The organism is Acidiluteibacter ferrifornacis (assembly GCF_009909615.1).
Taxonomy (GTDB): Bacteria; Bacteroidota; Bacteroidia; order Flavobacteriales_E; family Vicingaceae; genus Acidiluteibacter; species Acidiluteibacter ferrifornacis.
The window spans coordinates 57,672-115,342 of record NZ_WWNE01000003.1 but is presented as its reverse complement, the minus strand read 5'-3'; the positions used below and the strand labels follow the sequence as shown (position 1 = coordinate 115,342).

The 57,671-nt window shown below is 36.0% G+C and carries 55 protein-coding genes (2 of these 55 cut by a window edge); 27 read left to right on the top strand and 28 right to left on the bottom strand.

The genetic code is table 11. The annotated features are described in order from the left end of the window. The 4 genes from GQN54_RS00840 to queG all read left to right on the top strand — a co-directional run. Window positions 1–1,749: the 3' portion of a cytochrome c oxidase subunit I gene (locus GQN54_RS00840; protein ID WP_160631017.1), read on the top strand. The gene continues 15 nt to the left of window position 1, outside the view; 1,749 of the gene's 1,764 nt are visible here — the last part of the coding sequence; its start codon lies off the left edge, out of view; its stop codon occupies window positions 1,747–1,749. 72 nt (window positions 1,750–1,821) lie between these two features. Then, window positions 1,822–2,457, top strand: coding sequence for a hypothetical protein (locus GQN54_RS00835; protein WP_160631015.1), 636 nt, complete (start codon window positions 1,822–1,824; stop codon window positions 2,455–2,457). 8 nt (window positions 2,458–2,465) lie between these two features. After that, complete coding sequence (gene ruvB, locus GQN54_RS00830) at window positions 2,466–3,497, top strand: Holliday junction branch migration DNA helicase RuvB (RefSeq protein ID WP_160631013.1); 1,032 nt, start codon at window positions 2,466–2,468, stop codon at window positions 3,495–3,497. After that, entirely contained in the window at window positions 3,490–4,434 is a 945-nt protein-coding gene (gene queG / locus GQN54_RS00825; protein WP_160631011.1) for a tRNA epoxyqueuosine(34) reductase QueG, read from the top strand. Before ruvB ends, queG begins: the two co-directional genes overlap by 8 nt. Before the next feature lie 259 nt (window positions 4,435–4,693). Here queG and GQN54_RS00820 read toward each other — a convergent pair whose 3' ends face one another. The 7 genes from GQN54_RS00820 to trpS form a co-directional block, all read right to left on the bottom strand. Then, the gene (locus GQN54_RS00820) at window positions 4,694–5,254 is read right to left on the bottom strand and encodes a UbiX family flavin prenyltransferase (protein WP_160631010.1); all 561 of its coding nucleotides are present in this window, start codon (window positions 5,252–5,254) and stop codon (window positions 4,694–4,696) included. Further along, the gene (locus GQN54_RS00815; RefSeq protein WP_160631008.1) at window positions 5,254–5,910 is read right to left on the bottom strand and encodes a porin family protein; all 657 of its coding nucleotides are present in this window, start codon (window positions 5,908–5,910) and stop codon (window positions 5,254–5,256) included. The genes GQN54_RS00820 and GQN54_RS00815 overlap by 1 nt, the downstream gene beginning before the upstream one ends. A 35-nt stretch (window positions 5,911–5,945) precedes the next feature. Next, the gene (locus GQN54_RS00810; RefSeq protein WP_160631006.1) at window positions 5,946–6,857 is read right to left on the bottom strand and encodes an Omp28-related outer membrane protein; all 912 of its coding nucleotides are present in this window, start codon (window positions 6,855–6,857) and stop codon (window positions 5,946–5,948) included. An 11-nt stretch (window positions 6,858–6,868) separates the two neighbouring features. Next, entirely contained in the window at window positions 6,869–8,521 is a 1,653-nt protein-coding gene (locus tag GQN54_RS00805) for a DUF6029 family protein (RefSeq protein WP_160631004.1), read from the bottom strand. 60 nt (window positions 8,522–8,581) lie between these two features. Beyond that, window positions 8,582–9,091: a TlpA family protein disulfide reductase gene (locus GQN54_RS00800; protein WP_160631003.1), complete on the bottom strand. Its 510-nt coding sequence runs from the start codon at window positions 9,089–9,091 to the stop codon at window positions 8,582–8,584. An 84-nt stretch (window positions 9,092–9,175) separates the two neighbouring features. Next, on the bottom strand, window positions 9,176–11,269 hold the full coding sequence (locus GQN54_RS00795) for a T9SS type A sorting domain-containing protein (protein WP_160631001.1): 2,094 nt from the start codon (window positions 11,267–11,269) through the stop codon (window positions 9,176–9,178). An 87-nt stretch (window positions 11,270–11,356) separates the two neighbouring features. Next, window positions 11,357–12,340, bottom strand: a complete 984-nt coding sequence (trpS, locus tag GQN54_RS00790; protein WP_160630999.1) for a tryptophan--tRNA ligase — start codon at window positions 12,338–12,340, stop codon at window positions 11,357–11,359. Window positions 12,341–12,377: 37 nt separating this feature from the next. On the opposite strand from trpS, the gene GQN54_RS00785 reads away from it, so the two are divergent. Next, a complete protein-coding gene (locus GQN54_RS00785) occupies window positions 12,378–13,112 on the top strand; it encodes a lysophospholipid acyltransferase family protein (RefSeq protein WP_160630997.1) in 735 nt (244 codons plus the stop codon). A gap of 2 nt (window positions 13,113–13,114) precedes the next feature. Continuing rightward, window positions 13,115–13,408, top strand: a complete 294-nt coding sequence (gene gatC, locus GQN54_RS00780; RefSeq protein ID WP_160630995.1) for an Asp-tRNA(Asn)/Glu-tRNA(Gln) amidotransferase subunit GatC — start codon at window positions 13,115–13,117, stop codon at window positions 13,406–13,408. A 164-nt stretch (window positions 13,409–13,572) separates the two neighbouring features. Here the strand turns inward: gatC and GQN54_RS00775 are convergent, their stop codons facing one another. From GQN54_RS00775 to GQN54_RS00765, 3 genes are all read right to left on the bottom strand, one after another. After that, entirely contained in the window at window positions 13,573–15,168 is a 1,596-nt protein-coding gene (locus GQN54_RS00775) for a T9SS type B sorting domain-containing protein (RefSeq protein ID WP_160630993.1), read from the bottom strand. A 175-nt stretch (window positions 15,169–15,343) separates the two neighbouring features. Beyond that, a complete protein-coding gene (locus GQN54_RS00770) occupies window positions 15,344–16,777 on the bottom strand; it encodes an SGNH/GDSL hydrolase family protein (protein WP_160630991.1) in 1,434 nt (477 codons plus the stop codon). A 12-nt stretch (window positions 16,778–16,789) separates the two neighbouring features. Then, window positions 16,790–18,019 carry an OmpP1/FadL family transporter gene (locus tag GQN54_RS00765; RefSeq protein WP_160630989.1) on the bottom strand — a complete coding sequence of 410 codons (1,230 nt, stop codon included), beginning with the start codon at window positions 18,017–18,019 and terminating at the stop codon, window positions 16,790–16,792. Between the two features lie 123 nt (window positions 18,020–18,142). On the opposite strand from GQN54_RS00765, the gene GQN54_RS00760 reads away from it, so the two are divergent. Together GQN54_RS00760 and GQN54_RS00755 are read left to right on the top strand one after the other, a co-directional pair. Next, on the top strand, window positions 18,143–19,987 hold the full coding sequence (locus GQN54_RS00760) for a 2-oxoacid:acceptor oxidoreductase subunit alpha (protein ID WP_160630987.1): 1,845 nt from the start codon (window positions 18,143–18,145) through the stop codon (window positions 19,985–19,987). A gap of 11 nt (window positions 19,988–19,998) precedes the next feature. Next, window positions 19,999–21,033 (top strand): 2-oxoacid:ferredoxin oxidoreductase subunit beta, encoded by a 1,035-nt coding sequence (locus tag GQN54_RS00755; RefSeq protein WP_160630985.1) that lies wholly within the window; start codon window positions 19,999–20,001, stop codon window positions 21,031–21,033. On the opposite strand, the gene GQN54_RS00750 is transcribed toward GQN54_RS00755, so the two are convergent. From GQN54_RS00750 to GQN54_RS00735, 4 genes are read right to left on the bottom strand one after another with little or no spacing between them, the layout of a single operon-like run. After that, window positions 21,030–21,758 carry a hypothetical protein gene (locus tag GQN54_RS00750; RefSeq protein ID WP_160630982.1) on the bottom strand — a complete coding sequence of 243 codons (729 nt, stop codon included), beginning with the start codon at window positions 21,756–21,758 and terminating at the stop codon, window positions 21,030–21,032. The genes GQN54_RS00755 and GQN54_RS00750 overlap by 4 nt on opposite strands. Then, window positions 21,755–24,022 (bottom strand): M48 family metallopeptidase, encoded by a 2,268-nt coding sequence (locus GQN54_RS00745; RefSeq protein WP_160630980.1) that lies wholly within the window; start codon window positions 24,020–24,022, stop codon window positions 21,755–21,757. Before GQN54_RS00745 ends, GQN54_RS00750 begins: the two co-directional genes overlap by 4 nt. Window positions 24,023–24,031: 9 nt before the next feature. Next, the gene (locus GQN54_RS00740; RefSeq protein ID WP_160630978.1) at window positions 24,032–25,660 is read right to left on the bottom strand and encodes an NAD+ synthase; all 1,629 of its coding nucleotides are present in this window, start codon (window positions 25,658–25,660) and stop codon (window positions 24,032–24,034) included. A 40-nt stretch (window positions 25,661–25,700) separates the two neighbouring features. After that, window positions 25,701–26,393, bottom strand: coding sequence for a porin family protein (locus GQN54_RS00735; protein ID WP_160630976.1), 693 nt, complete (start codon window positions 26,391–26,393; stop codon window positions 25,701–25,703). 48 nt (window positions 26,394–26,441) lie between these two features. Here GQN54_RS00735 and gldB point away from each other — a divergent pair, with 48 nt between their 5' ends. The 10 genes from gldB (at window position 26,442) to GQN54_RS00685 (ending at window position 34,764) form a co-directional block, all read left to right on the top strand. Next, window positions 26,442–27,473 (top strand): gliding motility lipoprotein GldB, encoded by a 1,032-nt coding sequence (gldB, locus tag GQN54_RS00730; protein ID WP_160630975.1) that lies wholly within the window; start codon window positions 26,442–26,444, stop codon window positions 27,471–27,473. Between the two features lie 3 nt (window positions 27,474–27,476). Then, window positions 27,477–27,824, top strand: coding sequence for a gliding motility protein GldC (gldC, locus tag GQN54_RS00725; RefSeq protein ID WP_160630973.1), 348 nt, complete (start codon window positions 27,477–27,479; stop codon window positions 27,822–27,824). A 70-nt stretch (window positions 27,825–27,894) separates the two neighbouring features. After that, on the top strand, window positions 27,895–28,770 hold the full coding sequence (locus GQN54_RS00720) for a cell division protein FtsX (protein WP_160630971.1): 876 nt from the start codon (window positions 27,895–27,897) through the stop codon (window positions 28,768–28,770). A gap of 5 nt (window positions 28,771–28,775) precedes the next feature. Continuing rightward, entirely contained in the window at window positions 28,776–29,009 is a 234-nt protein-coding gene (locus GQN54_RS00715; protein WP_160630969.1) for a DUF3098 domain-containing protein, read from the top strand. A 17-nt stretch (window positions 29,010–29,026) separates the two neighbouring features. Continuing rightward, on the top strand, window positions 29,027–29,851 hold the full coding sequence (locus GQN54_RS00710) for an undecaprenyl-diphosphate phosphatase (RefSeq protein WP_160630967.1): 825 nt from the start codon (window positions 29,027–29,029) through the stop codon (window positions 29,849–29,851). Window positions 29,852–29,854: 3 nt separating this feature from the next. Beyond that, complete coding sequence (gene truB / locus GQN54_RS00705; protein WP_160630965.1) at window positions 29,855–30,544, top strand: tRNA pseudouridine(55) synthase TruB; 690 nt, start codon at window positions 29,855–29,857, stop codon at window positions 30,542–30,544. 74 nt (window positions 30,545–30,618) lie between these two features. After that, complete coding sequence (gene queA, locus GQN54_RS00700; RefSeq protein WP_160630962.1) at window positions 30,619–31,665, top strand: tRNA preQ1(34) S-adenosylmethionine ribosyltransferase-isomerase QueA; 1,047 nt, start codon at window positions 30,619–30,621, stop codon at window positions 31,663–31,665. 3 nt (window positions 31,666–31,668) lie between these two features. Beyond that, window positions 31,669–32,337 carry a 2-C-methyl-D-erythritol 4-phosphate cytidylyltransferase gene (locus GQN54_RS00695; RefSeq protein ID WP_160630960.1) on the top strand — a complete coding sequence of 223 codons (669 nt, stop codon included), beginning with the start codon at window positions 31,669–31,671 and terminating at the stop codon, window positions 32,335–32,337. Window positions 32,338–32,658: 321 nt separating this feature from the next. Beyond that, window positions 32,659–33,702 (top strand): cupin-like domain-containing protein, encoded by a 1,044-nt coding sequence (locus tag GQN54_RS00690; RefSeq protein WP_160630958.1) that lies wholly within the window; start codon window positions 32,659–32,661, stop codon window positions 33,700–33,702. A 9-nt stretch (window positions 33,703–33,711) separates the two neighbouring features. Then, window positions 33,712–34,764 carry a cupin-like domain-containing protein gene (locus tag GQN54_RS00685; RefSeq protein WP_160630956.1) on the top strand — a complete coding sequence of 351 codons (1,053 nt, stop codon included), beginning with the start codon at window positions 33,712–33,714 and terminating at the stop codon, window positions 34,762–34,764. Window positions 34,765–34,767: 3 nt separating this feature from the next. Here GQN54_RS00685 and GQN54_RS00680 read toward each other — a convergent pair whose 3' ends face one another. Further along, a complete protein-coding gene (locus GQN54_RS00680) occupies window positions 34,768–36,654 on the bottom strand; it encodes a tetratricopeptide repeat protein (RefSeq protein ID WP_160630954.1) in 1,887 nt (628 codons plus the stop codon). Between the two features lie 53 nt (window positions 36,655–36,707). Here GQN54_RS00680 and GQN54_RS00675 point away from each other — a divergent pair, with 53 nt between their 5' ends. After that, window positions 36,708–37,772, top strand: a complete 1,065-nt coding sequence (locus GQN54_RS00675) for a sulfotransferase family protein (protein WP_160630952.1) — start codon at window positions 36,708–36,710, stop codon at window positions 37,770–37,772. Then, window positions 37,765–38,733 (top strand): sulfotransferase family protein, encoded by a 969-nt coding sequence (locus tag GQN54_RS00670; RefSeq protein WP_160630950.1) that lies wholly within the window; start codon window positions 37,765–37,767, stop codon window positions 38,731–38,733. Before GQN54_RS00675 ends, GQN54_RS00670 begins: the two co-directional genes overlap by 8 nt. On the opposite strand, the gene GQN54_RS00665 is transcribed toward GQN54_RS00670, so the two are convergent. From GQN54_RS00665 to GQN54_RS00610, 12 genes are all read right to left on the bottom strand, one after another. Further along, on the bottom strand, window positions 38,730–39,470 hold the full coding sequence (locus GQN54_RS00665) for an aspartyl/asparaginyl beta-hydroxylase domain-containing protein (protein WP_160630948.1): 741 nt from the start codon (window positions 39,468–39,470) through the stop codon (window positions 38,730–38,732). The genes GQN54_RS00670 and GQN54_RS00665 overlap by 4 nt on opposite strands. Further along, entirely contained in the window at window positions 39,457–40,383 is a 927-nt protein-coding gene (locus GQN54_RS00660) for a glycosyltransferase (protein WP_160630946.1), read from the bottom strand. The genes GQN54_RS00665 and GQN54_RS00660 overlap by 14 nt, the downstream gene beginning before the upstream one ends. Continuing rightward, window positions 40,380–41,048, bottom strand: a complete 669-nt coding sequence (locus GQN54_RS00655; RefSeq protein WP_160630944.1) for a GNAT family N-acetyltransferase — start codon at window positions 41,046–41,048, stop codon at window positions 40,380–40,382. The genes GQN54_RS00660 and GQN54_RS00655 overlap by 4 nt, the downstream gene beginning before the upstream one ends. Window positions 41,049–41,050: 2 nt before the next feature. Beyond that, on the bottom strand, window positions 41,051–41,806 hold the full coding sequence (locus GQN54_RS00650) for an SDR family NAD(P)-dependent oxidoreductase (protein ID WP_160630942.1): 756 nt from the start codon (window positions 41,804–41,806) through the stop codon (window positions 41,051–41,053). Then, entirely contained in the window at window positions 41,782–42,831 is a 1,050-nt protein-coding gene (locus GQN54_RS00645; RefSeq protein ID WP_160630940.1) for a ketoacyl-ACP synthase III, read from the bottom strand. Before GQN54_RS00645 ends, GQN54_RS00650 begins: the two co-directional genes overlap by 25 nt. After that, window positions 42,831–43,064, bottom strand: a complete 234-nt coding sequence (locus GQN54_RS00640) for a hypothetical protein (protein ID WP_160630938.1) — start codon at window positions 43,062–43,064, stop codon at window positions 42,831–42,833. The genes GQN54_RS00645 and GQN54_RS00640 overlap by 1 nt, the downstream gene beginning before the upstream one ends. Window positions 43,065–43,076: 12 nt before the next feature. Beyond that, window positions 43,077–44,081, bottom strand: coding sequence for a 3-oxoacyl-ACP synthase III family protein (locus tag GQN54_RS00635; protein ID WP_160630937.1), 1,005 nt, complete (start codon window positions 44,079–44,081; stop codon window positions 43,077–43,079). Window positions 44,082–44,199: 118 nt separating this feature from the next. Continuing rightward, on the bottom strand, window positions 44,200–44,826 hold the full coding sequence (locus tag GQN54_RS00630; RefSeq protein ID WP_160630935.1) for a response regulator transcription factor: 627 nt from the start codon (window positions 44,824–44,826) through the stop codon (window positions 44,200–44,202). 2 nt (window positions 44,827–44,828) lie between these two features. Further along, window positions 44,829–46,640 carry a tetratricopeptide repeat-containing sensor histidine kinase gene (locus GQN54_RS00625; protein ID WP_160630932.1) on the bottom strand — a complete coding sequence of 604 codons (1,812 nt, stop codon included), beginning with the start codon at window positions 46,638–46,640 and terminating at the stop codon, window positions 44,829–44,831. Window positions 46,641–46,645: 5 nt separating this feature from the next. Further along, on the bottom strand, window positions 46,646–47,056 hold the full coding sequence (locus GQN54_RS00620; protein ID WP_160630930.1) for a hypothetical protein: 411 nt from the start codon (window positions 47,054–47,056) through the stop codon (window positions 46,646–46,648). Between the two features lie 175 nt (window positions 47,057–47,231). Then, window positions 47,232–47,753, bottom strand: coding sequence for a hypothetical protein (locus GQN54_RS00615; protein WP_160630928.1), 522 nt, complete (start codon window positions 47,751–47,753; stop codon window positions 47,232–47,234). Window positions 47,754–47,882: 129 nt separating this feature from the next. After that, window positions 47,883–49,055 carry an amidohydrolase family protein gene (locus GQN54_RS00610; protein ID WP_160630926.1) on the bottom strand — a complete coding sequence of 391 codons (1,173 nt, stop codon included), beginning with the start codon at window positions 49,053–49,055 and terminating at the stop codon, window positions 47,883–47,885. Between the two features lie 215 nt (window positions 49,056–49,270). Between GQN54_RS00610 and rlmN the strand changes: the two genes are divergently transcribed. The 7 genes from rlmN to GQN54_RS00575 all read left to right on the top strand — a co-directional run bounded on the left by rlmN (window position 49,271) and on the right by GQN54_RS00575 (window position 57,064). Next, on the top strand, window positions 49,271–50,341 hold the full coding sequence (rlmN, locus tag GQN54_RS00605; protein WP_160630924.1) for a 23S rRNA (adenine(2503)-C(2))-methyltransferase RlmN: 1,071 nt from the start codon (window positions 49,271–49,273) through the stop codon (window positions 50,339–50,341). A 60-nt stretch (window positions 50,342–50,401) separates the two neighbouring features. Continuing rightward, window positions 50,402–51,379 (top strand): polyprenyl synthetase family protein, encoded by a 978-nt coding sequence (locus GQN54_RS00600; protein WP_160630922.1) that lies wholly within the window; start codon window positions 50,402–50,404, stop codon window positions 51,377–51,379. Next, on the top strand, window positions 51,379–51,798 hold the full coding sequence (locus GQN54_RS00595; protein WP_160630920.1) for a toxin-antitoxin system YwqK family antitoxin: 420 nt from the start codon (window positions 51,379–51,381) through the stop codon (window positions 51,796–51,798). The genes GQN54_RS00600 and GQN54_RS00595 overlap by 1 nt, the downstream gene beginning before the upstream one ends. A gap of 42 nt (window positions 51,799–51,840) precedes the next feature. Next, on the top strand, window positions 51,841–53,796 hold the full coding sequence (gene dnaG / locus GQN54_RS00590; protein WP_160630918.1) for a DNA primase: 1,956 nt from the start codon (window positions 51,841–51,843) through the stop codon (window positions 53,794–53,796). Between the two features lie 4 nt (window positions 53,797–53,800). Continuing rightward, window positions 53,801–54,667 carry a mechanosensitive ion channel family protein gene (locus GQN54_RS00585; RefSeq protein WP_160630916.1) on the top strand — a complete coding sequence of 289 codons (867 nt, stop codon included), beginning with the start codon at window positions 53,801–53,803 and terminating at the stop codon, window positions 54,665–54,667. A gap of 120 nt (window positions 54,668–54,787) precedes the next feature. After that, on the top strand, window positions 54,788–56,488 hold the full coding sequence (locus GQN54_RS00580) for a chloride channel protein (RefSeq protein WP_235932933.1): 1,701 nt from the start codon (window positions 54,788–54,790) through the stop codon (window positions 56,486–56,488). 78 nt (window positions 56,489–56,566) lie between these two features. After that, window positions 56,567–57,064 carry a hypothetical protein gene (locus GQN54_RS00575; RefSeq protein WP_160630912.1) on the top strand — a complete coding sequence of 166 codons (498 nt, stop codon included), beginning with the start codon at window positions 56,567–56,569 and terminating at the stop codon, window positions 57,062–57,064. On the opposite strand, the gene GQN54_RS00570 is transcribed toward GQN54_RS00575, so the two are convergent. Further along, window positions 57,061–57,671 carry the 3' portion of a substrate-binding periplasmic protein gene (locus GQN54_RS00570; protein WP_160630910.1) on the bottom strand. 229 nt of this gene lie beyond the right edge of the window, so only the last 611 of its 840 coding nucleotides appear in the window; its start codon lies off the right edge, out of view — the gene reads right to left on this strand; it ends in the stop codon at window positions 57,061–57,063. The two genes, GQN54_RS00575 and GQN54_RS00570, sit on opposite strands and share 4 nt — an antisense overlap.

Here is a 57,671-nt window from a genome sequence, read left to right as displayed (position 1 = left end):
CATCACCACGATAACGACTTTTTGTTCAAGTACATTTTTAGTACGGATCACAAAATGATTGCGAAGCAATTCTTACTTACCGGAACTGTTATGGGTTTCATTGGTATGATGATGTCTTTATTTTTTAGAATTCAATTGGGTTGGCCAGGAGAAAGTGTTCCATTGTTGGAAACATTTCTAGGTGATTGGGCTCCAGGTGGAGTGTTAGCTCCAGATAAATACCTTGCATTGGTAACTATTCACGGTACCATCATGGTATTCTTTTTACTGACTGCTGGTCTTAGTGGTACTTTTAGTAACCTATTGATTCCACTTCAAATTGGAGCAAGAGATATGGCATCTGGTTTCATGAATATGCTGTCATATTGGTTCTTTTTCCTTTCAAGTGTGATCATGTTGATTTCATTATTTGTTGAAGGCGGACCTGCATCAGGTGGTTGGACAATTTATCCTCCTTTGAGTGCATTACCTGAAGCTATACCTGGTTCAGGTATGGGAATGACTTTGTGGATTGCTTCTATGGCTGTATTTATTGTTTCCTCATTGTTAGGTTCATTGAACTATATTGTAACAATTTTGAATCTAAGAACAAAAGGAATGTCAATGACCAGAATGCCTTTAACTATTTGGGCATTCTTCGTAACAGCGATTTTAGGAGTACTTTCTTTCCCTGTATTGTTAGGGGCAGTATTGTTGTTATTGTTTGACCGATCTTTCGGAACTAGTTTCTACTTGTCTGATATTTTTATCGCAGGGAAAGCATTAGAAGTTGAAGGTGGTAGCCCTATTTTATTTGAACATTTATTTTGGTTTCTTGGTCACCCTGAAGTTTATATTATTTTATTACCTGCCTTAGGTATTACTTCAGAGGTTGTTGCTACTAATTCTAGAAAGCCAATTTTTGGATATAGAGCCATGATTGGATCAATTTTAGCAATTGGATTTATCTCTGTATTAGTATGGGGTCACCATATGTTTGTTACGGGTATGAGTCCATTTTTAGGAGCTGTGTTTACTTTCACTACTTTATTGGTTGCAATTCCTTCCGCTGTTAAAGTATTTAACTATTTGACTACCCTTTGGAAAGGGAATATTAAATTTACTCCTGCAATGCTATTTGCCATAGGGTTGGTTTCTACGTTTATTACAGGAGGATTAACGGGTATTATCCTTGGAGACTCTGCCCTAGATATAAATGTTCACGATACCTATTTTGTAGTGGGTCACTTTCACATTGTGATGGGACTTTCAGGTACTTTTGGTATGATCTGCGGTGTTTATCATTGGTTCCCTAAAATGTTTGGAAGAATGTTAGATAAGCGATTGGGGTTTGTTCATTTTTGGTTGACAATCACTTCAGCTTACGGGGTATTTTTCCCAATGCACTTCTTAGGTCTAGCGGGTGTGCCGAGGAGATATTATTCTAATACCGCTTTCCCTTTGTTTGAAAATTTAATTGATATTAATGTGACGATTAGTGTTTTTGCACTTATTGGTGGCGTTGCACAATTTATTTTCTTGTATAATATGATATACTCGATCTTCAAAGGGCCAAAAGCTCCAAAGAATCCTTGGTTATCTAATACCTTAGAGTGGACAACACCTGTTGAACATATTCATGGTAACTGGCCAGGTGAAATTCCTGAAGTTCATAGATGGCCTTACGATTATAGTAAACCGGGTTCAGAGGAAGATTATATTCCACAGACTGTGCCGTTAGGTCCAGATGAAAAAGATGAAGGTCATTAAGACTTATTAACACCTATCAATATACAATGTCCTTAACTTCGTTAAGGGCATTTTTTTATTAATCTCTTTTAATTGAAGAAATTATTCAGTGTAGTATTTGTAGTCTGTATATGTACATCAATTTTTGCTCAATCATTTGAGAGAGATATCCGTGATGCATTAAAGACAAAACCAGTGCTTGACTTAAGATTGGATTCTAGACATTCCTTTATCAACCAATCTGGAGTGAATGTATTTGGAGTGAAAGGAGGGATCGAATTTGACCGTAAACTTAGATTTGGTTTAGGTTTTAATATACTTTCTACCCCGCTTAGAACTTCAATCTCATACTTAGAAAATGGTATATTGAAAACTAGTGACCAAGCTCGATTAGTTTTCTATCATGTTTCACCGTATACTGAATATGTTTTTTATAAAGGGGAACGGTGGGAGATGAGTATACCTGTTCAATTTGGAATAGGGAATTCATACTATACATTGAATACTGATAATGGCCGTATTAATCGAAATCGACAGTTTATATTAACCTATGAACCTGCGATCACTGCTCAGTACAAAATTCTAAAGTATTTCGGGCTAGGGTTTGGAGTTGGCTATCGATTAATGATTATAGATAACAAAGCGGTAAAGGAAAGCTTTAACTCGCCAGTTTATATATTTAGATTTAAGATCTTTTTTGGCGAAATTTATAAAGATTTATTAAAGTAATTTTAAACATGATTGAGCACTTAGATCCAAATTATGAACCCTCAGGTAATGCAGAAAAGGATTTCGAAAGAGTTCTTCGCCCCATAACATTAGAGGATTTTGCTGGACAAAGAGTCGTTACTGATAATTTAAGAGTTTTTGTGGAAGCGACCCTGCAAAGGGAAGAAGCATTGGATCATGTGTTATTGCATGGGCCTCCCGGTCTTGGAAAAACGACATTAGCCAATATAATTGCTAATGAGCTAAATGTTTCCATTCGTATTACCTCAGGTCCTGTTCTGGAGAAACCAGCAGATTTGGCCGGATTATTAACTAACCTCGATGAAGGGGATGTATTATTTATTGACGAAATACATCGTTTAAGTCCAGTTGTGGAAGAATATTTATATTCAGCAATGGAGGATTATAAAATTGATATATTAATAGATTCTGGACCCAATGCGAGAACCGTACAAATAAAATTGAATCCTTTTACTTTAATCGGTGCTACCACTCGAGCTGGTCTTTTAACAGCACCTTTGAGAGCAAGATTTGGTATTAATTCAAGGTTGGAATACTATGATAAGGAATTATTAAGTACCATCGTAAAACGCTCTTCCCAGATTTTAAATATTTCAATTACTGATGAGGCTGCTATTGAAATTGCTGGCAGAAGCAGAGGAACCCCCAGAATCGTAAATGCCCTATTGAGAAGAGTTCGTGATTTTGCTCAAATTAAAGGGAACGGTAAAATTGATTTGAACATTACTAATGTGGCTCTTTCTGCTTTAAATGTGGACCAGTATGGTTTGGATGAAATGGACAATAGAATCCTTTCAAATATTATTGATAAGTTCAAAGGTGGTCCTGTTGGGTTATCTACTATAGCTACTGCTGTAGGTGAACAAGCGGGAACAATTGAAGAGGTTTACGAACCTTTTTTAATTAAGGAAGGGTTTATCATGCGCACTCCTAGAGGAAGAGAAGTTACTGAGAAGGCTTATAAGCATCTTGGACGTATTAATCATAGAAATACGGGCACTTTATTCGGTAATGACTAAAGTCTCAAAAAATACAGCTACAGTAAAGCGCATAGCTAGGGAATTGGGTTTTGATTTTGTCGGGATTTCCAAAGCAGAAAAGCTAGAGGAGGAAGAGGCGAATCTTATTCAATGGTTAAATAAAGGTCATCATGGTTCAATGAATTATATGACCAACCATTTTGAGAAGCGTCTGGATCCGACCTTACTTGTCGAAGGGTCAAAGTCGGTAGTATCATTAATGTATAATTATTATACTGACGCTAAGCAAAAAGATCCCAATGCGCCTAGAATTTCCACTTATGCCTATGGAGAAGATTACCACTTTATTATCAAAGAAAAGCTAAAGGAATATATCCATCGAATTCAAGAGGAAATAGGAAAAGTAGGAGGAAGAATTTTTGTGGATTCTGCTCCAGTATTAGAACGTGCTTGGGCGAAAAAATCTGGGTTAGGATGGATTGGTAAGAATAGTTTATTAATTAATAAATCTCAGGGTTCATTTTTCTTCTTGGCTGAATTGATTATAGATTTAGAGTTAGAGGCTGATGGCCCTATTAAGGATTATTGCGGCACCTGTACGAAGTGTATTGATGCTTGCCCTACTGATGCAATCGTTAATGATAAAGTAGTCGATGGTAGTAAATGCATCTCTTATTTAACAATTGAATTAAAGGAGGAGGCCATCCCGAATGAATTTAAAGGGAAAATGGAAAACTGGATGTTTGGATGCGATATCTGTCAGGATGTTTGTCCTTGGAATAGGTTTTCTAGAGAAAATAATGAACCAGCATTCCATCCTTCTGATCAACTCTTGAATTTGACCGAAAAGGATTGGATAGAATTGGATGAGCAACTTTACCAGGTTCTTTTTAAAAAATCTCCTGTAAAGAGAGCTAAGTTTAAAGGATTAAAACGCAATATTCAATTCATTAAACCATCTCAAAAACATCCATAATAGTATCCCTATAAATATGTCCAAAAGTACTTAAGCACCAAGCTTGAAGCATAATGGATTCTTCTCTTTTTAGCCATTTTTTAGTTTTTAGCAATTCTTTTTTAAATAGTACTCTATCAAAGCTAACTTTTAAAAGTACTTTCTTACTAAACTCGTACATAATCTTGACTTATTTTGAAACTACAAATTACAAAAAAATGAGGTACCAGAGAAGTTAAAATAACCTATAGTTTTTAACGGGGACTTGTTAGTGAATTGTTCATTCACTCCATCGGTAAGAGTTTGATTGAAAACCTGCTAAGTCGATTACTCTATCTACAACGGTTGAGGCTAGATCTTCAATTGTTTGGGGTTTACTATAATAAGAAGGAACTGCAGGGCAAACGATTCCTCCTGCTTCTGTTACTGCTTTCATATTGTTGATGTGAATCAGATTTAATGGGGTGTCTCTTGCAACTAAAATCAACTTTCTTCTTTCCTTTAAAATGACATCAGCAGATCGAGTAATTAAATCATCGGAAAACCCATTAGCAATGCGACCCAGAGTACCCATGGAACATGGTATAATTATCATGGTATCGTACTTTGCAGATCCAGAAGCAAATGGAGCCATAAAGTTAGATTTCTCATAAAAGTCAAAGGTGTAGTTATTGTATTCTTCATTTTCTAATTCCCACTTCCACACATCTTTTGCATTCTTTGACATAACGACACCAACTTTCTCTATTTGATTAGAAAGTGAATTCAGCTTGTCCAACAACAGTTTGGCATAAATAGATCCTGAAGCACCTGTGACTGCGACTATTATTTTTCGTTTCATTAATTTCCTCCAAACTTATAATTCATAGTGAAGCTCAAGTATGTATGATACATACCTGTGTCAAACCGTTGAAGTGGGCTTTGTCCTGGTAATTGCTGCAAAATAGCAGCTTTTGATTCAAAATCCCTAACAGGTACAATAGAATTACTAAAACGCCAATTCATAATTAGTTGTTCCGTAAAATTGTAGGATATGCCAGCAGATAAACCTAAGTCAAAACGACTAAATTGATCAAAACCTTCGGGAATAGAGGTTGTTCCAAATTCATCTTCCATGTATTCATTTACTAAAGTGCTGAAATATGGACCAACTTCAAAGGTGAAGTTTTTATAATCATATAAAAACAAAAGTGGAATTTCAATATAATCTAAGCGCAACAAGAAAAAGTCATCATCTCCCTCACTTGTTTTTGGATTTCTTCTACTTCCTTTTTGTGTAAAAGTTATTTCAAACTGAAAGTGACTTCTATCGCTCAAGTTCATTCTTGCAAACCCACCTGCTACAATTCCTGCCTTATGAAATCCTGAATAACCATCTCCACTGATTTGAGATGAAGCGACACCAGCTTTTATACCTGCATCAAAAACTTGGGAATAACCATTAGCCGTGAATAGGAATATTGTTAAGACGATGATATTTCTGACTAAAGAATACATATGTAGTAATAAACCTAAATGATAACATTTTGTTTTTAACGAACGGGTGTTTGGTTGGCTTGTATAATTTCTTGTGTTTCCCGATCAGCTATAAAAACGATGGCTTTTAAATTATTGCTGTCCCAATTTTTTTCTTTCCTAATCACATATTCTTTATGGTAGACTTCTCCAAGAACTGCTGGTTCAGCCGTGATTCCCCATAATCCATTCAGTACCCTTCTAAGTACATACTTGTGGTCATAAAATTCTTTGGCGGTTCCATTATCTAATTGCCAGCCAATGATATGATTTTCTATAATATATACTTGTAGGTCATGTACCAATTGAGATTCTTCCATAAATTCATAATCGATAACAATACGAATTAAATCATCACTCTCTGCAAACATTACATCCAAATCTATCTTAGCTTTCATAGCGTCGTCTTTTACGGCATCTACTTCTGCCCTCCATTTGGATTGGTTTTCTGCTTCAGCAGTCAATCGACTTACTATTCCTCTAGGATATGCTTTTGCGGGGTTAAATGTTGTTAAGTAGGTTTCTCCTTTAGAAACGGACTCACCAGCTTCAACTGGCAACCTCAAGTCTAAGAAAAAGGGTTTTGTCGAATCTGGTTGTGGTTCAGCAAAGTTGCCTGCATGTATAGAAACGGGAATCACTTGCTCTCCATACAAGGTATCTAATTGAACCAAAACTTTTGAACCGTTGGGACAAAAGGTACATCGAGCACCAGTAAATTCTTCAATTACTGTATTTCTTTTCGTTGTAGGTGTGCCTTCTACCGTAGTCCAATTAATATTTGCTAAGTCAGCTACAGTAATTCCTAAAGAGGGGTCAATTACGATGGTAGATCCATCATCTAATAATACTGGATATGGATCATCTACTTTATCGCAACCAATGAATGTTAGCGCGATAATAGGTAAAATGTGTATTAACTTTTTCATGATTTTATTTTTTAAAAACTACTAGTAATTGATAAATACAGTCCATTCGCTGCTGGAACTTCTCGACATACTCCTCCTACACAAAAAATTCCTGCTCGTTGTCTTCCATATGCTAAGGTAATCCTATTTCCTTGATTATTATAACCTGCAGAAACATTGTAATAGTGTTCTTCAGCTCCTTTAGGGTTATCATAGTTGAATTGATCAATTACAGCAACAAACCAATGCGGAGAGTATGAATATTCTAATATTCCTGTGGCCCAGTTTCCTTGGTCTTGCTCGGTTAGCAATACTTGGCCTTCCATTCGAATAGAATTACGCATATTAAATTTGTAAGTAGCTTCAGCAACGCCAACATGTGCAGAAACCATTGGAACATCTGCTTTACCTTGAACGACTTCTTGGTTGAATAAAATGTTGGCATAGGTTAGCTTCATTTTCCAATCTTTGCTCAACTTTTTACTGATCTGGATATTCATATCCCTGAACAAACGTTGGCCAGTCTCGAAATAATTGGAGGTGTATAGATTTCTAGAGTCATCCTCTAATGGATTTATAGAATCTCTATTGATGTCATAGGCAAATGATGCGTTCAATTGTACCCCAGTTCCGTATTTCCCTCCTAACAAACTTCCTTTTGCAAAGGTATAAATGACATCTCCTTGAACAGCCATTTCTCCATTGGGTTGGGTGGCATACGGATATAATGTTGCCAATAAGTTGTAAGTGTGTTGTTTGGTAAGCGCAGGTTGGTAATTGATGAATAAGTCTTGTTGGCTAGCATCGCGGTCACTTCTGAAGCTAAAGTTATCTACACGTTTAGCTGCAAGAGATACTCCAAGTCCTTTTTGAGAATAAGAAGCCTGTATAAATGCTGCCTCTCCGTTTTTATAGTTGTAACCATTATCCAATGAAGGGTCGTTATATTTGAAAGCATATTCAGCGTTCAAGCTCACTTTCCCTCTACTTATGATTGTTCGTCCCGCAAATGAAGCAACGTTTTCTGGTAATATTAAATCTGGGTTATTGTCTTCCTGGAATTTACTAACTACACTACCTCCAACAATGACTTTGGTCTTTTTATCCTTTAAACTTTCAAAGGTTTCATTAAAATTAATGTTTGCATTGAACGCTCGAACAATCCCATCTCCTTTTTCAAAATACAAACGTTGTTGCCCAACTAAACCTGTTAATTCTATTCCGTTGAACAGCTTGTATTTTACTCTGATACCATCTATGGCATTGTCGTAACCTAGACCTCTTTCTTCGTAGGCTCTAAGCACTAATCCATTGCCAAATTGTTCGTAAAAATTACCAACTGTTACCGACAAATCGTCTTTAGTAAAGGAGGCGAATCGATAAGCAATACCGCTTCCTTTGTAACCTGTTGGAAAGCCAAGCATCGCATTTTGGTAGGACTCATACCTAATTCCGGCAGAAAAGCCCGAATTCGTGTAAATTAAATTCAAGAATCCATTGGTTAAAAACTCTTCATTAGGCTGCACTGCTCCAATTGCAGAGTCTTCTTGATAATATTGGGCATCAACTTGGAAGTTACCCGTTATTTTTCCTTGGTTTAAAATGTCTTTTACTTCTTGTGCCTGAATAGCAGAAAAGCCGATTAGGGATATACCGGCAAGTAAGGTTAATTTAATTGAGTTCAATGGTGGGAAATATTAAAAATGAAAAGCTTGTAGTTGAGTTACTACAAGCTTTAGAATAAGTTATTTAGAAATTGATTCTCCTTTTGATAGTTTTTTCACTAGTTCAAATAGTTCATATTCATCACCTTCGGAGTAGGAATTATGTTGCCAAACTATGTTGCCTTTTCCATCTAACAAAAAGGTATGAGGGACATTGTTTACGCCCATTGCTCTTTTTAAGTCGCCATTAGGATCGATATACACATCATACTCCCAACTTTGCCCATTCACGTAAGGAGCAACTTTACCCATGTTTCTTGCATCATCGATTGAGATAGCAACTAGTTTTACTCCAGTTTCGTCTACCCAATCTTCGTACATGTCTGATATATTGTTCAACTCTCTTTTGCAAGGGCTGCACCATGTTGCCCAAAAATTGACAATGATGGGTTTTCCATCATTACTAATTTCAGAAGTATTGAAAGATTCAAACTCCATCGTCTTAACCTCTACAGCAGGTAATTTGCTTTGTGCCATTGTATTGGTTTGAAATCCAAAAACAACTAATAATCCAAATAGTACTTTTTTCATAAAAATGAGTTTAAAAAATCAATCAGCACCCCATTCCAATGAGGAATGAAAGTGCTGATTAAGTTTAAAAGTAATGTTAATTATTTATTTTAAAACATTTACTTTTTGTGTTGATACTTTATTTCCCGCATTGATTTTTACAAAATAGATGCCAGAATTAAGGTCTGATAAATCCATGTTTAATTTCTGTGCTCCTGAAACCAAAGTTCCGAAGTTTTGCACAGAAATAGATTTACCTAAAAGGTCTAAAACCTCAATGGTTACATTTTCTGATTGCTCCAATTCGAAGTTAACATTTAAGTTGCCAGATGTTGGGTTTGGATGAATTCTTAATGCTGAAATAGCCAAATCATTCTCTTCAACTCCTACAACTAATTGATCATACTTAATATGATTTACATTAATAACTTCTCTTGCGTTTTCGCCAGTTGATGCATCATAATAGTTCATAAAAACAACAAACTCCATTTTAGATTTATCCCAAGCAGGATTCAAGTTTAAAGAATAAGTCTTAGTAACGTTTGTATTTACTACAGGTGCACTTGAAAGGAAAGTAGCATCACCCCATGTTCCTGTTGGTACATCTCTTACTACATGTCTGTGAGGATATCCAATGATTGGGTTTCCTGCTCCTGTGTACGGATGGCCTGCTTGAGTGTGATAATAATTCACTTGATTGTAACCTGAACCAGTTCCCACTACACTATCTTCAACTACGAAGATGGTTAAGTTGGCATCTTGCCAGTTGGAGATGGCATCTTTTACTTGTACATCAACATGCAAATCTATTGTGTTTGTTCCAGTTACATTACCTCCTAAGTTGATGTCGATTGGAGTTAATAGTGTTTTTTGAGCGTTAACATTTGCAGCCCAAGCTCCTCTACTATGACCGACTCTAGTTTCTCCACTAAATATTTTACGGTCAATCGCTGCTGTTGGTGCTCCCGTTGTAAATGCTGCAGCATAAGCTGAGTGAGCTGGAATGGTCATGGCATCTGTTCCAAAGCCAGCATGGATTCCAACTGCGATAGCCTCTGGTGTAGTTGCTAAAATTTGACCTACTACTACTTCGCCATCAGGACAGAATTGACAAGGTGCTGTAGTAAATTCTTCTAATAATACTTTTTTAGCACCAGATCCACCAGTAGAAACTGCTGTTGATGTGTTAATTGTATCATTATAGTTTCTAGCGTCTGAACTAGCTTCTACCCAAAATACAAAGTTCAAGTTTCCAGGTGTTGTAGCGTTGTATGCTGGAGATAAAGTAAAGTTGCTGGCTGTTCCCGGAAGTACGTTTTGAGCAGTAAAGCTTTGAGATACTGTAGTTCCACCATTAACACTGTACTTAATGTCATATGATGTCAATGCACTAGAACCACTATTAATAATGCTTCCAGTTAAGGTAGTGTTAGAACCATTAGCAACTAATGCAGGAAGAGCAACTGTTGATAATTCAACATCTACTGATGGTTGTGTTCCGTATCCAAATTCATAATAAGTATTATCATCGGGTCCATCAGCGGATCCACCATTAGTATTAACACCCGCTACGTTTGGAGAGGCAGCTAATGAAGTAGCTGTAGTTCCGTCTACCTGAACACCGACTGTCAAAGAAAGTGGAGTATTGTAATTACGCATATCGACAACAAATAAACGATCTGTCGTTTCTTCCATCATAATTGCCCAGTAAGCCCATCCAGTTCCACCAATTGCAGAATAGGACGAAAACATCACCCAATGCTGTCTGTAAGGAGCTGTTCCGAATGTTTTAGTAATAATTGCATCATTTGAACCATTTCCATTCAATCCCCAAGCCATTACTGATTTGTCTGGAATTAAACTAGACGGGATGGCAACATTCGCGTCACTTGGAGCTGCAACTGTTGAAGCTACATCAAAAGTTAAGACCCCAGTGGTAGAAACTTTATAATTGGTAACCGCCGAATTGTTAAAATTAAATGCAAACGGCAATGTTTGGTTTGGAGACCAAACAGGTGTGGATGAAGTAGCTTGTATTGCAGTCCAACCTTGTGGTACTAAAACTCCAGATGTTTGTTCAACATCGGTATTTAGACCTAGTGGGTTTTTGTTAATGCTAATGTAGCTTTGCTGGTAATACTGGCTGTATCCCATTGATGCAGTTAGCAATAATGCGCATGCAGTAATTATTTTTTTCATAATGTTAATTAGATTAGTTTAAGTGAATTCACCAAATTTAACAAAAAACAACAATCTAATAACATTAACTACGTACGCATAACATATCTATTTTTCGTACCCGAGCTTAACTCTAACTCTTTGAAGAACTTCATTTGCAGTTTTTCTGGCCTTGATTGCCCCTAATGCTAGTTTTTCTTCAATGATAGAAGGGTTTTCTATCAACTTCCAATAAATTTCCCTTTCTTTCTGAAATTTCTCAATAATCAATTCAAATAAGGCTTGTTTGGCATGGCCATATCCATAATTGCCGCCTTCGTAGTTGGCCTTCATCTCTTGGATTTGCGCTTCTGATGCTAATAGTTGATATAAGGCAAAGACATTACATGAAGAAGCGTCTTTTGGGTCTTCCAATGGAGTGCTGTCTGTTTCAATACTCATAATGACCTTACGAAGTTTTTTGTCTGGCAAAAATATATTGATGAAGTTATTATAGGATTTACTCATTTTACGCCCATCAGTACCGGGTATAGTCATTACTCGTTCGTCAATTTTTGCTTCTGGTAAAACTAAAGTTTCGCCCACTTGATGATTGAATGCACCTGCTATATCTCGCGTCATTTCTAAATGCTGGCGCTGATCTTTCCCAACAGGAACAAATTCCGCATCGTACAGTAGAATGTCGGCTGCCATCAAAACAGGATAGTTAAACAATCCTGCATTCACATCCGACAATTGTTCCGATTTATCCTTAAAAGAATGCGCATTGGCTAGCATGGGGTAAGGTGTAAAACAGCTCAAATACCATGTTAATTCGCATACCTCAGGAATGTCAGATTGACGATAGAAAACATTATTATCGGTATCAAATCCAAAGGCAAGCCAAGCTGCTGCAACAGCATGTACATTTCTCTTCCTGATTGCTGCATCTTTCACCGTTGTCAAAGAATGTAAATCAGCAATAAAAAAATAGGCTTCGTTGTTTTCATCTCTAGATAATTCAACACCAGGCATAATAGCGCCTAAAATATTTCCTAAATGAATTTCGCCTGTTGCTCCTGAACTCTGTATTCCTGTTAGTAATCTTGCCATGGTTCAAAAATACCAATTTGTTGCTACTTTTGCGCTCATGAAGCTAGTTTATGCGCTTTTATCCTCCCTGTGGAAGTTTTACTTTTTTACAGTAATATTTTTGAGCATATTAGTGCTTTATCCGCTATTATGGCTGTTTTTAACTCATGAGAAATTCTTCAGAAAGGGTTTTCACCTCACTCGTTATCAAGCGAAGGTGATTTTATTTTTGGTAGGTATTCGGTGTCGGTTAGAGCAACCTGCTCAATTGCCTTCCCCACCATATATTATTTGTCCCAATCATACTTCATATTTAGACATATTAGTTTTGTATGCCACTTGTGATCAATTTTTTGTTTTTTTGGGAAAAAAGGAGTTGGGGGCGGTGCCATTGTTTAATATTTACTTTAAGCAATTGAATTTGCTGGTGGACAGAAGAAATCCTAAAATGAGTAAAGTCGCGTTGGAAGAATGCGCCAATCGATTGAAGAGTGGATGTAACGTTGTTATTTTTCCAGAAGGAACTATTTCTTCTCGTGCCCCTCAGATGCGGCCGTTTAAGAATGGGGCATTTAAATTAGCCATAGAATTGGGAGTGCCAATTATACCTGTAACAATGTGCAACAATTATAAAGTAGTAAGTTGTCATCCTGATCGGTTCTGGGATACTTCCCGTCCAGGTGTTGTCGATATTATCATTCACCAAGCTGTGCCAACCAATCATTTAAAAGTAGAAGATTGCTTACTTTTGAGCAATCAAATTAATAAAACCATCGCATCAAAATTATCCTAGACATGTCCATAGATAAATCCACTGTTGAACGTATTGCAGAATTGTCAAAATTAAAATTTGAACCTTCTGAACAAGCAGAAATTCTAAATGATATGAATCGGATGTTGGATTTTGTAGAGAAGCTTAGCGAAGTGGATACAGAAGGGGTAGAGCCTTTGATATATTTATTGGATGAGAAGCCTTCAGTAAGATTGGACAAAGTGGAGCAAACCACCACACAGGCCGAAGCATTGAAAAATGCGCCTGATGCCGATACCGATTACATCAAAGTGCCAAAGGTGATGAAAGGGCGGTAAGATTTCGAAGCCATTTTGCAATGGATAAATAGGGTTAATGTGATTGTTTATCAGTGGTGTAATGTAATTGCAGGTCAATTGTTATAAACCCCTCTGAAGACTGAAGGTTCAGCCCTATAGACATTACTCAAATAGCGAAAAAACATAGAACATTTATGTGAAAACTATCTAATTAAGGTTACTTTTCCGGTTCTATTTTCTATTTCGAAGTGCTCGTTGAAATAGATAAACTGATAAATATAAGTTCCCTTCAAGGCCGGTGTCATGTTATGATTTCCATCCCAACTGTAATTGTTATCAGAAGTATAAACTAATTCCCCCCAGCGATTGTAAATCTTAATTGATTGCAGGATAGCACCATTTGTTGTTGCTTCAAAAATGTCATTATTACCATCGTCATTTGGAGTAAAAGCATTCGGTATATAAATAATATCCACCTTATCGCAGTCGTCTATAAAGATATGATTGCTTTCAATGCTTCCACAATTAAATTGAGAGCGCAGCGAATAGGTACCTTTTTTTAAAACTGTTAAGAAGCTATTGGTGCTTCCATTATTCCAAAGGTAGTTGGGTAATGTTTCATTTGGTACTAAGGTAATTGGGCCGGCAGGTTTGTTGTCTATACATAGGCTGGTGTCATTGCCTATGAATAAATTAATAGTAGGAATAGAATCTTCTGCAACATTTGTAGTGATTGTTTGAGACCGGCATTCATCAGTAACTGTCAGTGTGTAGGTGCCACCTGAGTGAACCGTAATTTGATTGGTAGTATCTCCAGTATTCCAATAGTATTCATCATACAAATTTGCTATTCCAATTGTAATACTTTCTCCTTTACACAGCGTGGTGTCTTTTTTTATTGGAACATCGTTTGACTCTATTAATGAAACATTAATTTCATCTGTAAGTTCTCCACATCCGTTTAAAATGCATTTTAGCTTATAGTTTCCAGGTTGGGTTACAATGAAGCTATCAGTTCCTATAGTTCCATTCCATTGATAGCTATCATAGCCTGTTGGGGCTTTTAATGTATAAGGGAACTCATTCAAGCAGAGGTTAGTGTCTGTTCCTAAAGTGGGCACATTCGCGTGAATAGGTATTACGCTCACATCTTCTATTAAATAGTAAGCATGGTAAGGAATGGATTGAGGGTCGACTCCTTTTACCGTCGTTTGATAATTATTCCTAAAGTTACCTATAACAATGTACTCTTCACCACCTTTGGCTTTATATAATCCACTCACTTGAGTCCACCCAATAGAGTCATCTAGCATGATGGAGGATTCTATTTGAGGGTTGAGAAAATCTAATGCTAAGTCCCTGTTTCCCTTGACAAGGGTGTCTGATAGGTAAGCTCCTAAATTTTGAATAGCTGTATTCGAATTGTCTCTTAGTGACACATAAAAACTAACACAATAAACGCTGTCCTTTTTTAAAGTTCTTGATAGTACTCCTTGTATATAGCCTCTTCGGTTGGGGTTATTGAAAGGCGTATAAGCTATAATGTCTATGAATGCTTCTCCTGATCTAGCCTGCTGAAAACCTAAAGGGTTCTTAGGGATGGGTTGGTAGGCTGGGTTGCAGTTGGTTATGTATCTAGCACTTGTAAAGTTAGTCCAATACTTGATATACCCATTAAAATGACTGGATGCTCCGGAGCATTGCCAATAGGCTTCAAAGTCCGGGTTCTTGACTAAATTTTGTCCGAATAAGTTTATTGTGAGCAGCAATAGTAGAGTTGGGGTGGCTAGTTTTTTCATGATTGTAAAGTCTCGCTGCTATAAAACAGCGAGACTTTGGTTTTATTGTTTGTTAAAAATTCCAGTTTTTATGGAATTATTTTGTGAAATAAGTCAACTTATTTAAGGATAAGAATCAAAAAAAAGCCGCAATCGAAAAGGATTGCGGCTTTTTGTATTTTGATAGATTTTCAAATTACTCAATAGTAGGATAAGAATTTACATTGACTTTGTCAATTGAAGAACCATATGTTGAGTTAATGGCGTCAATAAAAGTATTTGCAATGATAGCATAGCCTCTAGAGTTGGGGTGTACTCCATCTAGAGAGAAAGCTCCACCTGTAACAAATTTTGTAGTATAGCTTATTCCATTGTATGTAATGCCTGACTGTAAGTCTTTTAATCTTTGATTCGCATCTACATGTGCTAATCCATTTGCTGTAGCAATGTTTTTGATGGTAGTATTATACCCAGCAACTGCGTCGTTAATTTTATCAATTTCAGATTGTCTCAATACAAATTGACCTGGCATTGGCTTTAAGATTCCAAATCCGGCACATTTAATGGAGTCTAATGGAGTAGTTAATGTTAGCAACTCTCCTTCCACCATTTGTCTGTAGTTAGGGAGCGGTTGAGTGGGGTTTTGTGGATTTTGAAGTTGTGTTAATTCATCATCCTCAATCAACAAGTAATTTGGACCTGCTTTAAAGTTAATGGTTCTCTGAGCTGCTTCCTCTGCTGTAATTACATTGGTACTTGCATAAAATTGTAACGCTTGATTATACCCTGCATACTGTGGGTTGTTGTTCGCTTGATTTGCTTGCTCTTGAGTTAATGGTAGCGCATTTGCTGGAACAGTATTAAAAAATGGAATAGAAGTGATGTTTGGAATGTTTGCTACAGCTCCTTTTGCTCCATTTTTTGTTAATGAATCTATTGTTCCTGCATATAAAAAGGCAAATGTATTTTGATCAGTGATATCATCTGGACTTTCTTCTCCACCACCAGTAGAGTATCCCAATACGTCATTGTTTCCTATCCATAAGGTAAAGAATGTTGGATTAATCGACATGGCATGTTCCACCATTGTTTGATCAGTGGAACTAGCAAATCTAGAAAAGTATGGATTTAAACCTGCGTAACCCGAAAAGTTGATGTGGGTAAGCTTTGCACCTGGTACTCCTACATTATTAAATGGACCTTGTGAGGCAATTGACGCAAAGTTGTCACCAATTGGGTATGGTGAGCCATTTAAAGAAGGACTAGGGCTAGTTTCTCCAAGACAATCTGTTTTTAATTGTAAAGATAAAGAAGGAGTTAATACTCCTTGTCCAAAAGCAGAGACTCCTGCTCCTCTAGTAGCAGCCTCTCCAGTTAGGAATGGAGTTTTAAACGTTCCACCACCTGCTAACGCAAATTGCTTGGCTAAAATCTCGGGTAAGGAGTTTTCTTGACCCTCCAAACTTAATGCGTTGCTTTGATAACCTGCAGTCAGTGAGTTTCCAACAGCAACCGTTCTAGAAAAGTCAGCTGTCCCACTGCTTCTTGTTAAATTAACGTCATCAAATTCTGGTTCACAACCCACAGCAAAAACTAGGGGAAGGATATATAATAAATTTCTTTTTTTCATGATTTCTTGTTCTTAAAAGTTATAATGTAAACCGATTCCTGGAATGAAAGAGCGTGATGCATACTTACCACCAAAGGAGCCATTTGTTCCAACTGGATAAGATGACTCTCTCTCAGTTCCTACGATGAATAATAAAGAAACATCAATTCCAAAATTATCATTAGCTTCAAAACTTGCACCTGTTGTAAATCCTAAATTATCAGAATTAGGTGTCTCCGGTGAAAAGTATTCATCTTGAACGGGTGATTGGTCATAGTAAAAACCTGCACGTACGTCTAATTTTTCGGTTGCAGCGTATTGAGCTCCGACGCGGATAATTACTGCATCTTCGTAATTTCTTGGGTTTTCTGAGTCTGTTAGTGCTGGGGAGTTGTCTTCAAAATCAAAATCTAAAGATTCATAAGCACTCCACTGCACAAAACTACCTTCTAAAGACACTAACAATTTGTCATTTACCTTATATCCAAAACCTAAAGTAGTAGTTGCTGGTAATGGTAATGTTGCAGAAAATTTGGTGTCATCTACTCCCAAAGCACGAACTGCAGGGTGAACGTCAAATGTAGCATCACCTTCTTCTAGTTCAACATCTACTTGAGAACGATAGGTTAAACCTATGCTCAAATCCTCAGTTGCTTGAAAGTATAATCCAGTATTAAAGCCATAAGCGGTTGTTGAACCTTCTAAATTGACTGTATTGTTGTTTCCTACTGGACCACCAATATTTCTATTGAGCTCAACCGAACCTAGAACCACATTTAATCCTGCTCCAAAACCTAATTTTTCGGTTAGCTTATAGGAGATGGTTGGTTGAATAAAAATAGCTTGTAACTTAATGTCTTGAATTTGTTCTTTTCCGCTCCAATTCTCACCCCAATCAATTGTAGATCCGAAAGGAGTGTATACTGCAAGACCTGCAGCTAATTTTTCGTTGATTTTGTAATTTCCATACACGTAAAATGGTGTTCCTAACGGATTGTCTGTTCGCTCCGTAACTCCTGTCGATTGGTCTTGAAACGCTACTTCTGAAAGAATAAAGGAAGCTCCGAGCTCTGAGCTAAAATCATTTTCCAAAAATGTCATGGAGCCTGGGTTGAAATAAACGTTTGATGCTCCTTGAGTTAGGGCAGTTCCGAGGTGACCCATACCTGTTTGCTTGTTTCCTTGTAGGTTTACTTGAAACCCTCCCGCAAACATTAACATCGGTACGGATGTTAATAGCGGGAATAGTAATGTTTTCTTCATAGCTAGTGTTAATATTTTGATTAAATATAGAAAACTTTTTTTTAATGTGCATGCATTGTAAATTTTGAAAGTTTATTTATAATTATTCTAGCTAACTTTGAAGAGTAATTTTGAACGCATTTTATGGCAAAAGTTGTTGAAGAAAAACGAGTAGTAACTATCGTTTTTGCAGGAGATTCCGGAGATGGAATACAATTAACAGGAACCCAATTTACCAATACATCAGCACTGTTTGGAAACGATGTAAGTACTTTCCCCAATTACCCAGCAGAAATTCGTGCTCCACAAGGAACTGTAGCCGGCGTTTCGGGTTTTCAATTGCAGTTTGGTAGTGTCGAAGTATACACCGCCGGAGATATATGTGATGTTTTAGTAGCGATGAATGCTGCGGCATTTAAAGTGAATTTGCCTCGATTAAAGAAAAGTGGTACCATAATTATAAATACTGATGGTTTCAATGCGAAGGATCTAAGGTTGGCAGGTTATGAATCAAGTCCATTGGAGGATAAAAGCCTTGAGGATTATAGAACTATATCAATTGACGTTACCAAATTAACCGCAGCAGCACTCGTAGATTCTGGACTAGGTAAAAAAGAGGTGGAGCGTTCAAGAAATATGTTTGTACTTGGATTCTTGTACTACATGTATAATCGAGAAATTGCTCCAACAGAAAAGTTTATCAAAGAAAAGTTTGCCAAAGCACCTCATTTGATTGATGCCAATATTAAGGTATTGAAAGCAGGATATAATTTTGGAGATACGAGTGAGACCTTTACTTCGCGATACAATGTGAAGGCTGCCAAGTTGCCAGTAGGTACTTATCGCAATATCATGGGGAATCAAGCCACTGCTTTAGGCTTAGTAGCAGCATCTCAAAAGGCAGGATTGGATTTGTTTTATGGATCTTATCCCATTACTCCCGCTTCAGATATTTTACATGAATTATCTAAACATAAAAATTTCGGAGTTAAAACTTTTCAAGCGGAGGACGAAATAGCTGCAGTATGTTCCACCATAGGTGCTTCTTTTGGTGGAGAATTAGGGGTGACAGCATCTTCCGGGCCAGGAATAGCCTTAAAAGGTGAAGCCATTGGCCTTGCGGTAATGCTTGAGTTACCAATGGTGGTGATAAATGTTCAGCGAGGGGGGCCTTCAACTGGTTTACCGACCAAAACAGAGCAGGCCGACTTAATGCAGGCCATGTATGGCAGAAATGGAGAGGCTCCAATGCCTGTGATTTCTGCCAGTTCACCTTCTGATTGTTTCGATGCAGCATTTGAAGCTTGTCGAATTGCAATCGAACACATGACACCAGTATTTTTCTTGTCTGATGGATATATGGCAAATGGTTCTGAACCATGGAAATTTCCTACAACGGACGAGTTGAAGGAAATAAAAGTGGTTCATGCCAAAGAACGAAAACAAGATGATCCAGAATTTTTGCCCTACAAAAGGGATGAAAGGCTAGTCAGAGAATGGGCTTTACCCGGAACTAAGGGACTGGAACATAGAATTGGTGGAATTGAAAAGGAGTGGGATACGGGGAATATATCCTATAATCCTGAAAATCACGAAAGGATGGTCAAAGTTCGTGCAGCAAAAGTGGCTCGAATTGCGGATTCTATTCCATTACAAACCATTGATTCTGGAGCAGATTCCGGTAAAGTTTTGGTACTTGGATGGGGGTCTACTTATGGCGTTATCAAAACGGCATTAAAAGAATGCTTGGAAGAAGGGTTAGAGGTGAGTCATGCTCACTTAAGATACATAGAGCCTTTTCCTAAGAATCTAGGTGAAATAATTAAGAAATTTGATAAAGTGTTGATTCCTGAAATGAATAATGGGCAGTTGGTGAAGATAATAAGAGATAAATTCTTAGTAGATGCCAAAGGATTGAATAAAATAAAGGGAATTCCGTTTTCTACACCAGAAATCGTTTTAGCTATTAAAGAATTGGCACACGCTTAAAAAGGAATACAATGACTACAGATACAGCAGAAATAAAATTGACTCCTAAGGATTTTACAACCGATCAAGAAGTAAGGTGGTGTCCAGGTTGTGGAGACTATTCCATTTTAAAGCAAGTACAAAGTATATTGCCTGAAACTGGAGTAAATAAGGAGGATATCGTTTTTATATCAGGGATAGGTTGCTCTTCCCGTTTTCCATATTACATGGATACATTTGGAATGCATTCTATACACGGACGAGCTACAGCAGTGGCTAGTGGATTAAAAATTGCCAGGCCAGAGTTGAGTGTGTGGGTAATCACCGGAGATGGAGACTCCTTGTCTATAGGAGGGAACCACTTAATTCATACCATTCGTCGAAATTTTAATATGAATATATTACTGTTCAACAATGAAATATATGGTTTAACCAAAGGACAGTATTCGCCGACTTCGCCTGAAGGAAAGGTAACAAAGTCAACCCCAATGGGTTCTTTAGATCATCCTTTTAATCCAATGGCACTTTGCCTTGGTGCTGATGCTACTTTTATAGCAAGAGCGATGGATAGAGATGTGAAACATTTGCGTGAAGTGTTGGTTCGTGCCAATGATCATATTGGGACTTCTTTGTTGGAAATTTACCAAAATTGTAATGTTTTCAACGATGGAGCATTTGAAATCTATACCGATAAAGGAAGTAAAAAGGAAGAAGCATTATTTTTAGAGGAAGGTCAACCCCTGGTTTTCGGAAATGATGACAATAAGGGGATACTTTTAGATAACGGAACTCCTAAAGTGGTTAGATTAGATGATGGAATGTATACTAAGGAAGACCTTTGGATTCACGATTCTAGTGATAAACACAAAGCCTACTTACTAACTACTTTTTTCGATAATCCATCCTTGGAAGGGCATATGCCTCGTCCATTTGGTGTCTTTTATGCGCAAGATCGATTCAGATATGAGGAAGCCATGTACCAACAGTTGGATTTAGCAGTTGAAAGAAAAGGCGAAGGAAACCTAGATAAGTTGCTACGAGGCGAAAATACGTGGACGGTATCCTAAAATAGGAGGTACCTAACTCCTATTTTAAAGTTAAGGAGATCGTGAAGTACTATTCGTTTTTGAACATGATCCGACTCATTGTAAGTGAAGTCATCTTCTGAAGTACTTAATAAGTTCAGTTTACTAAACTCTAAGGGGATGCCGATGTTAATACCTGTAGAGACGATTATTTTATTCAAGTAAATTCGTTGTTTACCTAGAGTTAGGTTAAGGTTAATCATCGTATAAGGAGAGTCGTTTTGAGGCCTATTTACTAATGTCGTAGATGAAAAAGCCATTGGTTGAGTTAGTTCGATAACTTTATAGTTTAACCCTATACCTAGATAATACCCATAGGGCGCTATACTTTCAGAGTAACTCCTTAACTCAAAACCATAGGAGGCGACTTTGAGGTCTCCAAAAAGCTTACTATTGTCGTAGTAATTATTATTCAAGTCAAAAAATACGACTTCCTCATCGTAATCTTTCAGTGTGGAATACGTTTGGTAGTGCAATAGTATTGACGCATGTCGATTAGTAGCGTACTCAGCGGTTACACCGAACTGTGTATTAAATTTAAAAAACCCTTTATTTCCGTTATTATTGGGGTTTAATATGGCCGGACTTAATTGAAAGTTGCCGCCTATACTTAGTCTTTTACCTAAATATCCGGGTGCTTTTTGGCCGTATCCAAAAATCGATATTCCTACAAAAAAGACCAATAAAGTAAGCTGTTTTTGAATCATTTGGTATAGTCTTTTTTGCGTTTTATTTGGAAAAAGGTGTCGTATATTTGACTTTGAACTAAGTCATTATTGTCTCTAGTACTCAAGTAATTGTTTTCTTCAATTAATACTTCACTAGTTTCAACATTCACTACAATAGCATAATAATAAGTAGCATAGTCTGGGGTCAATAAGGAAGTAAGATAAAATGGAAGTCCATAAATTGAAAACAGGCTAACAAAAAAGGCTGTGGGGTTAAACTCAGTTTTCAATCTGGCATTGAGCAACCCCATCCACGCAAAATAATTTGTACCATAGCTATCACTCAATGGTTTCATAAATTGATAGTTGTAGGGTATAATCTTGATATAATCATGGTTTGCTCTCTCCTCTAGCCATGTATTGCTAATGGATATTTCATTCAATCGATTTATATCACTTTTGACAGATTTTTTTTTGCCTAGTACTTCAACTTCTAATTCCAAACGTTCAGCATTTTCATACACACTTTCCCTAAAGCTAAGTTGTTTTTTTTCTGACTTTATATATTTGGTTTGGATTTCCTTCCGTTCATCGATTTTAGAATAATAGGGGTCGGCTAATACTATTTTATCTGCATTGAGCGAAACCCCAAACTTGGTTCTCTTCCGTTTTCTAATACTATTTTCTTTGCTGATTTCAAAGTAGCTTTTTTCATCAGAACTGATGTTTTCTACTTCTGCAGTGATGAGTTTGAAAATGGAATCAAATTTTGGTTCAGTAAGAACTTCTGCAAAAACAAACTGATCAAATTGGACTTTTTCCTCTTTCTTCTTTTGCTGTCTTCTAACTTCTCTTGCAAGTTTGGCTTTTTGTCGTTCGCTATAGTTGGTAGTGTCTATATTCGCATATGGGTCCGCCAACATTTCTTCTGCATTTTTTGTCAAAATAGCTTCAATTTCCGACTTGGTAACATAGTAATTGATGCTCTTTTCCTCATCATGAATTAAAGTTCGAAAAGCATCCAGCATTATTTTCTCGATAAAAGGATTAGAGGGGTTGGTAGTGTGTAATCGATACAAGTAATCTACGGCAATAGCTGCTAATTCTTCATCATTTAAGCGATTTAGAAGATATAAAAGCTGCTGAAACTCTCCTTGTTCTTTTGAATACTTTCGCAATACACTCAGTTGATTTTTATTGCTTTTATAACGCGCTAGGCCATACAATAAATAACCCAAATTGGTTTTTAAGAAAAGGTTGTCGGGATAGTCTTGTTGTAGCAAATAATTGTGGTATATCGCCATTCCATAATCCCTATCGGAAGTAAAATTGTTCAATACTTCAAATCGACAAATTTCTCTGACATGATTGAAGGATGATTCAGAAACAATAAAAAAGGCGGTATTACTACTGTCAGTTACTAATTCTTTTAATTGTTCTTTTCTCTTTCTAATGTTGGGGTGAGTACTTTCGCTGTCATCATAATCCTCTTCAGAATCAATTGTTTGAATAGTGTCTAGTCGATAAGAGTTTGGAAAGCTGTATAAAGAATGAGTTAAAAACGAATAGTCAAAGGCGATGTCTTCGAACGGGTAAGATCCGTATTTGAGAACTTCCATTGCTGATATCGCAGCTGCAGGATTGTATGGAGATTTGGTAAACAAATGAAACCCTTTATTGTCGGCCTCTAACTCTAAATCTTTTGAATAGTTGCTTCTTGATAGCAGTTTTTCTTTAATGCTTTGCCCCTTATACTTGCCTTTTTCCTTCTTTATTTTAGAAGTCTCAATGTATCCATTCAAGATATGGTTTTCTTGATAATGAATAATTTCGTGTGATAGTATGAAGGCTAGTTCTGCTTCATTATTTAATTTGGAAATCAATCCTAAACTTAAAAAAATAGCGCCTCTCTCTGTGGTGAAGGCATTTATATAACTTGATTTTACGATGTAAAAGTTTAGTTTACTTCTTAAGGCAGGATTATTCTTTAATAGTTCATCTGCAACTTTATTGACGTACTTTCCAATTGTATCATTAAATAAAACATCTCCGCTCAGAAGGAGCTCATCAATGGCAAAAGTGCTTTGCAATACCAATTCTTCTTTGGTTTTGCGCATTTTTCTTGCATCTTTTTTGAAGGATTCCTTCCGAAGTTCATATTTTTCGGCAGATAATTTTTTGAGTTCTAAAGGCACTTCCCCTTCAGAGCGTAATGGAGTGTAGTTGTTCTTGAATTCTTGACCATTAGAGATAAAGAAGCTAAAAAGAAGAAAAGTAAGTAGTGCTGAAGAGTTTAGCTTCATAGTATATAATTAGGATGTATATTTCCCAACAAGAGGCATTAATCTACCCATACCAAAAGCCTTAGACGAAATTCTTAAGATTGGAGGGGCTTGAAAACGCTTGTATTCGTTAAGATTAACAAGTCTAATTATTTTTTTTGTAATTTCTGGGTCAAACCCTAATTCTATGATATGGTTTGTTCCTTTAGTTCCTTCCAAGTAATGCCTTAAAATTTGATCCAAGAGTTCGTATTCAGGCAGGGAGTCTGTGTCTTTTTGATCAGGGCGCAGTTCGGCTGATGGCGGTTTAATAATCGTGTTTATGGGAATAATTTCTTGGTCTCTATTGATGTATCGTGCTAATTCAAATACTTCTGTTTTGTAAACATCTCCAATTACCGAAAGCCCACCGCACATGTCGCCGTATAGTGTGCCATAGCCTACAGCCATTTCACTTTTGTTAGAAGTGTTCAAAAGGATGTTTCCAAATTTATTAGAATAAGCCATCAATAATGTTCCCCTAATTCTAGCTTGTAGGTTCTCCTCAGTTACATCTTCTTTTTTACCTAAAAAAGGGTTTGCTAATTCATGTTGAAATGCATTAAAGATGGATTTGATAGGTATAATTTCATAGGGAGATCCTAAATTCTCACATAGCGCTATAGCATCATTGATAGAATGCTCTGAGGAAAACTCAGAAGGCATTAGGATGCTCATTACATTTTCGCTACCTAATGCTTCAGCTGCTATGGCTAAGGTTACTGCAGAGTCAATACCTCCGCTGAGCCCAATTACTGCTTTAGAAAAATTCGACTTTTTGAAGTAATCTCTTATTCCAAGAATTAAAGCTTGGTGTATCCGTTCCATTTTAGAAAGAGGAGAACGCGCTTTTTCAATTGCATTTTTTTGGGAGTCAAAAAAACGTGTTTCTTCTGAGAAGTAGCTCATTTCTCCCAATGATTGATTGTTAGGAAGAATGGCTCTTGAGCCACCGTCGAAAATTAATTCTGTTTGAGCTCCGATATGGTTGACGTAATATATTGGTAACTGATATTTGTTGGCGTTCCAATTGAGTACTTGTTCTCTTTTTTCTCGTTGTGTAACTGAAAATGGAGAGGCCGCAATATTGATGATGAAATCGGCTTTTTTTAAATCTAATTGTTCGGTTGGAGAAAGGTCATATTTCATATCACCATCTATATTCCAAAGATCTTCACAGATGGTAATGGCAAACGTTTCATTCTTGTAAGTTACCAATTGGAAAGACTTTCCTGCTTGAAAATATCGATTTTCATCAAATACATCGTATGTAGGCAATAAAGCTTTGTGATGGATGCTTTGAATAACGCCTTCGGCTAAAAAATAGGCCGAATTATGCAGTGGTTTTCCTCGTTCTAAAATACTTCGACTGGGCGCGCCCACGATGGCAGCTATATCTTTGCAATGTTCAGCTATTCGGAGGATAGACTCTTTAGAAGTGTCAATGAAGTCATCAAACTCTAATAAATCTTTTGGAGGGTAACCACATATTGCCAATTCCGCAAAAACAATCAGGTCTACCTGGTCTTTTTTTGCGGACTGAATGGCTTCAATTATCTTTTGAGTATTGGCTTCAAAGTTTCCAATGTGATAATTGAGTTGTGCGAGAGCTATCTTCATGAAATAAAGTCAGTTGTTGACTAGAGTGGATGTGTTTTATTTAGAATATGATACCAATGTTTAAACCCAAGTAATTTGAAATTGCTTTCAGTTCATCAGGATCTAAAGTAGGATCTATTTTAACTCCATTTTCATCTTTGTTCGCATCTTTCATAAAATCTTTTCCATCTTTATTGAAAAGGTTAGTCACACCGTTATTGAAAGTAAGGCCCAAAACAACTGAGGTGTTTCCTGATATGTTGTATTCAGCTCCTAAACCCATTATGATAGAGCCTCTGAAAATACTAATCTTATCACTGTATCGCTCATCTGTTATTTTACTTCCAAGTATGGAGAATTCAGCTTCTGAATCATAGTTAATTCCTACACCAACACCAAATTGTCCATAATAGGTGATATATCCAATTTGATTTGTTTTCAATTTTAAACTTAATGGAACTTCTACATATTTTACTTTGTATTCGGCTTTGGTAGAAATATCTTTCATGTTTAATTTTCCTCCCGTAGTAACAGATTCAACTCCTGTAGAAAACGAGTACCTCTCTGATATGTTAAAATCTGCAATTACGCCGTAGTTAAATCCTAAAATAGAGCCGTCTGCATCTACATTCTTACTGTCGGGTTTTAACCATGAAATGTTAGGGGTGCCTCTAAATCCAAGTTGAAAACTAGACTGAGCCATGCTCATTAGACTAAATAAAATACTAAAAGATAATAGCGTAATCTTTTTCATAATTTTGCGGTTTAAGATTGGTGAACAAATTAATCAATTACAATATTAATGGCTTTTTGTTTAAAAACAGTAACAAACAAACCTCTTTCTTTCCTTTTACTTGTTTTTACTCTAGTAGGGTGTGAAGATAAAGTGAAAAGAATTGATACTTCTGCGATTTCAACAGATCAATCCATGCGTCGGTTCGATGTTGCCTTGTTTGAAACTGGTAGAGATGGCTTTAATGCAAATGAAGTTAATTTGTTAAGGGATGAATTTCCGCAATTCTTTCCACTCTTTACCCAGCAAATTATGCGCTTGTCTGGGCCTAACGATAGTCTTACTGCAATCAATTTAACCGAGTTTGTGCAAGATAAAAATGTAAGGGAATTGTATGACTCTACGCAGCAGGTATTCGCCGAGACTCAAGAATTGGAACAACAATTAATCGAAGGATTTAAATACTATAAACATTACTTCCCAGATCAGTTGACACCAGAATTAATCACCTTCATTTCAGGGTTCAATTATGCATTAGTGGCTGATGATAGTTTATTGGCTGTAGGGCTAGATATGTATTTAGGTGCTAACTCTACCTATTATCCGCAGTTAGGTATGCCACAATATCGCTTTCGAAATATGTATCCCGATCAAATTGTGGTTGATGCAATGTATTCTTGGTTAACTACGGAATATGAAGCGCCTAATGGAGATAACCTGTTAAAGCAAATGGTTTACTATGGAAAAGTGCATTATGTACTCAATCAATTGTTGCCAGACATGGGGTTGCATCAAAGTTTTGGCTACACTCCAGAACAGTTGGATTGGTGCTTAGAAAATGAAGATCAGATTTGGGCATTTATAGTGGAGCAAGAATTATTGTATTCTAATGAAAATCTAGAAGTAAGAAAGTTCATTGGTGAAGGGCCATTTACAGCCGGTTTTCCTGAACAAGCTCCGGCAAAATTAGGTCATTTTATAGGATGGCAGATGGTAAAAAAGTACATGAAGCAGAAGCCCGAACTTACTTTAGTTCAACTAATGGAAGACGGTGATGCCCAAGAATTATTAAATCAATCAAAGTATAAACCGAAAAGATAAGAAATGGCGATAAAAACACGTTCAGAGATTAAGTTTAACATCGGGATGGATGAAAATAATGTTCCTGAAGAAATCAATTGGTCTGCTGAAGGGTCAGAGCGAGCAGAAGGACATGAAGCAAAGGCAATGATGATTGCATTGTATGACGAAAAGGAAGAGAATACCTTACGAATAGATTTGTGGAAGAAGGATTTGATGGTGGAAGAAATGATGAAATTTACTTGTCAGAACATCATTACGTTAGCAGATGCATTTGCACGAGCTACAGGTGAAGATGCTTATGCAGATGAAATTCGAGAATTTGGGAAGTCAATCGCAATCAAAATGGGTGTTCTAGGGCCTAAAAAATAATTATTCTGACTTCCCATTGAAAATGGAGAACATAAATTATAATTTAGCAAATTAATCATTCAACTGCAGAATGTCCAAGGAAGAGAAAAAAGTAGCACGAAAAAGTATTCGAACATCTTATATATCAACGATAATTAGTATTTCGCTAGTGTTGTTTATGTTGGGCTTGTTAGGACTTATTATTTTGAATGCGCAGAAACTTTCTAACCATGTGAAAGAAAACATAGGTTTTTCTATCTTTTTACATGAGAATACAACGGTAGAGCAAGCAGCTAAGATTCAAGAAACACTTAATAAACAAGCCTACGTTAAGCGAACAAAGTTTATCAATAAGGAAGAAGCAGCGAAACTTTTGCAACAAGATTTGGGAGAAGATTTTGTGCAGTTTTTAGGATACAATCCTTTGCTAGCAAGTATAGATGTAAATATGAATGCTGCTTATGCACACCCTGATAGTATTGGATGGATTGAGGCTAGTTTGGCTCGAAATCCACAAATTTTAGAGGTGTCCTATCAGAAAGACTTAATTTCTGCAGTTAATTCTAATGTTCGTAAAATTGGAGCAATTTTGTTAGGATTTAGTCTTTTGTTATTGATTGTGGTCATTGCTTTAATCAACAATACCATTCGTTTAGCGATTTATTCTAAACGATTTTTAATTAAAACCATGCAGCTGGTAGGAGCTACCGGAGGTTTTATTCGACGACCTTTTGTATGGCGCGGTATTGTGAATGGTTTTGTAAGCGCCTTAATTGCAATCGCATTATTATCAGGAGTAATTTATTCAGTTGCTCAAAACATGCCTGACATTTTAGATATCGCTGACCTCGAGTTGTACGGTATTCTTGGTGCAGGCGTTATTGTTTTAGGAGTTTTGATTTCTTGGATTTCTACTTCTTTAGCAGTTCGAAAATTTTTAAGAATTCAAAGCACAGATTTATACTAAGAGTTATGGAAAATAAGCAAGATGAATTTGCATTTGGCAAAAAGAATTATCAATTATTAATTGCTGCAACAGCAATAATTATTCTTGGATATTTTTTAATGTCTGGTGGTGGAGCTGAGAACCCCAACGAATTTCACTATGATGAAATTTTTAGTCCAATAAGAATTACAGTAGCTCCTATTTTAGTTTTGGGAGGTTTTGTATTGGGTATTTTTGCTATAATGAAGAAAGCGGATTAATTCCATAAGTCATTTCCATGAGTTTTTTAGAAGCTATAATCCTTGGAATTATTCAAGGATTAACCGAGTTTTTACCTGTAAGTAGTAGTGGCCATATTGAAATTGGTAAAGCTATTTTAGATGTACAAGTATCAGATCCATTGTTATTTTCTATTGTCGTGCATGGAGCTACCGCTCTGAGTACAATAGTTGTTTTTAGAAAAACTATAGGGAGTTTATTAGCAGGTCTATTCAAATTTAAATGGAATGATGAAACTCAATATTTATTCAAGATTGCCTTGTCAATGATTCCAGTTGGAGTAGTAGGAGTGCTATTCGAAGAGCAAATTGAAGAATTGTTTGATGGGAATGTATTTTTTGTTGGCCTTATGTTGCTTTTAACAGGGGTGTTATTATACTTTACTACTTTAGCCAAAGAGAAGCATGGTAAAGTAACCTTCAAAAATGCATTTGTAGTAGGATTGGTCCAAGCTATCGCAATATTGCCTGGAATTTCGAGGTCAGGCTCTACCATTGCGGCTTCCTTAATGTTGGGAATCAATAAAGAAAAGGCGGCTCAATTTTCATTTTTAATGGTATTGCCACCTATCTTAGGAACAGTATTGTTGAAAGTGATAAAGTTTATGGAATTAAGTGGAACTGAAGCTTCCGTTGATGCAGTTGCTTTAGAGCCTATTTCAGGCATGGTGCTAGTTGTAGGGTTTATTTCAGCATTTGTTTCAGGTCTATTTGCTTGTCAGTGGATGATAAAAATTGTAAAAAGAAGCAAATTACAATATTTCGCTTTTTATTGTTTTGCAGTTGGTGCTATCGCTTGTATTTATACTTTTATTGGAGCCTAATCAATGGAGAATCCATACGTAGAAGGTCGAGTTATTTTAATTGATAAGCCACTGACATGGACTTCTTTTAATGCGGTACAAAAAGTAAAATACGCACTTCGAAAGAAGTTTTCATTAAAGAAAATAAAGGTAGGACATGCAGGAACGCTTGATCCTCTTGCAACTGGACTACTTGTTATTTGTACAGGAAAAAAGACTAAGATTATAGAATCTATTCAGGAGCAGAGAAAAGAGTACACAGGTGTTATCACTTTAGGTGCTACAACCCCCTCTTACGATTTAGAAACTGATATCGATGAGCGATTTGAATTGGACCATATCACTGGAGCAATGATAGAAGAAGTCGCTCAATCATTTGTAGGAGAAATGCATCAAATGCCGCCTGATTTTTCAGCTAAAAAGGTGGATGGTAAGCGTGCTTATGATTTAGCTAGAAAAGGAGAGAAACCGGCATTAAAAACAAAGCTCATTACGATTTATTCGTTTCATGTAGACCATTCTTCCTTTCCAGAAATTAATTTTAGAATTGAATGCAGTAAAGGAACCTACATACGCTCTATAGCCTATGATTTTGGTAAAGCACTTCAAAGTGGCGGACATTTAACAGAATTACGCCGGACAAAGATTGGAGATTATAGTGTTAAAGACGCAATAGATGTAGAGGAATTTTACGATTCCTTGGAAGCCATATAATATAGAGTGGATTTAAGTTTTAATTATTAACTTTGCGCTCGCTAAAATTGACTCCATAATTAAATACGATACACATGAAATTATCTAAGTTCAAGTTTGATTTACCTGAAGAATTGTTGGCAGAGCACCCTGCAGAAAATAGAGATGAGTCTCGATTGATGGTAGTACATAGAGATACAGGTGAAATTGAGCATCGATTATTTAAAGATGTTATCGATTATTTTGATGAAGGTGATGTGTTCATCATGAACGATACAAAAGTATTCCCTGCTCGCTTATATGGAAATAAAGAAAAGACTGGTGCGAAAATCGAAGTTTTCTTATTAAGAGAATTAAATAGAGAAAGTTTATTGTGGGATGTGTTAGTTGATCCTGCACGTAAGATTAGAATCGGTAATAAGTTATATTTCGGTGATGATGACTTAGTGGCTGAAGTGATAGATAATACTACTTCTAGAGGTCGAACTTTAAGATTCTTGTTTGATGGGTCTCACGAAGAATTTAAAGCAATAGTTGAAAGATTGGGAGAGACACCACTTCCAAAATACATCCAAAGACCTGTTGAGCCAGAGGATGAGGAGCGTTATCAAACAGTATATGCTAAGAAAGAGGGTGCAGTAGCAGCACCAACTGCAGGAATGCACTTTTCAAAGAATCTCTTGAAAAAAATGGAGATCAAAGGGATTGACTTTGCTTATGTTACATTGCACGTGGGCTTAGGTACTTTTCGATCCGTGGAGGTAGAAGATTTGACAAAACATAAGATGGATTCTGAAGAAGCTGAGGTGACTGAAGAGGCAGCTGAAATTGTTAATAATGCAAAGCGACAAAAAAAGAAAATTGTTGCAGTAGGAACTACAAGTATGCGATCTATTGAAACATCAGTTTCAACTGACGGTTTTATGAAAGCACATAAAGGATGGACTAATAAATTTATCTTCCCTCCTTATGATTTTAGTATAGCAGATGCTATGATTACAAACTTTCATACACCTGAATCCACATTGTTAATGATGACTGCTGCTTTTGGAGGTTATGATTTGATTATGAAAGCCTACAAAGAAGCAATCAAAGAAAAATATAGATTCTACAGTTATGGTGATGCGATGTTGATTTTATAATCAATGAAGCGTTTTGCAATAATAGTTGCTGGGGGCAAAGGGAATCGGATGAAATCTGAGATCCCAAAGCAGTTTATTGAAATTGGAGGTAAACCAATTTTGATGCACGCCATCGAGCAATTTTATAAAGCAGATTCCAACATAGAAATTATTCTTGTGCTCCCCAAGGAGCAAATACAATATTGGCAGGAACTTCAAACCAAACATGGTTTTGAAGTTCCTGTTTTAGTTTCAGAAGGCGGTACCTCCAGATTTTATTCGGTAAAGAATGGTTTAGAAAAAGTGACTAGCACTGGCGTTGTTGCTATCCATGATGGGGTTCGTCCCTTTGTTGCTACTTCTACTATTATGAAGGGCTTTGAGGTCGCTGAAAAGGAGAAAACGGCCATTCCTACAGTAAATCTAGTTGATTCCATTAGGCGCGTTGATGAAAAAGTAAATAGAGCTTTAAATCGTGCCGATTATCGTTTGGTTCAAACCCCACAGGTATTCGACATAGCTTTATTAAAAACGGCATATCAGCAGTCATTTTCTGACACATTCACCGATGATGCTTCTGTAATAGAAGCAATGGGACACTCTGTTACTTTATTTGAAGGGAATTCAGAAAACTTTAAAATTACAACCCCCTTTGATTTGAAAGTCGCAGAGATGATGGTTGGTGGTTATTGAGATTAGCTTGAGATTGCCTGACTTAACCACTCAATGCGTTCCAACCTTATTAATATCTTTAAACTAATTTTGTTGCTCCTATAACGTTTGCAACTTTGCACTTGATTGCGTTCGAAGTTTTTATGGAGGAGTCATAAGAAATTTGAATGGGTTTCGGCAACGTTGCCACAATCATTGTCTTCACTAGAAAAGGTGATTGTAAGTCAACACCTCTATTCCAATTTCTTTTTATTTTCAGCACTGAAGCATCTGATATTTTTATTGTGGGTTATCTATTTTGGATATCAAAATATAAGATTAAATTTAGTTTTTTGTGAAATCATGTCAGAATCGTTGAATAAAAGTCAATTAAGACAATATGCTTATTATGCATTGCTCGATCACTTCATAGGTCGTAAAAAGGGGAAATCTTTGACTATAAAGAGTCGAAAGAAATTTTATGATAATCTCTTTAATGATTTGAAAAGGAATGGAGAGCAGCAATTAATACCTATAGATCGAAGGAAAGATTTAAGTGATGCAGAGTTTAAGGAAAAATACTTAAAAAGAGGGATCCCTGTTGTTTTTGAAGGAGCTGCTAAAGAATGGGATTGTGTAAAAAAATGGAGTTTTGATTACTTCAAATCACTACATGGTACTGATGAAATTGTGATGGCCGATCAGTATAAAATAGAAAATCCCTACGAAAAATTGACTTTGGGCAAACTCATTGATGAAATCAATCAAGGTAGTGGGAAATATTACCGCTTTTATCCATTGTTAAAAAGACACCCAGAGCATCTATTGGATTTTGATTACGAATGGTTGAGAAGTAAGAAAAATAGGTTTTCTTTTTTAGAGGCTTTTCAAGTTTTTATGGGTGGCGATAAAACGATTACTCCAATGCATAGTGCTAACCTACCTAACCTTTTTACGCAAGTGGTAGGGGAAAAAAAGTGGGTACTTTATCATCCCAACGACACAGCCATAATCGACCCTGATCCAGTAAAAGGAATTTATCGAAGCGCACCTTTCAAAAAGAAAGAAGGGCCTTTTAATCCTTTTAAACCTGACTACTCACCACCATATAGTTTGTTTAACTATACAAGCGGGTATTCAGTGCATTTAAAACCCGGGGATGTTTTATGGAATCCTCCTTATTACTGGCATGCAGTAGAAAATGTGGGAATGTCAATAGGGGTTGGATACCGATGGTGCGCTCCACTTTATTGTTATCAACTAGCTCCTTTGTATGCTTTTTTGGATACTATGGTAGTGAATCCGCCGATATGGAAGTCTTTAAAATTTGTACAGAAGGATGCCAATTTAATTCATTTATTAGAAGGTGGAATGTTAAAAGAATACCTTGCAAACCAAAAGGCTTAAATCTGAAGTATGGATATAAACATTAAAATTACTTCGGCGCAACTTAGAAAGTACGCCCAGTATCAAATTTTAGATCATTTTTTGGGGAGAAAGAGAGCCTATAGCATGACCTTAAAGAATAGAAGGAAGTTTTATGTTCAATTAGAAAGTAGTCTCAAAGAACAGGGGCCAGGTGAAATAATTCCTGTAGAAAGACGGACTAATTTAAGTTTAGAAGAATTTCAGCGTGAGTATGTGGATGGGATGAAGCCTGTAATTTTAGAAGGTGCTGCTAAGGAATGGAACTGTGTGAAGGAATGGAGTCTGGATTATTTTAAAAAGCTACACGGAGAAGACGTTATAGTTATGGCCGACCAGTTAAAAATGGAAAACCCCTATGAGGTAATGACTTTGGCTGATTTAATTGATGGTATTCATAAAGGAACGGGAAAGTATTATCGTTTTTATCCATTATTGGACAAGCATCCTGAGCATATCCTTGATTTTGATTATAAGTGGTTGCGAGAGCGTAGAAATAGAGGAACTCTATTCGAAGCATTTCAAGTATTTATGGGAGGAGATAATACAATAACTCCCATTCACAATGCCAATCAGTGTAATTTGTTTACCCAAGTGTACGGTGAGAAGAAATGGATGCTGTATCATCCAAAACATACCCCAATTGTAGATCCAAATCCAGTTCGGAATGTTTATAGAGATGGTCCCGCTAAAACTGAATCAGGCCCATTTGATCCCTTCAATCCAGACTTTTCCGGACCTTATAAATTGTTTCAATATATTGATGGTTATAGTGTGCATCTAAAACCGGGAGATGTATTATGGAATCCTCCATTTTATTGGCATTCGGTAAAGAATGTTGGTAATTCTATCGGTGTTGGCTACAGATGGTTACCACCTGCATATTGCTTTAAAAGTTCTAAATTGTATACATTTCTGGATGCTTTTGCCACAAACCCTCCTATATGGAAGGCGTATAAGCTCTATAAACAAGATATAAATCTTATCCATATGGCTGAGCATGGACAATTAGATGATTATATCCAAAAAAGAAAGAAAAGCTAACTATTAAAGTGGTTTAGATTTTAATTGATTCACAAAATTTCGAATATTCTGATTGTTCGGTTGCAATGATAGGTACTTTTCAAACCATAAAATTGCATTTGGGAAATCATTTTTTATGTAGTACACATTCGCTTGGTTTAAAATTAACGATAACTCGGAAGGATATTTTTCTAGAGCTTTTGTATTAATCAATAGCGCCTCATCTTTTCTATCTGAATAGATTAACAATTTAATTAGTGGTTCATAACATGCGATGTAAGAGGGTTTGATCTCAATAGCCCTTCTAAATTGTTGAATGGCCTCTGAAGTGTCTTTTTGTGCCATTGAAACCCAACCTAGGTGATAGTGGGGGTCTGCATAGTTAGAATCTATTTGAATGGCTCTATTGTAAACTATTTTTGCTTTATTATAATTTAATAATGCTCTAAAATACAAGCTACCTAAATCAGTGAGGTTGTATTTGTCTTCAAATATACTTACCGATTTTTCGAGATGCGATATGGCCTTTTTCCCTAAACTTACTTTTAGTTGGTCAGAACTTAGTTTTGGAATTTTATTAATATACACTTTGCCAATCAGAGCTTGTAAGGTAGCACTATTGGGTTCTTTTATAACATCAGCAGCAAATAAAGTTTCGTCGCTTTTCCATTCTTTATTTCTAGCCTGAATAGTAAAAAAGGAAAAGGTAGCATATAATAGTAATAAAGACATGCTAATTAACTGTGGTTTCTCAACTTTTTTAAATTTAGAAAGTAGTTCGATTATACCAAAAGGAATAAATATGCTTAGACCAATTGTAGCTACTGTAGCGAATCGTTCAGCAACTATTCCAACTAAAGGAATAAGCCAATTTACAAAAGGAAGTAAGCCTCCGAACATCACTATTATTCCAAATGACACAGGACTTTTACGTTTAAAATTTTTTAATGCGATATATGTTAGGGTAATAAAAATTAGAATTGTTGCTATGGAAGCTAGGTTATAACCTTTAATGGGAATGGTATGGTATCCATAGTAGGAAACTAAATGGTTAGTAAACAGCATTTTCTTAAAGTAAAACCATAAAGTGTTTAAACTAAAACTTATACGGTCAATTTCAATAGAAGGGTCGAAAAGTGGATTTTCAATACCTGTATAAATTCGAACGGTTTCGTCTACTTTAGTAATTTTTCGCATAACGCGTATGGCTATGGGAGCCAAAAAGATAAGTCCAGAAAAGCCGATAAGATATTTTGCTTTTATTTTCGATTGAAAGTAAATTGCGGTAGGAATAATTCCTAAAAAAATAAGTCCCGTTTTCTTACTTAAGATTCCCAAAATGAGGAAGATTATCGCAGGGATTATGAGTGAAGTTTTTTTGTGAGTTTGCAAGAAAAGATAAGTAGAGGATAAACAAAACAGCAACATCAATAATTCATCTCTTGATTTTACGTTGTTTACAATTTCTGTATGTATAGGGAGGATGGTAAAGAAAAAGACACAAGTTAAAGTGGTGCCAAATTTTACATTTGGAAACGTGGACCCAATCATCAAAAGAAAAATACAACAAGAGCTGAAGTAGACTAAAACGTTGATCAAATGACTTATGGTTGAATTAATTCCAAATAGCTCATTTTCTATGGCAAAGCTTAGTGTAGTTATGGGTCGATAACCATAACTATAAGCGGATTGAGAAAAGGTATTTTCTGTAAAGATGGACTTAATGTTTGAAAGCCCATTTGTAGCATTTTTATTGGCAGTATAGGCGTAGTTGTCATCCAGATTATAACCGTTTTGAAGGGTGTTACCATAAAAAACAAAACAAGTAATTAACAAAATTAAAAAAGACCAGCGTTTACTTGAAGTTTCAACGAGCCCGTTTTCTGTAGATAGTAGCTTTTGGAAATTCATTTTTCTAAATTAGAAAAAGAAATCTTTTCTTTGAATGAATTATTTTGAATACTATGAATTATACTTTAGAAGAACTGCGGTCAATTCCTATCTTTTTTATTGTTGGTAAAGGAAGAAGCGGAACCACCTTGCTCAGCACAATCCTTGATAGTCACCCAAATGTAGCTTCGGCAACTGAGTCTAGATTTCTTTTGTTAGTGTGGCAGAGGTACAAAAACTTAAATGAATGGAAGCCTGAACTTGCAGAAGAGCTTTTTGACACCGTAATGCAGGATTATAGAGTTAAGTTTTTGTGGGAGTTTCATAAGGAAGCGCTTATTTCACAGTTGAAACAATTACCAGCTGAAACTAAAGTCCAAGACTTAATTAAGGTAATTTATATCTACAGAAATTCAAGTTTTCAAAAGGGAAAGATAAAATTTATAGTAGATAAAAATCCTCGATATACACTGTTTATTGAAAGGCTAGGTCAAATCTTTCAAGATGGAAAGTTCATACGAATTATTAGAGATCCTCGAGATAATATTACCTCACATGTAAAATTTACGCGTAAGAAAGTAGGATTGTTATCCAACAAATGGTTGGAGTATAATTTGCATTATGATAAATGTGAATCAAAAGAGAAAAGTCGATACATAACATTGAAGTTTGAAGATTTGGTGATTGATAAACACACTTTCTTTAGAAAATTCGAAGATTTTACTGGTATTGATTCTCTTGCTGAATTGGAAGAGAAAAGGTTGGGTTTTAAAGAAAAGTTTGAGGAAAAATTTAGCGAGTCACTAAAAGAACAACATCAATCTTCTGTAAAACCATTAGATCCAAAAAAGATTGGACATTATAAAGTAAAGTTAAGTGAGGCACAAGTTAGAACTATTGAATCAGTTAGTTTTCCATATGCTGAGCGGTATGGATATGTGATTGATCTACCTCAAAGAAAAGTGACAATCAATGAGAAGTTAGCTTATTCTTTGGGTTATGGTTTTCACAGGTATGGAAATACTTTTTTGTATAACCTCCCATATAAATCAATTGTTTGGCTTAGGTCTTTTCTCATTCAAAATGTTTTTGTGAATAAGAAAAGTAAACTAGATAAAGTAATTAAAGAAAATGCCTGAGATACACTTTGTAGTAGGTATTTGGAGATCCGGAACTACCATGTTGCGGGAAGTGTTAGATATGAGTGCCGAGGTAAAAAGTTATCCTGAGCATTTTGTTTTATTAAATCATCTCTCAAAGGCCTTTCAATTTGATGAGCAGAGCAAACAAGAAATGCTCCAGTCTATTCTTTCTAATCAAGATTTTTTACACTTTGCGAAGCCAGATGTTAATCGATTGGAATCTCTTTTTTTAGCAGCAAATAACTTTGAAGATGCCATTAAAGCAACCTATGAAAGTTGTTTAGAAGATCACGAGAGACCATCAATTCTAATTGATAAAAATCCAATATACAGTTATTATCTACCACAGATAATGTCACTTTTCCCTGATTCTAAGTTTATTTGGATGGTTCGAGAGCCAAAAGATAACTGTATATCCAGAGCTAAACATAAGATTCAGCATTTTGCCGATTATAGTTATTTGGCTAGTTGGTGGAATCATACCAATGAATTGATTGCGAAACAAGCAAATCAATACCCTGATCGATTTTTATTGGTACATTATGATGCTATGTGTGAGCAACCAGTAGAGTATACACAGCTAATTTGTGACTTCTTAGGAGTTTCATTTGAGTCGGAGATGCTTAATTTTAGGAAGAATAAGGACCAGAAAATAAATGCCTATTTGTCCTCTTTGCAGGCAAGAGACGGAAAGTTAGATCCTGCTTATTTAAAACAAAAATATGCGATGTGGGAGAACTTACAAAAACCCATCAATACATCTAAAATGAAACAGTGGGAAAAGGAATTAACAAGCGCCCAAATTGCATCCATTGATAGATTGAGCCAAGCATATTACAAGAGTTTAGTAGAGGGAAAGTTTAAGGTGTCTCCAAAAAAGTCTTTGGTTTGGAGCTTATTAGTTCGCCTTAGCCTTGGTAAGTTAAAGTGGGATATTAGACGAAATGTAAAACATTAGGGCCAAAATAATCGATTAATTCTCAAAATCGTTCGAGCTATAAACCGAATGCTGCTCCAAAGTATCTTTTTCGTCCATACTGGATAGTTTCTGACTCCTGGTTTACTTTGAGTAATGGCCTGCCATGCTAATCCATTCAATACTTTGCCACAAATTTCAGTTTTAAATGCAATGAATTCAGGGCGAATGACATCAATTAATAAGACTAATCTTTTTTGGTTAGTGAGGTTTTGCGCATAGTGATTTTGTGCATCATTGAACAAAATCACCTTACCTTCTTCCCATGCTCTTGTTTCTCCATTCACTGTAAAGGCACATAATGGAAGCCCTGATGGGACTACAATAGGTAGGTGGACACGAATTATAGCATTGGTGTCGCCATTGTGAGGTTTTATTTTACTATTAGGATCCAATTCAGAGATAGAAAAGGAAACAATACCTGGAATTTGTTTGGCTATTTTCCATGTTTCTATGAATGAGCTGTGATGTTTTTTGAAAAAGTAACCCCAGAAAAGTAGGCCTTCTGTTTTCCAACTATTGGATCGGCTCAGTAAACTTTTATTGAAATAGGGCTTTAATTCATTGTTTTGAACAAAGGCCAATGCCTCTCTTTTGATGATTTCAAAATTATCTTCTAATAGCTTTGCCCATTCAAAGTCTTCCTTATTATAGAAACTTGGCTCTTCAAGTAGGTAAGGTTTTAAAGTATAGGAATACCAAATATTACTCCTGTTCATCGGTTCTACTTTTGATAGAAAACTGCGGATATTGATTCAATAATCTGTTTTGACGATAGATGTACTGGGCAATGACTCCCAAAGCCATTAGTATTAAAGAGGCTGAGAATAAAATGGATACAGCAATAGATGTAAATCCAAGTTGTGCCTTGAAAAATAGCTTTTTAACAATGTAAAAGATTCCAACTCCAAAAGAGATAAAACTACCAACGATTCCGACTTTAGTTAAAAGTTGTGCTGGAAAAGAAGAGTAGGTAAACATGATGTTAAAGAATAGTCCAAATAAATTAGAGAATCTATACGTTGACTTTTTAGTTGCCTGATTAAAGTTGATGGGCACAAATAGTACGTTTTTGGTATACCAAGCTAAGACTTCATCTATAAAAACAAACGGCGTTTTATGCTTTCCAAGCTGAGAATAAATTTGCTTTCGAATCAATCGGAAAGCTGATCCTTCTCCGTAACCTTCAGAAAAATTTCGAGTAGCACGTTTAAATTCTTTACTAATTCGTTTACGAATTATGTTTTTTTCTTGATTTTCAGGAATGCCAAATACTACATCTGCTTTTTGTCGATTCAAAGCATTAATCAATCCTTCAATTTCTTCAACAGGATGCTCAAAGTCATCATCCATCGTTAATAGAAGTTCACCTTTAGCTTCTATGATTCCAGCTAAAGTTGCACTATGTTGCCCAGAATTTTTATGTAATGTAAGGCCTATTATGTTGTTATATTCAATTGCTTTTGATTCTATTATTTCGTAACTACTGTCATTGCTGCAATCGTCAACAAGAATCAATTCCCAATTTAATGTTTTTAAAAAGGAGTCTGTTTCTAATTGGTCTATAAGTTTCCCAATGCTACTTTCTGCTTGATAAACAGGAATTACGATGCTTAGATCTTTTAATTTCATGGGAAGGCTCTCTTTAAAATCCTGTTGTAAATAGCTTGTTGGGAAGGAGGGATTAATTCGACAATACTCCTGGCATAAGGTTCCTCGTCAGCATTAAAAAAGATGTCATCCTCTGTTAATGGTTCACTGATATTGAAATCGTCAAACTTTAAAAGTTCAATTTTTTTGCGGTATTGAGTATAATCCTCCCTGGTTTGCTCCATCCATACGACTTCTTTATTTTCATGAATCCTTTCAGCTATTTTATACCCCATGAATTCATTGTAAGCAATGGCTTGTTTGTTGGACTTCAGTACTTGAGCATAATTTTTTTCAAACGCATTGATAAAAAAGTTCCAATCATTTAAAATAATGGAAGCTGTAATTGAAATTTCATAATTTCTATCTTCGTTCCAGATAAATATTCCCCCTTCAGAAGTCTTATTTACAAAATCAATGTTTTTACCATTGATAAGACCTATCGCAGAGTCATTTTTATAGATAAGAAAGTAATAGTGATTGACTGTTCTAATTTCTTTGAACCATTCGAGCTGTTGTTCTCTAGTGATTTGTTGCCGATGAATCATTTTATTTTTAATGATATCAGTATTTCGGTATTGACGAATCAGTTCTAAATCCTCTCGCTCTACTTCTTTTAATTCCAGACCGTATTTTTTAATTTTCATGATTAAGTACCTTGTAATAAAAAACCGCCGTCCATTGTTAAAGTTATTCCGTTAATCCATCGTGCTGCATCTGACAGCAGAAAGCAAGCAGCCTGAGCCAAGTCTTCTGATTCTCCAGCTCCAAATGGATATTTAGCAACGTGCTCTTCCATAAACTCCAAGGATCCTTTTTCAATGCCTTTTTCATACATCTCGGTTTTAACCATAGCTGGCGCAATGCAATTGCTTCGGATAAGTTTACCTTTTAATTCCAAGGCAAGCACTTTAGAATAAGTTTCTAAAGCTGCTTTACTAGCAGTATACATGCTTCCACCTATGTAAGGATGTTTAGCTGATATGGATGAGATGAATACAAAGGCGCCTTGTTTATTAAGCTTTTTCTTTTTGATTAATTGAGCACTTAAATTAACCGCTGCAAAAAAGTTGATGTCCCATGTTTTCATCATCTTTTCTTTTTTAGCAAATCGAATGGGCATCGTGTCTAAAATACCAGCTGAATAAACCACCCCATCAATATTTGGTAAAACAGAAATCCACTTTTCTATTGTCGAATCTTCACTAATGTCACCACAAAAATGATGGTGATTTTCTGATATTATTTCTATTTCTCTTCGCGAATTGGTATATACTTCAGCTCCTGAATCGATTAATTTTTTGGCTGTAGCAAATCCAATTCCTCCGGAAGCTCCTGTAATTAGTATTTTTTTGCCATTAAAGTCATAATTAGCAGCTTCTAAAATTCGATTGGTGTCAAGCATACGATGTCTTTTGTATTGATAATGCAACTGCCCCATGATAATCCAACTCCAAAGCCGCAGAATAACATTTTTTTATCCTTACTATCTACTGATAATTGGTCACAGATGGTTAAGGGGATGGAAGCAGAGCTAGTATTTCCATATTTTGTAAGTGAAAAAGGCACTTTTTCAGGCCCAATCTTAAGTTTTTTTCGAATAGTTTCTATAATTAATTTGTTAGCTTGATGAAAGATAAAGTAATCGATTTCATCCTTGGTGTAATTCGAGCTTTCTATTAATTGTAGGATGTTTTTTGGCGGTTCTTTCACTGAAAAAGAAAATACATCTAAACCATTTAGTTCTAAATCTTTTGCTGTATGATTGATTCCCGGGCCATAATTTTTTACAAGTGTAGTTTCATCATTTAGCTGGTTTTTGGCACCTCCATCACGTATTATAATGGCATCGAAACCTTTTCCATCATTTTCCAGATTGAATGGAATACCATCTGCTCCCTCTTCAAAACTTACTGCTGTTGCTGTGGCAGCATCACCAAATAAGGGGTAAGTGCTTTTGTCCTCATAGTTTGTAGATATAGTTGATACATCTCCGCAAATTAACAGACCTTTTTTTAACTGCCCGTTCTGCAGAAACTGAGAAATTACAGAAAGTCCATAGACATACCCCGAACATCCAAGTCCTATATCAAAAGCCATACAGCTAGAGGGTAGTCCCAAACGATCTTGTAATATGATGGCAGAAGAAGGGAGATAGTAATCTCTAGATTGGGTAACGAGTACTAAGATGTCTATATCTTCTCTTTCCCAATTGAGTTTCTCCAATAGTATTTTAGCCGCTTTTTCTCCGAGGTCTGTGGTTGTTATACCTTTTTCAGCATGCCTCTTTTCTTCTATTCCAGTCGTTTTTATTAGAAAATTTCGTTCAGTCTCGGTGACGTAATCGTAATCTCTGTTGGCTACCTTTTTTTGTGGAACTACACTGCTTATGCCATTGATACGGATATTTGGAATATTGAAAATGGCCATTATGACAATTTGGATTCGAACAAGTTATAGAGGTCCTGTAATGTTTTTGAATTTCTTAATTCCTCCCCTGTTATACTAATGTTGTATTCAGATTCTGCCAAAGCCATAATTAATAAAGCATGCATACTACTCCAGTATTCGCTATCCTCTAATAGTTCATTTTTATCGATAATCACATTATCTTCAATTTCTAATGTTTCTCTTACATTAGATTCGAAATCTTTCCAGTTCATTTTATAATTTATTTATGTTTCCCAGATACAGCCATTCCAGCTTAAGCCGGTTCCAAAGGCTGCGATTAAAATTCTCATTCCAGGTTTGATTCTGTTTTGTTGATTTAAATTGTGAATTAATATTGCGATTGATAAACTTACAGTATTACCATAGTTAGCAACATCTATGACTACTTTTTCTTCTGGTAGTTTAGCAACTTTTGTTAAAGCTTTTACAATAAATTCATTGGGTTGGTGAAGCAAATATAGGTCAATATCATCTTTTTTTAGGTCATTTTTATCCAAAATCAATTGAATCATTTTAGGTATACGGTCTAAAGTAAACCGAAATACGCCAGCCCCATCCTGATAGAATTTAGCTGGAATCTGTTGTTCACCAAATTCATTTGTAAAAGGGATGTATGAGTCCTCATTTATTGGGTGTCTATTTTCTCCATCCCTTATGATGATTTTGTCTTTTTTACTTCCATCATTTCCAAAGTAATAACTATGGAAAACTTGTTCTTCTGATTTTTCAATTATATAGGCTGCTGCACCATCACCAAAGATGAAACGGTTCGCCTTGTCATTTTCGTCAATTGTTCTAGTAAGAGAGGAAACAGCAATTACTAATACTTTTGTTGCTGCACCTATTTTAATCAGTCCATCGGCATGTGAAAGTAGATAAATAAAACTACTACATCCTTGATGCACGTCCATCGCTCCTAAATCAGTTTTTAACCCTAATTTATGTTGTAAGACGCCTGCAGTTATTGGAGTGTAATAATCACGTTCAGGAGAGGTGAAAAGTATAAAATCGATTTCTGTCCTTAAATGTGGATGGTCATTAAGTAGTTTTTCGGCTGCTTTTAGTCCCATGTCCGATGGCACTTCGTTATCCGCTATAATATGACGATTGTGGATGCCTAATTTGGGCCAAGTCTTACTATCTCTCTCCTCTGGAAACTTGAGGAAGAAATCTTCATTAGTAAAAGTTTTGGATGGAAAGTAAAGCGCACTTTCAGCAATTCTGGGCATTTCGTAGTTTTAGTGCTAAGATATAAAAGTATATTTAATAATAATAGTGCCAATACTCTTACTTTTTTAAAATTAATGAATCGTTGAGAAGTAGATGAAAAAAGTAAAATATTAAAAACTAGATATACCCATTATCCATAGCGAATTTTACTAGCCCTACTGAGTTTTTACAATCAATCTTACTTAACAAGTTTCTTCGGTGGGTTTCTGCAGTATGCTTGCTAATGAATAGTTTGTCAGCAATTTCTTGAGAATTCAATTCTTGACAAACTAATCTTAAAATATCAATTTCGCGCTTGGTTAACTCAGAGTAATTAGGGTCTTCTTTTTTGCGATAACTCTCGATTAGTTCTTGTTGGGCCTCCTGAGAGAAATAGTCCTTCCCATTCATTACGGTTTCAATAGCATTTGCCACCTCCACGTCACTTGAAGTTTTTAATAAATATCCACTTACTTTGGCTGAGATAGCCTCTTGAATTTTTATACTGTTGAGGTGCATACTTAGAATAACTACTTTTACATTTGGTCGTATAGCTAAAACTTCTACAGTTGCTGTGATGCCATCCATCTCAGGCATATCAATATCCATCAAAACTAGGTCTACATCAAGGTCGTCTATCTGATTTAATAAAGCGATAGCAGACTCGTATTTTCCTACTACTTGTATATTTTCTTTTGCGGATAGTATAACCGCTAATCCTTGACGAAATAATTGATGATCGTCTACAATTGCTACTTTTATCATACTTATTTTTTTAATTCCACAATAAAGATACTGCCCCTACCTTTTTCTGAATCGATATGAAGTTCTCCTCCCAACCGCTTGACTCTAACTTTTATATTCTCCAGCCCAATGCCTCCAGATAATTGTTTTGGGTCAAATCCAACTCCATTGTCTTCGAAGATAAGGTTAAATGTATTTTCGCTAAAATTGGTTTGTAAGCTTATTTCAGTTGCTTTTGCATGCTTTAAAGTGTTGCTAACTAATTCTTGGATGATTCTATATAGTTCAATGCCTGCAGCTTGACCTAAAGAGGGCGTTTTGGGGTGCAAGAATAGATTAAATTCTATTCCTTTGGTTTGCTCAAGTGTTCTGAACAATTGAGTTACTGCCTCATTTAATCCATATTTGTGAACCAACCCAGTTGAGAGATTGTGGGCAATGCTTCTAACTTCATTCACTGCTAAATCAATGATAGCTAAGTCGTCAGGTTCTACTTTGTTAGTCGGTTTTCGGAGTGCTAATTTTAAAGCCGCTAAGGTGCCACCCAGTCTATCGTGTAAATCTTGTGCAATGCGTTCTCGTTCTGTTTCTTGCCCTTGAAGAATAGCTGCATAGGCTTTAGACTCTTGATCGTAAAGTAACTCATCCAAACGTGCATCTTTTATTTGGAGTTCGAGTTGATCTAGCTTTGACTTGTGCTTAAAGCTTCTGTAGATATATAATGCTAAAATAGCCAAGATAAAAACTCCTGCAAGGGCTAATAATAGCAGTTGGTTTTTTGCTTTGTTTTCAAGAGCAAGTTTTTTAGCTTTTTCTATAGATAGCTGAAGTGCCGCTTCTTTTTTTTCTGTCTGAAATTTTACGACACTTTCTTGAATGCTTTTTTTTGTTTTTTCGGTAATCAATTGGTTGGAAAGCTCGTTGTATTCTTCTAGGTATAGAATCGTATTCGGTTTGTCATTAGCGGCAATTGCATATAGTAGTTTAGTATATAAAATATCTTTGTGGACCTCTATTGATACCGCTTTTGCTATGAGGTCTTCTGATAAAGAAAGGTAGCGTTGGGCTGAATCTAATCTTTCCCAATTAATATAGGCATTAGTTATTTGGTTGTATTTCCAAGCCAAATTAGTGGTGCTTTCCATTTCGAGGAGGTAACCAATGTTTTTCTTTAAGTAATAAATTCCTTCCTCATATTGCCCGAGCCAAACAAGAGCCGCACCCTTGTTGTCGTAGAGTTGATAATAATCAATTGGACTAGATGAAGAGTCTTCATCTAATATTGAAATTCCTTGATTATAATAAAAAATGGCAGAGTCGTCTCGGTCCTGATTGTAATGTAAAAGGCCCAAAAGATTATAACACGCGGCCAAATCAGTTGGACTTCCTCCTGCCATTTGGTAATGGTTAATGCTTGATACTACATAAAATCGTGCAGTGGAATAGGACTGTGTATAATAGTTTAGGTTCGCTAAAGCTATCTCAGCGTTAGCGATGGCATCAAAATCTGTCGTTTTTTCCCTAATTTTTAATGTTCTTAGATAGAATTCACTAGCCTCTACAAATTCCCCCTTATTAAAGTGGAGGTGGCCCTTGTTCATTAAAATTTGTGAATATATTAACGTGTCTATTGGGTCGTTTATCTCTGCAAGTAATTGGTTGGCTAACACCATAGCACTGTCAGGATTTACACTCCTTAGTGCTATGATGGTATTATTTCTCCTATCCCAATCTTGCCATTTTGATTGAACACTAGCGAAACTAACTATTTGAATAAAGAGTAGGATGCTAAAACCAATAAACTTTATAGCCTTCTTAAGTTTAGTTTTTCTCAATTTGATCAGTTTGTGTCGGTTGGAAGGTCTTTCGGTAAAGAGATTTGTCCGTTCGTTTTTCTTCCACCTTTTATAGCACCAGCAGAGTCGATCACAATTATGACCCCATTACTATTACCCGAATCGGTTATGGATTTTAATTTGCACAAATCAGGTTCAGCATAGGTGTGTACGTCTGGCTCTCCAGCACCACTATCTTCTATCACAATAGTAATAAGAACATCTAAACCTTGACATTCTATCCCTAGTTGTTCGCAGATAATTGGACCATGAATTAAAGGGTCATACTTGCAACAATTTGTAGAAATGGGCTCAAATTGATGGTCGTAAGTAACTTCAACTCCTAAATAAGTGTACCCTCCATTTTCGGTGGTTTCAATTTGCCAATTGCCGGTAGTTTTGTTTTTTAAATTCATCATTTGTTTTTTTATGATTACTAATATCTAATAAATGTAGGCTTCTTCCAAATTATGCTTTTGTTCAACTAGAAATGTTTAAAATCTCTTAGCTTGATTTTATTAATCACTTTGATTAAATAGGATAAAGTTAGCAATTAGCTTCTGGTGTATAAATACCTACTTTTGAGTATATTTAGATTGGAGAAAATCTGGAGTGGTTTTTATTGGATAAAAAACCGAAGTCGAATTGGAAGTAATTGGGAGTGTCTTTAGGCTCGCTTTTTAAATCCAGAATTTTAGATTTACTCGTTTCACCTGATTTGTTTTTAAATTCACAGGAGAAAGATGGTGGAAATCCTTCAATCAATTGTTCAATTTCATTTCGATGAATACAATGGTCATAAAAGTGAAAATACTGGTCGGCAGCATCAGTATAAGTCCTTGTTAAGGAGTCGTAAATACTGTAATATATAATATCTAATTTGCCATCTCTCAAAAAAGATAGTTCTTGATATTCCTCTATCCTGTTAGCGATGTTTTTCCAAGTTGCCTTAGTGCCGATAAAAATATCTTCCATTGACAACCTTAGACTGTTTTTCTTTCGAATACTTATCAAGTCAGTGATAGAAATGCACGGATGTTTGAGTTTAGGTAGGGTGTCTGAATTGATTTCCTCTAATTGATTCACCAATATAAAAATACAATGTGTTTTCATCGCAACGACTGTTTAGGATTACTCTACAAAGGTGAAGTTTAGAATACAGAATTTCCTCACGGAGAAATTGTAATTTATTCTACTTAGAAATGAGTAGAGGAGGATTTTAGGGACTAGTAAAATGCTGAATTACTTCAACTTTTCAATATCACTCTTTTCTGAAATAAAACCATTTTCAGAATGTTTTATCCAATTGATGCCCGGTTTTTTGCCTACCTCAAAAGAGCCAAATTGATCGTCAATTCCTAAAAATTGAGCGCCATTGATTGTTGCCCATTCTAATAATGTAGCTGTTGAGATATCTGGGAATGTTTTTGAAACAACCTTCAATTCATCCAACACAGATAAGGCATAATTGCTTGCCAAACTATCGGTTCCTATAGTACATTTTGCTGCTTTTTTTACAAAAAGAGGAATGTTGGGTAAAGTATTTTCTATGTATTGATTGGCATTTGGGCAGAAGCACCAGAAGATATTTTGGTTTGATTTTTCAGCAAAATCAATGTCATTTTCAGAAGTGAATGTGTTGTGGACTAGTAGTGTTTTTGCTTTTTGAGGTAATTTTTTTAAATAACCTTTTAATGAGCTTTCAAAGTTGGCTTCCCAGTGATCCATTGAAATGCCGAAGCTTTGTAGCATTTCTGCCAATCTGCCTTCACCGCTCTGGTAAAAGGTATTCTCATCTTTGTTTTCTTGATTGTGAATACATATCGGTTGATCTGATTGGTGATTCACTCGAATCAAGTCAAACAATTCATTGGATACAGAGTATGGGCTGTGCGCAACAATGCTTTTTGGAAGATTTAGATTCGTAAGTCCCACTTCCAATCCCTTTGATCTTGAATATACCTCCTTGGCTTGAGATGGATTAAATCCGAAACACTCTAAAAAAGTGTGGTAGTATATATTGCTGTTGGCTTTTGTAGTAAAAGAGGAATTTCCATTAGAAATATCTCCAACTGCTACAATTCCGTTTTTCCACATTTCTGCATCCGCTATTTTTATCGCCTCTTGAATTTCTAACTCATTAGTACTACGTTTCGATTGTAATTCTTTTACAAATCCGTCAATGTGGGTATGTTCTTGAATTTTTCCTTTTAAATGCGACAATTCTAAATGACAGTGGGTGTTTACAAATCCCGGGCAAAGGATTCCTTCGAAAAATTCAATCAGATTGGGATCAATGTTATTTTCCGCCCTTGAAATGGCTTTTATTTCACCATTTTCATCAATGGAAATGACTCCATTTTTAATAGGGGCTGAACTGATGGGGAAAATGATATTTGAACTTAGATATCTCATAGACTTAACCGGAAGGAGGACAAAAATAAACAATACATAGGCCGTTGCAAAAGCATTTTGATTAAATTATACAACGCTTGATTAATAGATGAACCACAGCAACCTACTGGTTGTGAGGATTCAGATATTATGAAAAGGAAGTAGAATACGGTCAAAATGCTTTAGTAGGTTGAAAAGATATATTATTGCAAGGGTCTTGGTAACTTTGCGCTGCAATGGAGAAGGAGACAAAAAAGAACATAAGAGACTTAACTGCTGCTGAATTGGCGGAATTTTTTACCACAATTGGGGAAAAACCATTTCGCGCAAAGCAAGTAGAAGAATGGCTGTGGCAAAAAGGGGTGAGAACTTTTGATGAAATGACCAATTTGTCAGAAAGTTTGCGTTCCAAATTGAAAGAAAACTTTACGATTCATGCAGTGCAGGTAGCAGAGAAACAAATCAGCAGTGATCGCACCATTAAGAATGCTTTTGAATTGTATGACAAAAACATAACAGAGGGAGTGTTGATTCCGAGTACTACTCGGATGACGGCCTGTATTTCTTCTCAAGTTGGGTGTAGTTTAAGTTGTAAGTTTTGCGCTACTGGTCGTTTAAAACGACTGAGAAACATAGATGCCGATGAAATTTTTGATCAAGTGGTGCACATTAAACAACAGGCAGAAGAGCACTACAAAACTCCATTGACCAATATTGTGTATATGGGAATGGGCGAGCCATTACTGAACTATAAAAATGTGTTAGCCTCTATTGATAGAATTACTTCTCCTAAAGGATTAGGGATGTCGCCAAGAAGAATTACTGTATCAACAGCTGGTATTGCAAAAGCTATTATGCGTCTTGGAGACGATGAGGTGAAATTTAATTTAGCACTTTCATTGCATGCAGCTAATGATGAGAAGCGGAATCAAATAATGCCCATCAATGAGCAAAACAACCTAGAGGTTCTAGCAGAAGCGTTAAAGTACTTTTATGAAAAAACGGGTACGCGTGTAACTTATGAATACATTATTTTTAAAGATTTTAATGATGAATTAGAAGATGCTCGTGAATTGGCTGCTTTCTGCAAACACATTCCATGTAAAGTAAATATCATTGAATACAATCCAATCGACGATGGAGAACTACAGCAAGCTGATAGTGGAAAAGTAGATGCATTTGCAGCTTTGTTAGAGAGTAAGAATATTGTCGTTAATATCCGCAGAAGCAGAGGAAAAGACATAGATGCTGCCTGTGGTCAATTGGCCAATAAAAACGAAGCAGCAGTTCACAAAGAACTGAAATAATTTGTAGCTGTTATATGGTATGTAAATACAGCTTTAATACCTATTTTTGGGCACCAAACAATGCAATATTCCTTATCTAAAATAAAGGCTCCAATTCTTCAAGAGATGGAAACGTTCGAAAGTCACTTTCGCGACTCCATGAAATCTCAAGTGGCATTATTGGATAAAATCACTCATTACATTATCAAACGTAAAGGCAAGCAAATGCGGCCGATGTTTGTTTTTTTATCTGCCAAACTTTTTAACGATACTACTGAGAAGAGTTACATTGCAGCGTCTCTAATTGAACTACTCCACACCGCTACTCTCGTTCACGATGATGTTGTGGATGAATCTTATCAACGTAGAGGTTTTTTCTCCATCAACGCTTTATGGAAAAATAAAATAGCGGTTTTGGTCGGTGACTACTTGTTGTCAAAAGGACTGTTGTTGTCTGTTGATAATAATGGGTTTGATTTATTACGAATTGTTTCCGACTCTGTAAGGAAAATGAGTGAAGGTGAATTGTTGCAAATTGAAAAGGCGCGACGATTAGATATTGAAGAACCCATTTATTTTGACATTATCACAAAAAAAACTGCAACATTAATAGCTTCTTGTTGTGCTACTGGTGCCGCGTCTGTTGGACAACCTCAGGAAGTAGTTGATAAAATGCATGATTTTGGAGAGCTAACCGGAATCGCATTTCAAATAAAGGATGACCTTTTTGATTACGGTAATTACAAGGACATAGGCAAGCCTGTCGGGATAGATATTAAAGAGAAAAAAATGACGCTTCCTTTGATATACGCATTAAATAATTGCAGTAAATTAGTACGCCGAAAAATGATTCGAATCATAAAGAATCACAGTGAGGAATCAGAGAAAGTACAAGAAGTAATTGACTTTGTTTTGAAAAGTGGCGGAATAGAATATGCAACTGAAAAAATGTATGAATACCGCGCAAAAGCATTGAAAATATTACACGAATTTCCTGATAATCCTGCTCGACAGAGTTTAGAAGAATTAGTAATGTATACCACGGAAAGAGTTAAGTAATGGTGAAAAGAATTTTGTTTGTTGCATTCGTTGCAGCAATAGTTGCATGTGGTGATTCAACACCGAAAAGCGAGTTAGATAAAGTAAAGAGCGATAGCGCGTACGCTGATTCTACCGGAATTTTTCAAGAAACCTACCCCAATGGTAAATTGAAAATTAAGGGATACCTTAATGAAGGGAAAAGAGACGGTGTTTGGGAGTATTACTATGAGAATGGTTTTACCTGGAGTAAAGGAGTATACAAGAACGGGGTGCGAGAAGGTTATTCTATGGTTTATCATGAAAACGGAGTGAAGAAAATACAAGGGGAGTATAAGGAAGGGAAAGCTGCTGGTATTTGGAAATTCTGGTCTGAACAAGGAGAATTGATCAAAGAAGTCAATATTGAAGAAGACGGTATGCCAGCCGAATTAAAATAACATTTCTTTCGTATTTTTAGCTTAGCTAAACAACATCATAGTTTGATTCCACAGGATAAAGTTGCTGAAATTATAGAAACTGCTCGAGTAGAAGAGGTCATAGAAGATCACGTAACACTTAAGCGGAGAGGAGCCAACTTGCTCGGAAATTGTCCGTTTCATAACGAAAAAACACCTTCATTTACCGTGTCCCCGGCCAAGGGAATCTATAAATGCTTTGGCTGTGGAAAGGCTGGTAATGTGGTTAATTTTTTGATGGATCACGAACAATTGAGTTATCCTGAAGCTCTGCGTTCTTTGGCTAAGCGATACAACATTGAAATAGAGGAAGAGGAACTTACCGTAGATCAGCGACAAGAATTAAATGCAAAAGAGAGTTTATATATTGTTTCTCAGTTTGCTGCAGATTTTTTTCAAGAGCAATTAACTCAAACACAGAAGGGAAGAGCAATTGGTCTTAGCTACTTTAAAGAAAGAGGCTTTTCTGAAGAAACCATTAAAAAATTTCAGTTAGGATACAGTCCAGATGAATGGACTGCGCTCACAGATGCAGCTATTGAAAAAGGGTACCAATTAGATTTTCTAGAAAAAACTGGGTTGACCATTGTTAAAGAAGAAAAGAAATTCGATCGATTTAAAGGTCGGGTGATGTTTCCAATTCAGAATATATCTGGTCGTGTTTTGGGTTTTGGTGGCCGAATATTGACAAGCGATAAAAAAGCAGCGAAATATCTGAATTCACCTGAAAGTGATATCTACCATAAAAGTAAGGTGTTATATGGTATTTTTCATGCAAAAAAATCGATTGTAGCAAAAGATACTTGCTACTTGGTGGAAGGATACACAGATGTTATCTCATTGCATCAGAGTGGAGTGGAAAATGTGGTCGCTTCAAGTGGAACTTCTCTAACAATCGAACAAATTCGGTTGATCAAACGCTATACTCCAAACATCACTATATTGTTCGATGGAGATGCAGCAGGGTTAAAGGCTTCTTTTCGAGGGATTGATATGATTTTGGAAGCAGGCTTAAATGTGAAAGTCGTTTTATTTCCTGATGGAGAAGATCCAGATTCGTATGCAAGAAGTCATACACAAGCTGAAATTCTATCGTTTTTAGACTCGGAGTCGAAAGATTTTATCAAATTTAAGACAGATGTACTTTTAAAAGAGGCAGGTAAGGACCCTATTAAGAAGGCAGGACTTATTAAGGATATAGTAGAGAGTATTGCTTTAATTCCGGATCCCATTATTCGATCGGTATACATACAAGAGTGCAGCAGTATGATGGGGATGGAAGAGGAAATGTTATTGACAGAACTCAATAAGTCTCGAAAGCAGAAAATTAGCAAGAAGTTGGCTGCTCCTAATGAGTCTACCCCACAAATTAATGTGCCTGAATACCTACCCCAAGAAGGCGGTAAGTCAACCACTAAAAAGATAAACTATCAAGAGCAAGATATTATTCGCTTAATGATTCAATACGGATTGAATGAGATAGAGTTAGAAGTGGATAAGGATGAGAAAGGGAATCCAATCAAAGAACCATTCAAACTAGTGGAGGTGATTCTATCAGATTTAATGCAAGACGATATCGCTTTTGATGATCCTACTTTTGCTTTAATTTATAAAGAATTTACAGATGCTTACGAGAAAGAAATACTACTTGAAGAAAAGCACTTTATTCACCATATTGATGATACCATCAGGCAAGTTTCCATTGACCTCATTTCTCAACCCTATGAGTTGAGTGCCCAATGGGAAGAAAAACATCAAATATTAACTCAAAGAGAAACCGATGACCTTTTTAAAACGATTCAATCAGGGTTGAATTATTTTAAATTTAAGAAGTTGAACAACCTTAAGAATGAAAAAAGGAAGTTGTTGACGGATGCAACCGAATCGGAACAATACACTGATATACTACTTGATATTATAAAAATTGATACCTCTAGAAAGAATTTAGCTAAGATTTTAGGAATAGTAATATCAGATTAAAACAATGAAAGACCTGTTTATTCAGCTTAAAGCAATTTTGGAATATAAGATAATTGAAGTCTCCAATTATTCTTTCACATTGTATCATATATTTCTTTTTGTTGGAATTATTCTGGTGGTTAGGTTGCTTGTTAAAGCAATGGAAATGTTTGTCCGACGAAAAGTTAGCGGCAAAGAATGGATTGACGAAGGGAAACAATTCGCGATCATTCAGATCATGAAATACGTAATGTACGCTGCTGGAATAATTATCGGAATGAAGAGCATTGGACTTGACATTACAGTGTTACTCTTTGGTTCTACAGCTTTATTTGTAGGCTTAGGGTTTGGATTGCAAGAGGCATTCAAAGATTTGGTGTCTGGGGTTATATTATTGTTTGAGGGTAATGTTCAAGTGTCAGATGTCATTGAAATGGACAATGGTATTGTAGGTGTGGTGAAGGTGATCAACTTGAGAACATCGAAAGTGAGGACTAGAGATGGAATAATGATGGTTGTTCCCAATTCTGAGTTGATTAATAGGCGTGTTGTTAATTGGAGCAACAGTAATAAGTTGACGCGATTTCATGTAACAGTTGGGGTGGCTTATGGAACCGATGTAGAAAAAGTTAGGGACTTGTTGTTGGAAGTCGCCCAAAAAGAAGATACAATTACCACTAGAATACCATCTTTTGTTCGTTTTTCTGATTTTGGTGATAGTGCATTGATTTTTGAATTGCATTTTTGGTCGGAACAAGTCTGGCGAATCGAGAACACTAAGAGTAATCTTAGATTTGAAATAAATAAATCATTTCAACAGAATAAAATTCAAATTCCTTTCCCTCAACGAGATCTTCATATCATTTCTGATAAAAGAAAGACAGAAGATTAAGCTCGAATTATTGTTTCCTTTCGCCTGAGAACTATTACTTTTGCGGCCATGAGTAATCGTAAACTTATAACTAGGATTTTGCTTTGGAGAAGGCGAAAGATTAATACAAAACAGTGGATCATGATTTTGAGCATTGTGGTGGGGTTTGCTGCTGGAATCTCGGCTGTTATCATGAAAAATTTGGTTCACTTAGTTCAATCTTTGTTAACCCATTCCTTCGTTAAAGATTATCATAATTACCTTTATTTTATATATCCAATTGTGGGTATCTTTCTTACCCTCATCTTTATAAAATACATATTAAAGCAAAAAGTAGGGCACGGTATTCCATCCACTTTATATGCGATTTCTACCAAGAGATCCATTATTGCTAGATACAACATGTACGCTTCAGTAGTAGCAAGTGTTTTAACAGTAGGTTTTGGGGGGTCTGTTGGGTTAGAAGGCCCCGCAGTTAGCACGTCTTCGGCAATTGGTTCAAATATTGGTCGATTAGGAAAAGTGAATTATAAAGCCACTACCTTGTTGTTAGGTTGCGGAGCTGCAGGAGCAATGGCAGGAATATTCAATGCTCCTATAGCTGCAATTGTATTTGCACTGGAGGTCATAATGTTAGACCTTACAGCAGGTTCTTTAATTCCTCTTTTGTTGGCCTCTGTTTCCGCCGCACTTACTTCTCGATTCATAGCCGGCGATTCGGTACTTTTTAACGTCGAGATTACGGAGTTTTTTAAATTATCAGATACACCATACTTTGTATTGTTAGGTGTTTTTTCAGGTTTAGTCTCTGTTTATTTTAGTAAAGTATATTGGTCAATAGAGGCTCGATTTGATCGGATTAAAAGTCCATTTCAACGACTATGGATTGGTGGGGTTATTCTAGGTGGGTTGATCTTTTTTATTCCTCCTTTATACGGGGAAGGGTTCTTGACAATCAATGAACTGCTGACGGGGAATTATATAAATATTTTTGATGGTTCGGTGTTTTTTGAATACCGAGAGAATTTGATCGTAGCTATCGGATTACTTTTCTTAATGATGGCATTCAAGGCTATGGCGACGGCAGTAACTTTTGGTGCTGGAGGAGTTGGGGGAATTTTCGCACCTTCACTTTTTCTTGGATCTACCGCAGGATTTGTTTTTGCCAAAATTCTAAACTACTTCAATTTTATTAACGTTTCAGAAAAGAATTTTATTCTAGTCGGTATGGGAGGCTTGTTAGCTGGAGTTTTACATGCCCCACTGACCGCACTATTTTTGATAGCTGAAATTACCGCATCATACGAGTTAATTACTCCATTGATGCTCACCGCTGCTACTAGTTTTCTGACCGCCAAATACTTCGTGCCACACTCTTTATACACCATGCAGCTTGCAAAAAGGGGGGAGTTAATAACACATGATAAAGATAAGGCTGTTTTAACCTTGATGAAATTGCACTCAGAAGTAGAAATGGACTTTAAAACGGTCTTGCCCGAAATGACATTAGGAGAGTTAGTAAAAGTGGTAGCTAAGTCTCATCGAAATATTTTTCCTGTGTTAGATGAAGACGGTATGCTTGTTGGGATTGTACTGTTGGATGATATCAGAAAAATAATGTTTGATCCGAGTTTGTATGATTCTATCACCGTTGCTGATGTAATGTCTGACTTCCCTGATTGTGTATCCTCTATGGATACAATGGACAGTGTGATGTCTAAATTTCAAAAAACTGGGGCATGGAATTTGCCAGTGATTGACAACAAAAAGTACGTTGGTTTTGTTTCAAAATCTAAACTTTTTAACGCATACAGAAAAATATTAATGGATTTTTCAGAATAGTAAGTTTAGCTAAAATGACGTACCTTGTCTCAAATTTTTTATAAAAAGATGATGAAATTAATGTTTAAGATTTTGCCAATGTGTGTATTACTGTTTACTTCTTTTGTCGGCTATGCTCAAAAAGAGTATAAAGGTATACCTGAAGATTTATCCCAAGAAAAAATCATCTTTCTAAATTATGAACCAATCAATATTTCCGATGAGAGACCTCGATCGAAGGAAGATCGATATATAAGAGAAAGAAAGGAACAACACAACATGGCTGCTGAGCAAGCGAATGACTACTTGCGTACTTCAGCGCTAGATTATCCCTACAAATACGCTATAGCCAATCATTCTACATACAAAAATCTTGTAGAAGCAGGGTATAAATATGTTTTGGAATGCAATTGCTTTAACAACGAGCGGTTAATGAAATCGCCAGAGTCAGGTGTTTTATTGATATATGATTTCTACATCAAGGACCTCACTACTGGCGATATCTATTTGCTATTTGATTTAGACGAAATGAAAGTATATGACTACAGGTTAGTTATGAAAAAATTAAACAAGCTAGTCAATAAATCTATGGATTAGTCCATTTCTACTTTTTCAATTATTTCATATCCTAAGTGCTTTTCTAGAATTTTACGGTATTCTTTTGTTGATGTAAATCCGAAACCAATTTCAAAAAACTCATTAAAAGCTCTATCCCAATCACTCTCAGGGGAGAAAGTATATCCAAAAAATTCATCTTCTGTATCTACAAATTTTTGAATTTTAAAAAACGCTTTGGAATCTTTCATAAAGGTCCAAAACGAAAGCACATCTAGAAAAGCAAAATCAGCTTGTCCATCTTTTAAGTAAGACAATACTGCAGCTGTATTTTCTAAATAGGTCACTTGCAGTTCCACTCCGTATTCCTTTGTCAGAGATTTGATGTAATCTTCATGTAAACTACCTTCTACGGCAACTCCTTTGAGTCCGTTGAATACTTCATTAAAATCTTCTTCATTCCTGATGGTTTTTACTTTTCCACTTGTAATCAGAACTGAATTATTTTTGAGATAAGGTGCTGAAAATTTTAGCCGATCTTTTCTTTCTTTGGTAATGGTAATACTACCTGCACCCACTAAATTGTTCTCTCCAGACTGCACTGCCTTTAACATTTCATCAAATTCAGAGAACGGCTTGTAATCAATCG

What these genes read in the sequence shown, in the direction of transcription:
- ruvB (WP_160631013.1), top strand. Translation starts at nt 2,466, where the DNA reads ATGATTGAGCACTTAGATCCAAATTATGAACCCTCAGGTAATGCAGAA.
- queG (WP_160631011.1), top strand. Translation starts at nt 3,490, where the DNA reads ATGACTAAAGTCTCAAAAAATACAGCTACAGTAAAGCGCATAGCTAGG.
- GQN54_RS00820 (WP_160631010.1), bottom strand. Translation starts at nt 5,254, where the DNA reads ATGAAACGAAAAATAATAGTCGCAGTCACAGGTGCTTCAGGATCTATT.
- GQN54_RS00815 (WP_160631008.1), bottom strand. Translation starts at nt 5,910, where the DNA reads ATGTATTCTTTAGTCAGAAATATCATCGTCTTAACAATATTCCTATTC.
- GQN54_RS00810 (WP_160631006.1), bottom strand. Translation starts at nt 6,857, where the DNA reads ATGAAAAAGTTAATACACATTTTACCTATTATCGCGCTAACATTCATT.
- GQN54_RS00800 (WP_160631003.1), bottom strand. Translation starts at nt 9,091, where the DNA reads ATGAAAAAAGTACTATTTGGATTATTAGTTGTTTTTGGATTTCAAACC.
- GQN54_RS00795 (WP_160631001.1), bottom strand. Translation starts at nt 11,269, where the DNA reads ATGAAAAAAATAATTACTGCATGCGCATTATTGCTAACTGCATCAATG.
- trpS (WP_160630999.1), bottom strand. Translation starts at nt 12,340, where the DNA reads ATGGCAAGATTACTAACAGGAATACAGAGTTCAGGAGCAACAGGCGAA.
- GQN54_RS00785 (WP_160630997.1), top strand. Translation starts at nt 12,378, where the DNA reads ATGAAGCTAGTTTATGCGCTTTTATCCTCCCTGTGGAAGTTTTACTTT.
- gatC (WP_160630995.1), top strand. Translation starts at nt 13,115, where the DNA reads ATGTCCATAGATAAATCCACTGTTGAACGTATTGCAGAATTGTCAAAA.
- GQN54_RS00775 (WP_160630993.1), bottom strand. Translation starts at nt 15,168, where the DNA reads ATGAAAAAACTAGCCACCCCAACTCTACTATTGCTGCTCACAATAAAC.
- GQN54_RS00770 (WP_160630991.1), bottom strand. Translation starts at nt 16,777, where the DNA reads ATGAAAAAAAGAAATTTATTATATATCCTTCCCCTAGTTTTTGCTGTG.
- GQN54_RS00765 (WP_160630989.1), bottom strand. Translation starts at nt 18,019, where the DNA reads ATGAAGAAAACATTACTATTCCCGCTATTAACATCCGTACCGATGTTA.
- GQN54_RS00760 (WP_160630987.1), top strand. Translation starts at nt 18,143, where the DNA reads ATGGCAAAAGTTGTTGAAGAAAAACGAGTAGTAACTATCGTTTTTGCA.
- GQN54_RS00755 (WP_160630985.1), top strand. Translation starts at nt 19,999, where the DNA reads ATGACTACAGATACAGCAGAAATAAAATTGACTCCTAAGGATTTTACA.
- GQN54_RS00750 (WP_160630982.1), bottom strand. Translation starts at nt 21,758, where the DNA reads ATGATTCAAAAACAGCTTACTTTATTGGTCTTTTTTGTAGGAATATCG.
- GQN54_RS00745 (WP_160630980.1), bottom strand. Translation starts at nt 24,022, where the DNA reads ATGAAGCTAAACTCTTCAGCACTACTTACTTTTCTTCTTTTTAGCTTC.
- GQN54_RS00740 (WP_160630978.1), bottom strand. Translation starts at nt 25,660, where the DNA reads ATGAAGATAGCTCTCGCACAACTCAATTATCACATTGGAAACTTTGAA.
- GQN54_RS00735 (WP_160630976.1), bottom strand. Translation starts at nt 26,393, where the DNA reads ATGAAAAAGATTACGCTATTATCTTTTAGTATTTTATTTAGTCTAATG.
- gldB (WP_160630975.1), top strand. Translation starts at nt 26,442, where the DNA reads ATGGCTTTTTGTTTAAAAACAGTAACAAACAAACCTCTTTCTTTCCTT.
- gldC (WP_160630973.1), top strand. Translation starts at nt 27,477, where the DNA reads ATGGCGATAAAAACACGTTCAGAGATTAAGTTTAACATCGGGATGGAT.
- GQN54_RS00720 (WP_160630971.1), top strand. Translation starts at nt 27,895, where the DNA reads ATGTCCAAGGAAGAGAAAAAAGTAGCACGAAAAAGTATTCGAACATCT.
- GQN54_RS00715 (WP_160630969.1), top strand. Translation starts at nt 28,776, where the DNA reads ATGGAAAATAAGCAAGATGAATTTGCATTTGGCAAAAAGAATTATCAA.
- GQN54_RS00710 (WP_160630967.1), top strand. Translation starts at nt 29,027, where the DNA reads ATGAGTTTTTTAGAAGCTATAATCCTTGGAATTATTCAAGGATTAACC.
- truB (WP_160630965.1), top strand. Translation starts at nt 29,855, where the DNA reads ATGGAGAATCCATACGTAGAAGGTCGAGTTATTTTAATTGATAAGCCA.
- queA (WP_160630962.1), top strand. Translation starts at nt 30,619, where the DNA reads ATGAAATTATCTAAGTTCAAGTTTGATTTACCTGAAGAATTGTTGGCA.
- GQN54_RS00695 (WP_160630960.1), top strand. Translation starts at nt 31,669, where the DNA reads ATGAAGCGTTTTGCAATAATAGTTGCTGGGGGCAAAGGGAATCGGATG.
- GQN54_RS00690 (WP_160630958.1), top strand. Translation starts at nt 32,659, where the DNA reads ATGTCAGAATCGTTGAATAAAAGTCAATTAAGACAATATGCTTATTAT.
- GQN54_RS00685 (WP_160630956.1), top strand. Translation starts at nt 33,712, where the DNA reads ATGGATATAAACATTAAAATTACTTCGGCGCAACTTAGAAAGTACGCC.
- GQN54_RS00680 (WP_160630954.1), bottom strand. Translation starts at nt 36,654, where the DNA reads ATGAATTTCCAAAAGCTACTATCTACAGAAAACGGGCTCGTTGAAACT.
- GQN54_RS00675 (WP_160630952.1), top strand. Translation starts at nt 36,708, where the DNA reads ATGAATTATACTTTAGAAGAACTGCGGTCAATTCCTATCTTTTTTATT.
- GQN54_RS00670 (WP_160630950.1), top strand. Translation starts at nt 37,765, where the DNA reads ATGCCTGAGATACACTTTGTAGTAGGTATTTGGAGATCCGGAACTACC.
- GQN54_RS00665 (WP_160630948.1), bottom strand. Translation starts at nt 39,470, where the DNA reads ATGAACAGGAGTAATATTTGGTATTCCTATACTTTAAAACCTTACCTA.
- GQN54_RS00660 (WP_160630946.1), bottom strand. Translation starts at nt 40,383, where the DNA reads ATGAAATTAAAAGATCTAAGCATCGTAATTCCTGTTTATCAAGCAGAA.
- GQN54_RS00655 (WP_160630944.1), bottom strand. Translation starts at nt 41,048, where the DNA reads ATGAAAATTAAAAAATACGGTCTGGAATTAAAAGAAGTAGAGCGAGAG.
- GQN54_RS00650 (WP_160630942.1), bottom strand. Translation starts at nt 41,806, where the DNA reads ATGCTTGACACCAATCGAATTTTAGAAGCTGCTAATTATGACTTTAAT.
- GQN54_RS00645 (WP_160630940.1), bottom strand. Translation starts at nt 42,831, where the DNA reads ATGGCCATTTTCAATATTCCAAATATCCGTATCAATGGCATAAGCAGT.
- GQN54_RS00640 (WP_160630938.1), bottom strand. Translation starts at nt 43,064, where the DNA reads ATGAACTGGAAAGATTTCGAATCTAATGTAAGAGAAACATTAGAAATT.
- GQN54_RS00635 (WP_160630937.1), bottom strand. Translation starts at nt 44,081, where the DNA reads ATGCCCAGAATTGCTGAAAGTGCGCTTTACTTTCCATCCAAAACTTTT.
- GQN54_RS00630 (WP_160630935.1), bottom strand. Translation starts at nt 44,826, where the DNA reads ATGATAAAAGTAGCAATTGTAGACGATCATCAATTATTTCGTCAAGGA.
- GQN54_RS00620 (WP_160630930.1), bottom strand. Translation starts at nt 47,056, where the DNA reads ATGAATTTAAAAAACAAAACTACCGGCAATTGGCAAATTGAAACCACC.
- GQN54_RS00615 (WP_160630928.1), bottom strand. Translation starts at nt 47,753, where the DNA reads ATGAAAACACATTGTATTTTTATATTGGTGAATCAATTAGAGGAAATC.
- GQN54_RS00610 (WP_160630926.1), bottom strand. Translation starts at nt 49,055, where the DNA reads ATGAGATATCTAAGTTCAAATATCATTTTCCCCATCAGTTCAGCCCCT.
- rlmN (WP_160630924.1), top strand. Translation starts at nt 49,271, where the DNA reads ATGGAGAAGGAGACAAAAAAGAACATAAGAGACTTAACTGCTGCTGAA.
- GQN54_RS00600 (WP_160630922.1), top strand. Translation starts at nt 50,402, where the DNA reads ATGCAATATTCCTTATCTAAAATAAAGGCTCCAATTCTTCAAGAGATG.
- GQN54_RS00595 (WP_160630920.1), top strand. Translation starts at nt 51,379, where the DNA reads ATGGTGAAAAGAATTTTGTTTGTTGCATTCGTTGCAGCAATAGTTGCA.
- GQN54_RS00585 (WP_160630916.1), top strand. Translation starts at nt 53,801, where the DNA reads ATGAAAGACCTGTTTATTCAGCTTAAAGCAATTTTGGAATATAAGATA.
- GQN54_RS00580 (WP_235932933.1), top strand. Translation starts at nt 54,788, where the DNA reads ATGATTTTGAGCATTGTGGTGGGGTTTGCTGCTGGAATCTCGGCTGTT.
- GQN54_RS00575 (WP_160630912.1), top strand. Translation starts at nt 56,567, where the DNA reads ATGTGTGTATTACTGTTTACTTCTTTTGTCGGCTATGCTCAAAAAGAG.